The sequence below is a fragment of the Sphingomonas sp. Leaf4 genome, assembly GCF_920939515.1.
Taxonomy (GTDB): Bacteria; Pseudomonadota; Alphaproteobacteria; order Sphingomonadales; family Sphingomonadaceae; genus Sphingomonas.
Genome location: NZ_CAKLBB010000019.1, coordinates 1 through 49,958, shown reverse-complemented (window position 1 = coordinate 49,958; position 49,958 = coordinate 1). Strand labels below are relative to the sequence as shown.

Below are 49,958 nucleotides of genomic sequence, written 5' to 3'. Positions count from 1 at the left end.
CCCGGTAGCTCGTCAGGCTCATAACCTGAAGGTCACAGGTTCAAATCCTGTCCCCGCAACCATACTTACACAACGCCACACAACACATAGCCCGCGTCCGTCAGGACCGCGGGTCGCTACGCGTTCGTCTTGCTTGACGGTAGGCGAGCGTGATCGATCGTTCGGATTGACCTTCGTACTGTCCAGCTAGTTTTCCACGCGGATCGTCTTGATGTCGCTGTCCGCCGCCCAGCGGTGGACGTCCTCGCGGCGTAGCGCCGTCGCCATCAGGTCGGGAAACTGGTCGGGTGTGCAGGCGAACACCGGGATGCCGAGCGCCGCCACCCGCGCCGAAAGCTGCGGATTATAGGATGGCCGGCCGCTGTCGGTCAGCGCGAGCAGGACGACGACGTTCACTCCCGACACCGCCAGCCGCGCCAGCCGGTCGACCAGCGCATCGCCATCACCCCCTTCGTACAGGTCGGTAATGAGCACCAGATGCGCCTTCGCCGGCCGTTCGATCCGGTCCTCGCAATAGGCGACAGCGCGGTTGATGTCGGTGCCACCACCCAGTTGCACCCCAAACAGCACCTCGACCGGATCGGCCAGTTCCTCGGTCAAATCGACGATCGCGGTGTCGAAACAGACCAGCTTGGTCGCGACCACCGGCAGCGACGCCATCACCGCCGCAAAGATCGAGGCATAGACGACCGAACTGGCCATCGATCCCGACTGGTCGACGCACAGGATCACTTCGTCCAGATCGACGATCCGCCGCTGCTGGCGCAAAAAGCCGATCAGGCGTTCGGGTACGATCGTGCGATGCGCCGCCTGATAATGGCGCAGGTTCGCGCGGATCGTGCGGGGCCAGTCGATGTCGGCGAAGCGCGGCCGGGTGGTCCGTCGCGACCGGTCGAGCGCGCCGCGGATCGCATCGGCGGTTTTTGCCTCCAGCCGGGCCATCAGTTCGGCGACGACTTTCGCGATCACCGCGCGGGCGGTTTCGCGGGTCTTTTCGGGCATCACCCCGCGCAGCGCCACGAGGTCGGCGACGAGGTTCACGTCCGCCTCGACGGTCGCCAGAAACTCGGGTTCGAGCAGCATCTGGCGCAGGCCCTTGCGCTCGAACGCATCCTTCTGGATCACCTGCACGACCGGGGTCGGAAAGAATTCGCGAATATCGCCCAGCCATTTGGCAACGCTCGGCGCCGACCCGCCGAGGCCGCCGCGCCCTTTCTTTCCTTCGTTTCCGTCGCCGTAGAGCGCGGCGAGCGCCTGCGCCATGCGCCGGTCGCGTTCGGACAGGGGATAGCTGACGTCGTCACTTTCCTCGACGCCCAACGCCAGCGTCCATCGGCGGCTGCGTTCGTGGTCCTCCGTCATGCCGCCCCCGTCATCAGCGCCATGATGCGCGCTTCATGTGCCGGCCACAGCGCCGCGGCGCCCGGTAACAGCCGATAGCCGCGATGGTCCTTGCCCGTGCTCCCGAGCGCCGCATCGAGCAGGCGGCGGCGTTCGTTGCGGTCGAGGGCGGCGAACACCCGGCGGAACAGCGGCAGGTTGGCGACGAACGCCTCCTCGTCCAGCCCGCCGAGCCACCCGTCGACCGCATCGCGCAGCACGCTGTCGTGGATCAGCCGCGCCCCGGCACCTTCCAGAAATCCCTCGAAGAACCCCGCTGCCTGCGCGACGGGCGTGCCCGGCGACAGCATCCGGCCGAGCAGCGTCGCGGCATCAGCGGCGGTCAGCCGATCGGCTTCGTAGAGCAGCCGCGCGGCGGTGCCGGCGACGAGGCGGGTCGCCTGATCGTCCTCGCCAAGCGTGGCGAGCGCGTCGTGCCAGCGGGTCACGACGTCGGCGTCGAGCTGGGCGAGCTGGATCGCGCTTTCGGCAGCGAGGATCGCCGCCCGCAACGCGCCCGCCGCATCGTCGTCGAGCCCGCGCGCGGCATAGGGCAGGGCGATCGCCGCCTGCACCACGATGCGCGGCATCAGTTCGCCCAGATGCTCGACCGTTCCGGCGCGCGCCTCGCCATAGCGCAGGATGTCGGCCATCGGCGGGAGTGCCGCGAGCAGCGCGTGGCAATCGTCGGTCAGCGCCGCGCGCCGTTCGAGCAGCGCGATGCCGGCTTCGGTCGCCTGGTCGAGATCGGCGACCATCGCGCTGCGGACCAATGCGGCAAGCCTCCCCAGATCGGCCTCGGCGCGCATCGCCTCCCCCAGCCGCCCCGCCGCCGCCTTGGCGATCGTCGAGCCATGGACGAGGTTTTCGACCAGCCGGACCGCATATTCGGGCTGCCATGCCAGCAGCCAGTTTTCGCGGAACGTTCCCCGGCTGCGTCCGGCATCGGCAAGGTGGCCCCATGGTACGTCGAGCGCATTCAACCGGTGGAGCAAGGTCGAGCGGGCAAGGCCGCTGTCGCTGCGCAGGTCGAGCGTCAGCGCGCGCTCGAGCGCTTCGGGTTTCAGCCGTGTCGCCTTTTGCTGGCGTTGCAGATCCTCCAGCAGCGGGGCGAGCGGGGTGTCGGCGGGGATGACGCCGACCGCCGATCCGATCAGCAGCTCGGCGGCAATATCGTCCCACACCGCGGCTTCGCCGTTGCACAGGCAGGCGATGGCCGCTTCGCGCAGTTCCTCGAACCCGGGATGCGGGCGTTCGCGAAGGGCTGCGAGCGCATGCCCCAGCCGCTGCGCCTCGATCACCGAGGCGGTCGAGACGAAATGGCCGCGTGTCCGCATCACCCGCGCGATCCGCGCGAGCCAGATCGAGTCGCGATCCTGCGTCGCACGGGTGTGCCACAGATGGTCGCACCAGCCGGGCGCGACAACGCCAGCGCCATAGCCGCTCGACCGGGCAAGGCGCGGGGCAGTCCAGGGTGCCCATGTCGCCTTCATCTTCGCCTTCGGCCGTCCTTTCAGCAGCGCGCGGTCGGCGGCAAGGCTGTGCCGTTCGGCAAGCGCGGGGACATGCCATGCCCCGCAGACGACTGCGACCGGGCGATCGCTGTCCTTGGCGGCGCGGGCGATCTCGATCCGCATATGCGCCTCGCGTGCCGCTTCGCGGGGGCCAAGCGGGCGGGCTTCGCGGCGCAGCGCGGTCATCGCATCGGCGACGGCGGCGAACACCGTGGTCGATTCCGGATTCTCCTCGATCACGTCGCTCCACCAAGATTCGCCATCGGCATAGCCGGCGGCGGCGGCGAGGATGCCGATCGGATCGTGCGCGATCGGATCGTCGTCGGCGGTGATCGGCGCATCCCCCTCTGTCTCCCTGCCCGGCGCACCCGGCCGGTCGGCGGCGGGCAGGTCGATGAAACGTAGTTCGGCACCCTTTGCCACCGCCCAGCGTGCCGCCTGATATTCCGGCGAATAGTCGGCGAAGGGAAAAAAGCTGGCGTCGGCCGGATCGTCCTCGGCATAGGTCAGCAGCGCGACCGGGGTCGCCATCGCCGGATCGGCGAGCATCGGCAGCAGGTGCGAGGCATCGGCCGGCCCCTCGATCAGCACCGTGCCCGGTTGCAGCGTGTCCAGCGCCTCCACCAGCCGGCGCGCCGAGCCCGGCCCGTGGTGGCGGATGCCGAAAAGCGAGACATCGGCCGGCATCGCGTCAGATCAGGTCGGTGAGCGAGGCGTAATAGCGTTCGAACCCGCGCCGCTTCTTGAGCACGGTTTCGAGATATTCGCCAAGTACCGCCTTGTCCTGCACCGGGTCCTTGACCACCGCGCCGATCATGCTGGCCGCCAGCGTCTCGGGCGTCAGGCGGCCATCGTTGAAGAAGGTCGCCTGGCTGATCCCGCCGACCATTACCCCGATCGCCTCGGCGGTGGACAGCCCGCCCGACGGGGTCTTGAGCGCGATCTTGCCGTCCTCGGTCGAGCCTGAGCGCAATTCGCGGAAGATCGCGACGACGCGCGCGACTTCCTCGGCGACGTTCTTCGGTTCGGGCAGGTCGAGGCTGCGCGCCATTTCGCCGACCCGCTTGACGATGATCGCCACTTCTTCATCGGCGCTGTCGGGCAACGGCAGGACGACGACGTTGAAGCGGCGTTTCAGCGCCGAGCTGAGGTCGTTGACGCCCTTGTCGCGGTTGTTGGCGGTGGCGATGATGTTGAACCCACGCCGGGCATAGACCGCGCCGTTCAGTTCGGGGATCGGCATCATCTTTTCCGACAGCACGGTGATGAGCGTGTCCTGCACGTCCGATCCCATGCGCGTCAGTTCCTCCATCCGGCACAGCTTGCCGGTTTCCATCGCGCGCATCAGCGGGGTCGCCACCAGCGCCTCGCGGCTTGGGCCATGGGCGAGGAGCTGGGCGTAGTTCCAGCCGTAGCGGACCTGGTTTTCGTCGGTGCCGGCGGTGCATTGGATCACCATCGTCGAATCGCCGGTGATCGCGGCGGCCAGATGCTCCGATACCCAGGATTTGGCGGTGCCCGGCACCCCGAGCAGCAACAGCGCGCGATCGGTGGCCAGCGTCGCCACCGCCGTTTCGATCAGCCGCTGGTCGCCGACATATTTGGGGGTGATGACCGTCCCGTCGGCGGCATGGCCGCCCATCAGATAGGTGACGACCAGTTTCGGCGAGAGCGACCAGCCGGGCGGGCGACGATCGGTATCGCCGGCCGCCAGCGCGGCCAGCTCACCGGCATAGGTCGTCTCGGCGGGCAGGCGCAGCGTTTCGCTCATCGGGGCAGTCTCCTGTCATCGAGCGCGGCGTTGAGCCGCAGCATGTCGAGCCGGGGGTCGGACGCGATCAGCCCCGCCCGGCCCAGTCGGTCGAGCGCCCGGACCGCGCCGTCGCGCGACGCGAGCAGGCCGAGTGCCAGCAGGTCGGCGGCGGGATCGCCACCGTCGATCGCGGCGAGCAGCGCGGTGCCGGCGGGGCTGGTCATCGGATCGTCGATCGCGCCCACGCCGCCGGCGATCGACAGCGCGGTCATGAAGCTCGTGGCCGTCGTGCGTAACCATCGCGTGGCGATGGCATGGCGTTGACGCTGGTCGAGACGCGGCAACAGCGCCGTCAGCAGATGAATATCGTCCGGCGTCGTCAGTGCGTCGGCGACCGCGACGACGATCGGATCGGGGGCGGAGCGGGCGATCATCGACGCGAAGCCATAATCGTTGCGGTGGTCTTCACGCCAGGCCCATGCCGTGGCCAGTCCGTCGGCGGGCAGGGCGAGCGCATCGGCAAAGGCGTCGAACGCGACCAGATCGAACAGATTGCTCCGGCGGGTCGACTGCGCCGGGGTCTTGATCGGTTGCGGCACCACTATTCTGGTCCGACGCAGCAGCCCCTTCGTCTGGACCGAATGGAAGGCGGCCAGTTCAGCGGCATCCTCGCCACCGGTCGCGCCGTGCCCCATGCGGGCGAGCAACGATGCGGCGAGCGCCTTCACGCGCGGTGCGCGGTCGGTGGCGAGGCTTTCGAGCAGCGGCCGGTCGGCATCGGACAGGCCGGTCGCCAGCGTCTCGATCAGGCGGACGCGGTGGTCGGCGGTTTCCTGACCAAGCTTCTGCGCGAGCAGCGCGGTCGCGGCGGCGGGATCGCGCTGGCGCAGCGTGGTGAAGGCGGCGCGTCGCGCGGCGGGGCCGAGCCGGTCCCAGCTTGCGGCGTCCAGCTCGTCGACGGCGGTCGTCGCGTCGGATGCCCAGTCCTGCCACGGTGCATAGACGGCGGGCACCTCGTCGCCCGGTCTGGGCAACCAGTCGCCGGGATGCAGCGTCTGGCCGCGTGTGTCGAGGAAGTCGAGCAGGTGCCGCCGCATCGGGTCGCGCAATTGCTGGAGCAGCCGCCGCGCGCGCGGCCGTAGCGGATCGGCCAGCGGTGGCTGCGCGAGTTGCGGGATGTCGCCGCGCGGTTGGACCCCGCCCACGGGTTCGGCGATGGCGAGCGTGCCGAGATACTGGCCGGACAGCGCGAGCAGGCGCAATTCGGCTTCGGCAGGGTCCTGCCCGAGCAGGTCGCGCCATGCGTCCGGCGCGACCGATGCCGCGCTGCCACCCATCGTCCAGCGGGTGAGTACCGGCCCCAGCGTGTCGAGAATATCGTCAGCCATGATCGACCCGTCCCCATGGCGTCCGCGTCGCCAGCAGATCGATCCGGCTGCCCGACCATAGCGCGGCGGCACCGGTCAGGTCGGTGCCGGCGATCAGCCCGTCGGCGTCGCCGGCGAGCGGCAGGCAGAGGTCGCCATCCCGCTGTCGCCACCACGCCGCGCCGGCCCGGTCGAATCCGACGCGACCGGGCGGGAGCAGGACCGGACGTTCGGTCGCCCATGGCTCGGCGAGCAGCGGGTCGGTGAGCGCGGCGGCGAGCGGGCCGTCGATCGCGGGCCAGTCGAGCGGCGGGCCGTCGATCAGCGCCGCCTCGCGCCGGAGGAGCAGCGCGCGCAGCGGCGAGCGCGCCGGATAGAACACCAGTTCGGCGGGGAATTGCTCGCCCGGCGTGAACACCGATCCACGACGGCCGACGCTGGCCGGAAAGAAATCGAGCAGCATCGCGAAGCGCGGGCTGCCGCCAAGGTTCAGCAGCCATGTCGTCTGCGACACCAGCCCGTCGCGGCGGGTATGGACCCGCTCGGCGAGGACTTCCCACACGCCCGATACGCGCGGGGCGGACGGGTCGGCCAGCAGCGTCTCGCGATTCTCGGCGGTGGCGACGGCGCGGCGCAGTTCGGGATCGTTGGGCGTGGCGCGACAGGCGCGGGCGAGCAGCACCAGCCGCGCAAGCTCGACCGTCGCTCCGCGCACCTGGTCGCCCGGTGGCAGCGCCAGCAGCCGCGCGGGCAGTTCGTCGATATGGCCGGCGAGCGCCGCCGCCTTGCCGTCGACCAGCCGTGCGCCGATCCGCCGGCAGCGCGTCGTCACCTCATCGACGAACCCGCCCAGTCCGAGGCGCAACTGGTCGCCGACCCATCCCTCCAGTGCGCCCAGCGCGTCGAGGATCGCGCGTTCGGTGTCCCCGGCGCGTTTGACGGCGGCGGCCTCTCGCTTCGCATCAGCCTTGGCGTCCTCGACCGGTTCGGGATCGATGCTGCGGGCGGCGTGAAGGTCCTTGGGGGCAGCGGGCGCGGCGGCCTTCGTCGAGGGGGCGCGTCGCCGGGCCAGCCAGTCGCCGACCCAGTCGGGGGTCTCGGCGGTGGGAAAGGGAACGATCGCCTCGGCATGGAGCCACAGCAGCGCGAGGCTGTGCTTGCACGGGAATTTGCGCGACGGGCAGGTGCATTTGTTGCCGAGGTCACGCAGGTCGGCCATCACCCGGTACGGGTTCGCGCCCGATCCGGCGCATTCGCCCCAGATCAGCGCGCCATCGTCGCTCATGCCCACGCCCGACCATTTGCCGGGTTTGACGAGCCCGGCGGCGGCCTTCAGCGACGGCTGATCGGTGGCAAGCCCTTCCACCGCCTTCAAGTCGATCGCCACGCCACCCCCGGACCTTCGTGTCGCACAATGATAGGCTGGATGCCGGAAAGCTCAACGGGCTTTGCGGCGTGCCCCGGTCCGCAGTTCCACGGTCGTCGTGCCCCGGCCGAGCGCGATGGTGTAGCCGCCGCGCTCCGGCACACCGCGTACCGGGCGATAGGGCAGGGCGTCGGGTGCGGTCGCCTCCACCATCAGCCGCGCCGCCGGAGTATGGGCATCGGTCGGGTCGAGCGTCAGCGTGATCGCCCCGGTCGCGGGCACATAGCGCGCCGAGGCGATCTTGCCCGCTGCCAGCGTGATCCATGCCTTCGCCGGCGCGATGAACAACCGGCTGCGCGCGCCGTCCTTCGGCGAAACCGTCAGCGCGCCGTTCGCCTGCGCGAGATTGCCGCCATAGGCCAGCCAGCCGAAGGTCGGATCGTTGACGACATAGGTCGCCGCCGCGATCGCGTGACCATAGAGGCCCATGCCATAGTCGCCCGAATAGGTGTCCCATTTCAGCATGTCGGGCGCGGCGTGGAAGGCGGCGGACGAAAAGCCGTCGCGATCGATGTTGGTGATCCCGCCCATCAACCCGCCATAGGCGACACGCAGCAGGTGCAGGTCGGCCGGGTTCGCGCGGAACGCATCGAACAGCGGCACGGCGTTCAGCGTCGACCCATAGTGATGGATCTGTCGTTCGATCCGGGGCACCTTGCCGCCATAGAGGAAGTCCCAATAGCGCCGGGCATTGCCGTTATACCCCCAGTGCGGGATCGTCGGGTCGTAACCGAGGATCACCTCGCGCGTCGTATCCGCCTGTGGCTGATGCCCGAAATAGCGCATCCACGCATAGACTTCGGGCTGGCCGGTCGAATCCCATGCCATCTCGCTGCCGAAGGGATATTTCAGCGTCTTCCAGTGATCGGCACGGCCGCGCATCAGCGCTTCCATCGCGGTCGCTTGGGCGGTCATCCCCTCGCGCTTCAGGTCGCGGAGGATGTCGAGGAACACGTCGCCTTCCATCAGCCCGAACTGGGCATAATGCGGGGCGTCGCGCATCATCGCCACCGTCGTCGCGTAGGCGCGATCGAGATACCAGCGCCAGTCGTGCCGCGTCACCAGCCCCGGATGGTTGCGCGCGGTGCGATACAGCACCCAATGGCCGATCGCGACATGCGGATAATTATAGGCGCGGCCGAGGTCGGCGGCGTCCTTCTTCGACCACGACGTCCACGTCGTCCAGTTCGCCGCCGGGTCATAGACACCGGGATGCAGCGCCGGATCATAATAGAACAGGCTCTTGCGCACCGCGCCGTCGTTGGGCCCGCCCTCGACCTGCAACCGGCCGGCCACGGTTTCGTCAACCATCCTTTCCAGCTTCGCGACCTCGACCGCGTCGGGGTGGTCGAGCTGCTTCATCATCGCCGCGACCCAGCTTCCGCCGCCGCCCTCGTCGCTCATCCCCGCGATCCAGACGCGCGGTTCCTGTGTCACGATCGCCTTGGCATCATTGTCGTAGGTCAGGATCGCCGGCGATCGGCCGAACGGGTCGCCCGCCCCCTCGAACCATTGTTTCGTCGTCGCGAAGCGGCCGAGATCGGCCATCGTCCGATCCAGCGGCTTGGTGACGAAATAGCTGACCGTCTGCACCGACCCGTCGGCATAGCCGATCGACACCCGCGCCCGGCCCCAGCCGGTCCCGCGCACCGCAAGCCGTTGCCACCCGTTCACCTCGCCGGCGCGGGTGAGCGTCATCGCATCGGCCGGTTCGACCGTGATCCGCGCGATCGGCTGCGGTGCCTTCACGAACAGGCTGGCGTCGAGATCGGTCGGCACGACATAGCCCGGCACGCCAATCGCCACCGGCCGTGCGTTGGCGGCAAGCGTCGTCTCGATCGCGCGGATCGTCGGCGACTGGACCAGCCGCACGCCGAAGCTGCGCCGTTCGCCGGGCGCGAGGGTGAAACCGGTCGGCCGGTTCCATTGGTCGTCGGCCTTTGCCCATTCGCGGCTCGCATAGGCAGTGCTGGCGACCGTCCAGTCGTAGAAGCCTTCGGAGGTTTGCCCGCGCGGGCTGCGGTCGGTGAACGACTGGCCCTTCGCCTCCTTTTCGCTCGGGATCGGCCGCCATGCTTCCAGCGGCGTGCCGGCTTCGGGCAGGACGAGCAGGGCGGGGCCGGCACCGTTCAGCCGCGTGACCTGAAGATAGCCCGCGTCACGCCCGATATAGGGGTCGACGAAACTGGCCTGCGCATGCGCTTCGTCGAGGCTGCGATCGGTGATGATGTTGTCGAACACCATCGGCATGCCCATCGCCCCGACCTCGACCGGGACCGTGCCGGGGTTGGCGAGGACGAAGCGCAGCACCGGTATGCCACCGGCATCGATCCACTGGCGCTCGACGGTGAGCGGGATGCCGTCGCCCATGGTCGCGGTGATGTCCGCCGCCGCGACCACGCCGGGCGCGAGAGGCAGCGCACGGATCGGCCGGCGTTGCCTGGCGGACGCGAAATCGCGCCATTCGCCGTCCGGCGTCCGCAGCCGAAGATGCAGGTCGCCGAGATGGACATAGCCATCGCCGGCGCGTTCGGCTTCGCGGCCGGCGGGCACGAAGTCGAACGCCGGATCGGCATCGGGACGCAGGCTGGCCAGCGTCTGCGTATCGCTGCGCAACCGCACCGCGAAGTTGCCGATGCGATAGGGGGTGGTGGCGACCGGCGGATGGACCGGCGTTGCCGCACGCTCCTGCGCCGCAACCATCGCCGCCGAACCGGGCAGGACGGCGGCGGTCAGCAGCAGCATCGCGCATGTCGATGACTGGAGCATGTTCATCGGAACCCTTTTCCCCTTGGGCCGGAGCCGAATCAACCCGCACTAGCTTTCTTTATATCGTATACAGAACTACATCGGTATGGCGAGGGGGAGCGAACCGGGTGACACAGGCTATCGATCGAGCTGCGCCAAGGCGCGGGCGCGCCGGCTGGTATCGGGCCATGGCGACGGCGATGCTGCTGCCGGCCGGACTGGCGGCGCAAACCGCCCGGCCGGTGGTCGCGCCGGGCAATCCGATCCTTGCCGATGGACGGACCTATTCGACCGATCCGGCGCCGCTGGTCGATGGCGACCGGTTGTGGATATGGGCCGGGCGCGACGAGGCCCCGCCCGGGGTCAATGATTTCATCATGAACGAATGGCAGGCGCTCGCCACCCGCGATCCGGCGTCGGGCCACTGGACGCATTATCCGGCGATCGCGCGGCCCGAGGCGGTCTTCGCCTGGGCGATGCCGGGGCGGGCCTATGCCGGGCAGGTGGTGAAGGGGCGCGACGGGCGCTTCTATCTCTATGCCCCGGTCGAGACCCGCGACGCGGCGCTGCGCGACCGGTTCGCGATCGGCGTCGCGGTGGCCGATCGGATGCCGGGGCCATGGCGCGACGCGCATCCGACCGGGCCGATCGTGTCGCAGGGGCTGCCGGTGCCCAACGCCATCCAGAATATCGACCCGACAGTGCTGGTCGACGACGACGGGCGGGTGTTCCTGTATTGGGGGACCTTCGGCCAGTTGCGCGGGATCGAGCTGGCGGCGGACATGGTGACGCCGATCGGCTCGCCGGTCGCGGTGTCGTCGCTCACCGGCTTCTTCGAGGCGCCGTGGCTGATGAAGCGGCGCGGCACCTATTATCTGCTCTATGCCGCGAACAACGCCGGGCCGGGGTCGCCCTGCACGCCGACGCTGTATCATGCCTGCATCGCCTATGGCAGCGCGCCCACGCCGCTCGGGCCATGGACCTATCGCGGGGTCGTGCTGCGCCCGGTCAGCTCGACCACCAGCCATGCCGGCGCGGTCGCGTTCAAGGGGCGATGGTATCTGACCTATCACACCGCCGATGCGGTGGGGGGCGGGCATTTCCGGCGCAGCGTGGCGATCGACCGGATGACATGGGACGATAGCGTCATACCCGCCGCGATCCGTCCGGTCCGGCCGACCCGGCGGCCGCTCCCGCCGCCCCGGCCGACGCGCAACGTGGCCGGCGGCGCGGCCCCGCATGCGTCGAACGAGCCAGTGCCGGTGCGATACTGGCTGCGCGCGTTGAACGACGGGATCGTCCGCGCCGCACCGTTGCCGCCCGACCTGTGGGGCAGCGCGGCCGCGGACGGCGCGCCACGGCACTGGATCGAATATCGCTGGCCACGGGTGGTGACGCTGAATGGCAGTCGCATCCGGTTCTGGGCGGATCGTCCGGCCGGCGCGGTCGACGGGGTGGCTCCGCCGGCCGCATGGCACCTGGAATATTGGCGGGACGGCTGGCACCGGATCACCGCCGCCTTGCCCGCCGCCCGCGCCGGCGAATGGGAGTCGGTGCGCTTCGCTCCCGTCACCACTCGCTGCCTGCGCGCGGTGCTTGTCGCATCGGGCAGCGCCGGCCGTCATGCCGGCCTCGCGGTCGAGGAGTGGGAGGTGCTTGCTCCGCGCGCCGCACCGCCACCCCCGCCGGTCGGCGACAGCCCGGCGTGCGGCTGAGCGGTCAGCAGACCTCGGCGGTCGAGGCGGGGACCGGCCCCGGCGGGGTGCGCGCCGGATGCTGGTAGAACACGTCGCCGGGCAGGCGGTGGCGCGTGCCATAGACCTCGCCCAGCACGTTGAAGAGCGCCACGTCATAGGTGGCCAGATCGTCGTGTGACAGGATGCGTCGCCCGTCGATCACCGCCAGCCGGTTGGAATTGAACCAGGTCTGCGTGCCTTCCGCCCAATATTCGTCGAGCGTGACGGCGGCATATTCGCCCTTCCACATGCCCTTCGCTATCGCCGATCGATAGGCCGCCTCGACCCGCCCGTAGAACGCCGGATCGGCCGTCCGCGCGGCGGCGAGGATCGCGTGCGAGAATTCATGGACGAAGATGTTCTCGCCATAATAGCGCGTGCCGGGCGTCCCGAGCAGATTCTCGGTCGCGGCGCTGGTCAGTTGCCCGCCCATGCCGCGCGCCCGGTTGTTCCAATAGTCGCGGTCGCTCAGCCGGCCGATCCGGTCGGGGTAGAGCTTGCGTTCGCAGATCGTCAGGCGCGGATCGTCGATCGCCGGTTTCTTCCAGTCGCGCTGTTCGGGCAAGTCGAGCGTGCCTTCGTCGACGCCCATGATCGCCACGCGAAGGCCCGAGGCGATCATCGCCCGGCGCAGGTCGGGCCGATCGGCGACCATCGCCACCGCGATGTCGCGCGCGAGCAGCAGCGCCTCGTCAGGCACCGCCGCCGACGACAGGATCGGGATGCCACCCGCGTCGATGTGGCGGCGATAGAAGGGATCGAGGTTGAGCGCGGGCGGCGGTGCGTCGATCATCCGCGCGGCATAGCCACTGGGCGGGACCTGCGCCGATCCGCTGCCGCCGGCGATCAGCAGCGGTAGGATCGCCAGCCCGTATGTCCAATCCGCCATCCGCCCGTTCCCCGCCGTCGATCGTCCCACCGGCACGATACGCCGATCGCCCGGCACAGACCATGTTCCAACCCGCGACCATCGGGCAACTGCGCCGGCGGGGTAGGGCCGATGCAATTGACTGTCATCCCGTCTTGTATGACAATTCTTCGATGATAGCTCTCCTCCTCGCCGCCCTCGCATCGCCCGCCGCTTCCACCGCGCCCCCGCCGGCCGTGGCGCCGGCCGACCAACGCGCAGCCCCGCTCGCACGGGCGGTGGCGCTGGCCGACTGGCAGCTCGCGCGGATGAACGACGCGGCGCATGTCAGCCGCGCGACCGGCGAGACGCGCAAACCGCGCGCATGGGAACAGGCGGTGTTCTGGGTCGGCATGACCGCGCTGGCCGATGCCGGCGCACCGCCGCGTATCCGCGACGCGATTCTGGCGATGGGCCGCGCCAATGGCTGGACGCCGGGCGAGAAGCCTTATTTCGCTGACGACCATGCCATCACCCAAAGCTATCTGTGGGCAGCGGCGCATGGCGCGGGGCCGGCGGCGCGCGGTCCCGCCACCGCGACGTTCGACCGTATCGTCGATCGGCCCGCCGTCACCACGCTCGCCTTCGCGGTGCCGCCATCGGGCTATGGCGATACCGAATGCCTGACGCGCTGGTGCTGGTGCGATGCGCTGTTCATGGCGCCGCCCGCGCTGGCCGAGCTGTCGCGCCAGGCCGGCAACCCCAAATATCGCGACTTCGCGTTGCGCGAGTTCTGGGCGACGACCGACTTCCTGCTCGATCCGGTCGAGCAGCTTTATTACCGCGACAGCCGCTTCTTCGAACGTCGCGACGCGAAACAGCGCAAGCAGTTCTGGAGCCGTGGCAACGGCTGGGTCTTTGCCGGCATGGCGCGGACCATCCCGCTGCTGGCGAAGGGCAGCGCCGATCGGGTCCGCATGGAAGCGCTGTTCCGCGCGATGGCGGCGAAGCTGAAGCGCGTGCAGAAGCCCGACGGCTATTGGGCGCCCTCGCTGCTCGCGCCCGAGGGTTCGCCGCCCGAATCGAGCGGCACCACCTTCTACACCTATGGCATGGCATGGGGGGTCAATGCCGGGCTGCTGCCCCGCGCCGACTATGCCCCGGTCGCGCGGGCGGGCTGGGCGGCGCTCGAACGGTCGATCCGCCCCGATGGCCGCCTGGGCTGGGTACAGCAGGTCAGCGACCGGCCCGAAAGCGTGCAGGCCGACGATACGCAGTTCTACGGCGTCGGCGGCTTCCTGCTGGCGGCGACGCAGATCGCCGCGCTCGACCGCGTAACTCGCTGAGGACGCAATACATGGAACGGCGCGAATTTCTGGGAGCGTTGGCGGGCGGCGGTGCGGCGGCGCTGGCTTCCGGTGCAACCGCGCAGTCCGGCGGAACGCTGCCGACCGGAGGCGACGACCGCGCCTGGCTGCTCGCCCTGCTCGACCGGATGGCGACGCCGATCCTCGGGCCGATGTCGCGGGGGCAACTCCAGCGGACATGGACGCCGGCGGTCAGCCCGACATGGGACGGCCGCCCGCTCAAGGTCGCCTATCTGGAGGCCTTCGCGCGGCTGATCGACGGGATCGCCCCGTGGCTGGCGTTGCCCGACAGCGACGACGCGGAAGGGCGGTTGCGGCGGCGGCTACGCGACCAGACGCTCGACGCCTACGCCCACTCCGTCGACCCCAAAAGCCCCGACCGGCTGGGCTGGGACATCGGCGGGCAGACATTGGTCGACAGCGCCTATTTTACCAGCGCGCTGCTACGCGCGCCCAGGGCCTTGTGGGAACCGCTCGATACCGCCACCAAACGACGGATCGTCGAGGCGATCAAACGGCAGCGATCGGTATCGCCGCCCTATCAGAACTGGCTGTTGTTCGCCTGCATGAACGAAGCGTTCCTGTTCTCGATCGGCGAGGACTGGGACCCGATGCGAGTCGACATGACGATCAAGCTGTTCGCGGGCGACTGGTATGCCGGTGACGGCTGGTACAACGACGGGGCGGGTTTCCACTTCGATTATTACAACAGCTACGTGATCCACCCGATGATGGTGCAGATACTCGACGTGCTGGCCAAGGGCGGCGCGAGGTTCAACAACCTGAAGCCGCAAGCCGAATTCGACCGGGCGCTCAAACGGATGCAGCGCTTCGGCGAACATCTCGAACGGATGATCGGACCCGACGGGGCCTATGCCGCGATCGGCCGGTCGCTGACCTATCGCATCGCCGCGCATCAGGTGCTGGGGGTGCTGGCATGGCGTGGCTGGCTGCCCGAAACGCTGCCTGGCGGGCAGGTCCGTGCGGCGACGCTCGCCGCCGCGCGGCGGGTGTTCGCCGATCCGGGCAATTTCGACGCGAACGGCTATCTGACGATCGGCTTCACCCGCGCGCAGCCGACGCTGGGCGACTGGTATTCCAACGCCGGCAGCATGTATATCGCGTCCGAAGGGCTGGTCGCGCTCGGCCTGCCGGCGAGCGACCCGTACTGGACCGCGCCGGCGCTGCCATGGACGATGCGCCGCGCCTATGCCGGGCAGGATTTCCGCAAGGACTATCCGGTGGTCTATTGAGCGCGCGGCCGCCGCTGCGACGTGGTGGCGTTGCGGACGGCGGCGAATTCCGATTCCCTGCGCCACTGCGGCCATGCCGTGCCGTTCGCCAGATCGAAGCCGATCCGGCGGACCAGATCGACATCCGCCGCCGCGCCGCGCAGGTCCCAGTCGGCCGACCACGCATCGCACGTCTGGTGATAGCAGCGCATATAGCCGTCGAGCCATGCCTGTCCGGCGGTGCGACCGCCCGCGACCAGATCGGGCGCCCCGCTGATCGCCATCAGCAACAGCGTCGGCACGCCGCGCCGCGCGAGCGAGAAGTGATCGGCGCGGTAGAACAGCCCGCGTTCGGGCAGCGCCTCGGGCGTGACCACCCGGTCCTGCGCCTTCGCGGCGGCGGCGAGCGACTCCTCCAGCGTGTTCTGCCCATCGCCGACCAGCAGCACGTCGCGCGCCGGTCCGGCGGTCTGGAGAATGTCGAGCGTTAGGTTCGCGACCGTCGTGGCGACCGGATAGACCGGGTTGGCGGCATAGGTTTCCGACCCCAGCAACCCGCGCTCCTCGCCGGTCCACAGCGCGAACACCTGACTCCGCGCCGCCGGTTTCGCCCGCGCGGCGGCGCGCGCGATAGCAAGGACGCCCGCCGTGCCCAGCGCATCGTCGTTGGCACCGGGGCGAATGCGGCGGCCCTGCGCATCGGGCGCGCCTTCGCCATACGCATCCCAATGCGCGCCATACATCACGACCTCGTCCGGGCGGGTCCGCCCCAGCAGCTTGGCCAGCACGTTGCGGCTCGTCGCGCGCGTCACCGTGACCGGCAGGTCGGCGGAGAAGCCTTCGCCCGACAGCGCGACGGGGCGGAAATCCGATCGCCGTGCCGCCGCGCGTTGCTGCGCGAGGTCGAGCCCGGCGGCGGCGAACAGGCGCGTGGCCGCGCTCCCCTCGATCCAGCCTTGCAGCATCACGCGCGGGGCGGGGGGACGGGCGACGTCGTAATTCTCGCCGGCCGGCGCGGTGACGGTCGCCCAGCCATAGCCCGCCCCCGGCGTATCATGGACGATCAGCGCCGCCACCGCGCCGCGCCGTGCCGCTTCCTCGAACTTGTAGGTCCAGCGCCCGTAATAGGTCATCCGCCGGTCGCCGAATTTGCCCCTGGCGTCGTCGGCTGCCGTCGCCTCGAAATCGGGATCGTTGACGAGAAACACCGCGACCTTGCCCGTCAGGTCGACGCTCTTGAAATCGTCCCAGCCGCGTTCGGGCGCGCTGACGCCGTAACCGACGAACACCAGCGGCGCCTTTTGCACGACGGCGCGATCGACCGGCCGGACGGTCGAGAGATAGACGTCCTTGCCCGGTGTCCACTCGACGCCGTTGGCGCGCACCGCGCCCTCGCCGATCCGGGTGCGGACCAGCGGCACCGGCTGCGTCCAGCTACCCTCGGGTCCCCCCGGTTGCAGCCCGGCCGCTTTGAACTGCGCGATCAGCCAGTCGATCGTTTTCGTCTCGCCCGGCGTGCCGGGCGCGCGGCCGCCGAACGCATCGCTGGCGAGGACCTTCACATCGGCCGACAGCGCGGCGGGCGATACCGGATCGGGCGCTGGCGCGGCAGCGAGGAGCGGCAGGGCGGCGAGGGCGAGCAGGGCTTTCATCGCCGGCATCCTACCCACGAAGCGTGGCCGTGGCGAGGTGCGCCGGATCAGGGCTGCGGTTCGGCGCGCAGCCAGCCCGTTATCGAATAGCGTCGCGCCGGCGCGGCGCGCGTCACTTCGCTGACGCTATGGTCCTGCGGCACCGCGAACAGCGTCAGCCGATTGAACCCCGGCGCTACCGCGCGCAGGTCGCCGTCCTTGCGGTGGAACAGCAGCAACCCGCCCCATTCGGGCCGCCACTGCGGGGTCAGCCCGAACACATAGGCGGCGCGGCGGTGCTTGCCCGTCACCGCATCGTCATGGACCGTCAGGAAATCGCCCGGGGCGTAGGCCGTCGCCTGCGCATCGGCGAAGCGCACGTCGTCGGCGCCGGTGATCGTCCGCAACGCCGCGAGCATCGACGGCGACGACATCCACCGCGCGAAGTCGCCGAGCGGGCTATCGTCGGCGTCACGGTCACGCCGCGCATCGGACAGGCGGATGCTGTCGAAACGAAACTGGAATCCCGCGCGGGCGGCGGCATAGACCGCGAGGTTCAGCGCCTCGGCACGGTCCGCCGGGATCGCCGCCCATCCGGCGCGGTCGAATTCGGCCACCCGCTCGCCGCTCAGCACCAGTTTTCGCCAGTCGCCGCGCTGCCGCAGATGCGCGGCGAGCAACAGCGCGGTTTCTGCGGGCAACGGATGATCGATCACCACCCGCCCGTCGCGGCGATAGGCGTCGGCAAGCGCGGCGAGATCGAGAGCGGGGTCGAGCGTGAACATCGGTGCCGGTGGCATGGCATCGATCGGCCCGCGAAAGAAGCCCCGTATCGGACGCTCGCGCCTTGCACCGTCGCGCCGCTTGCGCGAAACCCGGCCCACCATGACCTGTCGTTCCGCATGATCGAGCTGCTCGCGCTCAACCCCTCGCTCGACCGGCCGGCGCTGGCCGCGCAATTCGCCGCCGCCGGGCGGGTGCAGATCCGCGACGTGCTGACCGACGCATCGGCGCGCGCGCTCCACCGGCTGATCGCCGAACGGACGCCATGGGGCATCGCCTATGGCGTGGGGACGGGCAAGCCGGTCGGCCTGACCGCCGCCGAATTCGCCGCGCTCGATGCGCGCGAACGCGGTGCCATCCGCGATGCGATCGATACGGCGATGCGCGGGCGGGACTACGGCTTTTCCTATGCGCGCTACCCCGTCCTCGACGCCTATCTCGGCCAATGGGCGCCGGGCGGGGGGCACGACGTCCTGCTCGAACATATCAACGATACGCCGTTCCTCGATCTGGTACGCGGCGTCACCGGCATCCCCGAATTGCGCAAGGCCGATGCGCAGGCGACGCTGTTCGCGCCGGGCCAGTTCCTTGCCGAACACAGCGACAGCCATGTCGGCGAGGGGTGGCGCATCGCCTATGTCCTGTCGCTGTGCGCGCTCGACTGGCGGCCCGACTGGGGCGGCTATCTCCAGTTCCTCGACGATGATGGCGACATCGTCGCCGGCTATCGACCACGGTTCAACGCGCTCAGCCTGTTCGCGGTGCCCAGCCCCCATGCGGTGAGCTATGTCCCGCCGTTCGCGCCGGTCGGACGCTATTCGATCACCGGCTGGTTCCGCGACCGGTGAGCGCGGCGACGCTCCGCTCGGCGGCGCTGGCGGCGGCGGCACGGGGCGACGATGCCGCCGCTGCGCGCGGCTTCGCACAGGCGGTGGCGGCGTTTCCGGGCGACGCCGCGCTGCTCAACAGCGCGGGCAATTTCCACGCCGGGGCGGGCCGCCCCGCCGACGCACTGGCGCTGTTCGATCGCGCGCTGGCACTCGATCCGGCGCTGGGGGAGGCGGCGATCAACCGCGCGGTGGTCCTCACCCGTCTCGGTCGGGCGGGCGAGGCGGCGGCCGCGCTGACCGCGCGTCAGGCGACGCTCGCCGCCATACCGCGTTACTGGACGACGCGCGCCGCCGCCGAAACTGCGGGCGGCGATCTTCGCGCCGCCGCCGCCAGCCATGCCGAACAGTTGCGCCGCGACCCCGGCAACCGCCGCGCGCTCCACGGCCGCGCGCGCACCGCGCTCGACCGGGGCGATGACGGCGCGGTCGCATGGTATGACGCGGCGCTGGCCGTGACGCCGGGCGACCCGTGGCTGCTCCACGGACTGGCACAGGCGCTGGAGGCGGCAGGCGACCGGGCCGGCGCGCTCGCCCTGTCGGCGCAACTGGCGGGGCAGCTTCCGCAGTGGATCGACGCGCTCGAACTCCATGCCGCGCTGCGCTGGGCGGCGGGCGACCGGGCGGAATTTTGCGATCATTATGCGGCGGCGGTGCCGCACCATGCCGATGGCGCCGCCGAGCGGTCATGGGCAGCGATGCTGGCCGGCGTCGATCGCCATGCTGCGGCGGCTGAGATACTGGCGCGCAGCCGGGCACGGATCGGCGCGCGCGATCCGCTGTTGCTCGACGAGGCGGTCTATCGCGGCGAAGCGGGGGACGATGCCGGCGCGGCGGCGATCTTCGCGATCGCGCCTCCCGCCACGCCCGACTGGCAGATCGCGGCGGCGCGACAGGCGCTGCGCACCGCCCGGCCCGATGTGGCCGAAGCGTTGCTGGCGCAGGCGCTTGGCGTACGCCCGGACGATGTGATGGCATGGAGCCTGCGCGACCTGGCGTGGCGGGTGATGGACGATCCGCGCCACCTCTGGCTGCACGGCGATCCGGTGCTGGTGCAGGAACGTCTGCTCGACCTGTCGCACGATGCGCACGCCGCCGCCGTTACCATGCTCGACACGCTGCACGACCGCGCGGCGATGCCGATCGGCCAGTCGGTCAAGCTCGGCAGCCAGACGCGCGGCGCCCTGTTCCAGCGGGACGAACCGGCGGTGCGGGCGGTGGCGCAAGCGGTCGACCGGGCAATCGAACGCTATCGCCATGCCCTGCCGGATGCCCATTCTGCCCATCCGCTGCTGCGATCGCGCGATGCACCGTGGCGTGTCGCCGGAAGCTGGTCGATCCGCCTGAGCGGGGCGGGGCGGCACGCGCCCCACGTCCACCCCCATGGGCTATTGTCGTCGGCGGCCTATTTCGCGGTGCCAGCAGGCGATCCCGGTGTGCTCGAACTGGGGCGGCCACCCGCCAACCTGCGGCTCGACCTGCCACCGCTGCGCACCATCGTCCCGCGTGTCGGGCATTGCGTGCTGTTTCCCAGCACCCTGTTTCACGGCACCCGCCCGATCGCGACGGGCAAGCGGATGACCGTCGCCTTCGACGTGGGCTCGCGCTGACACGAAAAAAGGGGCACCCGCGTCGCCGCGGATGCCCCCCTTTCGTTCGTCGTTGACGGCAGCGTCAGAACTGAAGCCGCGCACCCACGAAGAAGTCGCGACCCAGCACGTCATAGGTGCCGGGGAAGGTGTTCGCCTGTTCCTGAAGCGAGCCGAGCACTTCGGGCTTCTGGTTGGTCAGGTTGTTGACGCCGATCGTGATCTGCAACCGGTCGGTCGCCTTGAACGCGGTCGACAGGTCGAAATAGTTCACCGCGCCGATCCGGGCGTTGGGGAACAACGCCGGGTCCTGCGGCGTGCGCACCAGTCCGACGAAGGTGTTGTCGAGGCGACGGTCCTTGACCGGACCCCGGTAACGCCAGCGCAACGACAACACCATCGGCCCGTCCGAGACGCTCAGACGGGCGGTATGAACCCACTTCGGCATTGGGTTGAGCGTCGGTACGTTCGGCACCGATCCTTCGCCGATCGTCTCGCGCTCCGGAATCGCCGCCACCGACGTGCTGCGGAACTTGTCGAGATAGGTGCCGAGGAACGAGACGCTGACGTTCGAGCGATCCCCGCCGGTGACCGAGAAATCGACCGGCAGCGAATAATCGGCAGCAACGTCGATGCCCGAGGTCTTGAGCGTCGCGATGTTGGCCGACAGCACGTTCGGGTTACGCCCACCCGACGTTTCGCCGATCGCCCCGGTCGTGGTGTTGCGCACGCCCTGGAAGATCGAACAGATCGGGTTGGTCAGGTTCTGCGCGACGGTGAAGCAGAGCGACAGCGCGTCGTTCAGGCCACCGCCGAAGGTCGCGATCGTATCCTCGACCTTGATGTTGAAATAATCGACCGTCACGTTCAGCCGCGGGATGAAGCTCGGACGGAACACGACACCGGCGGTGTAGGTGTCCGACGTTTCTTCCGACAGGTTGGGATCGCCGCCGAAATTGGCCTGGATCTGCGCGTTCGGCTGTACCGCGCGGGTAAAGACGTTGGCCGCCGGCACGCCGTTGGCGATGCAGAGCTGGCGGACCGCTTCGGTCCGGTTGCCGGCCGCGCCACGATCCGAACAGGGGTCCTGCGCGGCGGGGAAGCCGGTCGAGTTGCCACCGAACAGGTCCTGCACGTTCGGCGCACGCACCGCACGGGCATATTGACCACGCAGGGTGATGTCGCGGATCGGCGAGAGCTGCGCACCGCCGGCATAGGTCCACACGCCACCGACGGCGTCGAGCGAATAGTCCGAATAGCGCGCGTTGCCGGTCAGTTCGAGCTTGTGGATGAAGCCTTCGCTCACCAGCGGCACGCGCAGTTCGCCGAACACTTCGCGCACGTCATATTCGCCGCTGGTCGGCTGACCCGCGTTGAAGCCCGCGACATCGCCCGACGACAGGAAAGTGTCCGGACGATAGCTCGCCGACATGCCGCGATATTCGACGCCGGCGGCAAAGGCGACCGGATCGACGCTGTTGCCGACCGTGAAGAGGTCGCCGTTCACCGACGCGACGAAGTTGCGAATGTCCGAACGTTCGAGGTTGGTCGAATTGACCGTGACGTAGCGGATCGCCGCCGGATCGGCGAGGCCGAGCCCGAAGACGTTAAGCGGAACGCAGCCAGCGGTCCGCGCTGCGGCGGCACGGCAGCGCAGGGTGCCGTTGACGATTTCCGTCTCGGTCGCCGCCGCGAAGCGGCTGCGCGAGATATTGCCCTGCTGATACTGCTGATTCTCGGTCCGGGCGTACATATAGTACACGTCGAAGCGCAGATTGTCGGTGATGTTGCCACGCAGGCCGCCGAGCAGGCGGAACGCGGTGCGGCTGGCATCGACGTTGCGCGGGCCGGACTGGTTGAAGCGGAAGTTGACGTTGGTGGTGACATACCCGTCGTTGTCGGTATCGAGCGGACGCAGCAGACCGCGCGTCTGTTCGTTGAACCACGGGCTGGCGATCTGCAGGTTCAGCGCCTGGCCGATCGGGGTCGGCGCCAGTTCCTGCGGCACCGAATTCTTGACGAAACCGACTTCGGTATAGCCGGTGATGTTGTCGGCCAGTTCATAGCTGCCATAGCCGCCGAGCAGATAGCGCTCCTGCGGCAGCATCAGATAGTTGTCGGGCGCGAAATTGTAGAGATCGGCCGGATCGTTGAACGCGCGCGTGCCGCCGCCGGTCGGATTGAACACATAGCCGAGCGACGCGCCGCCGGTGGTGATGCCGGGCAGGGTGGCAAGCGGGGTCGACGCCGAACCCTGCGGGATCAGGCCGACTTCGCCACCGCGCGATGCGCAGGTCGCGAGCGCGCCGCCGAAATTGGTGCCGATGCCGGTGGTCGAATTGGTCGATCCGGGAACGATGCAGCCGTCGCCCGCCGCGTTGCGCGAGAAGTCGCGCGCGTCCTGGAAGATCGGTTCGCGGCGGGTGTAGTTGGCATAGACCGTCACCGATCCCCGGCCGTCGGCGAACTTCGATCCGACCGCGAAATTGACGTCATAGCGCGCGCCGTCACCCTGTTCGGTCAGCGCATATTGCCCGCCGATGATCGCGCCGTTTAGGTCCTGGCGAAGATTGAAGTTGACCACGCCGGCGATCGCGTCCGACCCGTAGGTCGCCGACTGGCCGCCGGTCAGCACCTCGACGTTCTGAAGCATGAACTGGGGAATGGTGTTCAGATCGACGATCTGGTTGGTGTCGTACGACATCCAGCGGCGACCGTTGACCAGCACCAGCGTGCGCGTGGCCCCCAGGTTGCGCAGGTTGAGCGTCGCTGCGCCGCTGCCGGGATTGTTCGAAAAGCCGGTGGTGCCGGGCACCGCCTGCGGCAGCGTGTTGATGACCTGTTCGACGTTGATCGCGCCGGTCAACTGGAACTCTTCGGCCGACACGACCGCGATCGGGCTGGGCGAAGTCAGGTCGCGCCGCTGGATGCGCGATCCGGTGACGACGATCGTCTCGTCGCCCGATCCGTCGCCGGTGCCGGCTTCCTGTTGCAGCCCGGTGCCGACCGTCGGTTCGGCGACCTGTGCCTGTGCCGGCGACGTCAGCGCGATCGCCGCGCCGGCGAATACGGTGGTCGTCAGCAATCGCGAGCGAAATGCTACCATGTAGGATGTTCCCCTGTTGTTTTTCCGATGCGCAGCGTCTGCGCATCAAAGGGCCTGCGTGGCATTGTGCGGTCTGCCGGCCCCTGATCGTTACTAGATCAACTACCCTGACCAATCGCAACCGGCGGAAGGGGAACAAGATGTATTCGTCGCGGATTGTGTCTTTATAGTTACACAGATAATCGAGGTCCAAGTTTTAGAAACATTATGTAACAATATAGAAGTATTTATTACTGGATGAGCAAGAATAACGATCGGCTATCTCGACTGCGAAGAGGACGCATTCGATAGAATTTGATCCATGAATGTTGGGTCTTTGATCCTGGCAGTTGCTGGTACAGCATCGGCGCAAGCACCAAGAATACACGATGGGACAGGTTCTGCACATGAGGACCCGATCGACATCGGCGATCCCCGACCTTCGCCGGGCGGGCGATACGGCACAGCATCGTCAGGAGAGACCGAAGGTGCTGGTGAAGCGGCGCGGTATCAACCGGAAGGCCGTCGCCAAGTGAACTAAGCGAACGGTGGTCGAGGGATATGCCGGCCGGTCCGAAGGCCTCGCATCCGACGGTGTCAACCATTGTGGACGCGGTGGTTGCTGCCCTTCGATGGCATTAGGCCGTTCGCAGGCAAGCCGCCCGAGAACAGAGTCGCATCAACTGATGAGGAAAAACCTCGTCACCGGCAGGCATATATGGCTGATGCTTGCGCTGGTGACCCCTACGGGAATCGAACCCGTGCTTCAGCCGTGAAAGGGCCGCGTCCTAACCGCTAGACGAAGGGGCCTTGAAGGCGTGGAGGGCCGGTTAGGGGAGGCCCGCCGATCGGTCAACCGAAAAATTGCGACGATCGCATCAATCGCATCAATCGGCCCAGGCGAGGTCGTCGATATGCAGTTCCGCCGCCGGGCGGCTGCCCCAGTCGTCGAGCTTCGCACGACCGGCCAGCCACAGGCGGCGGTGCTTGGGTGCGCCCAGCAGCGCGCGGCCGAGGTCGGTGTCGGCGGCGCGAAAGGCGACGCCCTTGAACCCGCGCCCGTCGTCGCCGCTCACGATCGCGCGGACATGGCCGTTGCCGACGATGTCCGCCTTGACGATGCGCACCGGCCCCGCCGCGACGCGCGGCTGCGGCCAGCCCATGCCGTACGGCCCGCCGACCGCCAGCGCGTCGATCAGCAGCGGGTTGAGCCCGCCCGGCGCCAGCACCGCGTCGACCAGCAGCGCGCGATCCTCGCGGGCACGCTCCACCCCCGCGTGCAACCGTTCGTGCAGGAAGTCGCCGAGCGCGGCGATGGCGTCCTCGGCGATCGTGACTCCGCCCGCCGCCGCATGGCCGCCGCCCGCGACGATCAGGCCGATCTCCTTCGCGGCAAGGATCGCCGCGCCGATGTCGACGCCGGGGATCGAGCGTGCCGATCCCTTGGCCACGCCCTGTTCGTCGATCGCCAGCACCAGCACCGGCCGGCCGAGCCGTTCCTTCAACCGCCCGGCGACGATGCCGATGACGCCGGGATGCCAGCCCCGGCTGGCGACGATCACGCAGCCGCGCCCCTCCTGTCCGGCCGCCAGCAGGTCGGCGGTGGACTGGACGTCGCCTTCGATCAGGCGGCGCTCGTCGTTCAGCCGGTCGAGCTCGATCGCCAGCGCTTTGGCTTCGTCGGGGTCCTGCGTCGTCAGCAGCCGGACGCCCAGATCGGACTTGCCGACGCGCCCGCCGGCGTTGATCCGTGGCCCGAGCGCAAAGCCCAGATCGGTAGCGGTCGGCGCGCGGGTCAACCGCGATGCCTCGATCAGCGCGGCGATGCCGATGTTCTGCCGCCGTGCCATCACCTTCAGCCCCTGCGCGACGAACGCCCGGTTCAGCCCGCGCAACTGCGCGACATCGGCGACGGTGCCGAGCGCGACGAGATCGAGCAGGTCGAGCAGCTTCGGCTCCGCCCGATCCGCGAAATACCCTTTCGCCCGCAGCGTCCTGAGCAGCGCGGCGCCGAGCAGGAACGCCACGCCCACCGCCGCCAGATGGCCGTGCGCCGCCCCTTCGCCCTCGTCGAGCCGGTTGGGGTTCACCACCGCCAGCGCCGGGGGCAGGGCGGTGGTGCATTGGTGATGATCGACCACCAGCACCTCGACGCCGGCATCGCGCGCGGCTTCGAGCGCCTCGAACGCCTGCGCGCCGCAATCGACGGTAACGATCAGCGTCGCCCCCTCCGCCTGCAACCGCAGCATCGCCCCCGCCGTCGGGCCATAGCCTTCCAGTTGCCGGTCGGGGATATAGGCGCGCGGGGCAAGGCCCATGTCGCGCAGCAACCGCACCAGCAGCGCGGCCGACGTCGCGCCGTCGACGTCATAATCGCCGAAGATCGCGACCTGCTCGCCCGACACGACCGCCTGCGCCAGCCGGTCGGCGGCGCGGTCCATGTCGCGGAAGATCGACGGATCGGGCATGAACCCCCGGATACTGGGGGTCTTGTGCGCCTCCAGCGCGTCGCGCGGACAGCCGCGCGCCAGCAGGATACGGGTGACGAGGTCGTCGGCGACGAACCCGTCGTCGCACACATCCCCTTCAAGGCCGCGCCAGCGCCACGGCTGGCCAAGGATCGAGCGATGCACATCGAGGACGGGACGCATCGCCCCCACCTAGGCGCACGCGGCCCCGCTGTCATCTCCCTCTGGAAATCCGGGGGCGAAGGGCGCAAAGGCGTTTCCCATGAAGCGCAAGACCGGACAAGACCGCAGCATCACCGCCCACTGGCGTCCCGCAACGCAGGCCGTGCGCGGCGGCACCGCGCGCAGCGAATATGGCGAGACGTCGGAAGCGCTGTTCCTGACCTCGGGCTATGCCTATGACTGCGCGGGCGATGCCGCCGCGCGCTTCGCCGGCGAACAGGCGGGCATGACCTATTCGCGGCTGCAGAACCCGACCGTCGAGATGCTCGAAGAGCGCATCGCCCTGCTCGAAGGAGCCGAGGCGTGTCGAACGATGGCAAGCGGCATGGCGGCGATGACCGCGTCGCTGCTGTGCCAGTTGTCGGCGGGCGATCACCTCGTCGGCGGGCGCGCCGCCTTCGGGTCGTGCCGCTGGCTGACCGACACGTTGCTCCCGAAGTTCGGGATCGAGACGACCGTCGTCGATGCGCGCGACACGCAGGCGTTCATCGACGCCAGCAAGCCCAACACCAAGGTCTGGTTCTTCGAGACGCCGGCCAACCCGACGATGGACGTGGCCGATCTGACCGCGATCTGCGCGGCGGCGCGCGAACGCGGGATCACGACCGTGGTCGACAACGCCTTCGCCAGCCCCGCGCTGCAACGGCCGATGGATTTCGGCGCCGACGTGGTCGCCTATAGCGCGACCAAGCTGATGGAAGGGCAGGGCCGCGTCCTCGCCGGGGCGGTTTGCGGGACGAGCGCCTTCATCAACGACGTGCTGCTGCCGTTCACCCGCAACACCGGGCCGACGCTCAGCGCGTTCAACGCATGGGTGGTGCTCAAAGGGCTGGAGACGCTCGACCTGCGCGTGATGCGCCAGTCGGACAATGCGCTGGAGGTCGGCCGCTTCCTCGAAGGCCGCGTGCCGAAGATCAACTTCCCCGGCCTGCCGAGCCATCCGCAGCACGACCTCGCGATGCGGCAGATGAAGAAGGCCGGGCCGATCTTCTCGTTCGAGCTGGATGGCGGGCGTACCCAGACGCACGGGCTGCTCGACGCGCTGCAACTGATCGACATCTCGAACAACATCGGCGATTCGCGCTCGTTGATGACCCACCCCGCCTCGACCACCCATTCGGGGCTGGCCGAGGACAAACGGCTGGAGATGGGCATCGGCGAGGGGATGATCCGCATCAACGTCGGGCTGGAAGACCCGGCCGACCTGATCGCCGATCTCGATCAGGCGCTACGCGCGGTGTCGCTATGATAAAGGCGCTGTTCCCGCACGAGGCGACGACGGCGGGAATCGCCGTGCGGGTATCGGCGACCTATCTGCCCGAACAGTCGCAGCCGCAGACCGGGCGCTGGTTCTGGGCCTATCATATCCGTATCGAGAACGGCTCCGACCGCACGGTGCAGTTGCTCACCCGCCACTGGATCATCACCGACGGTCGCGGTGAGCGCCACAGCGTCGAGGGCGAGGGGGTGATCGGCGAGCAGCCGGTGATCGAGCCGCAGGGCAGCTTCGATTACGTGTCGGGCTGTCCGCTGACGACGCCGACCGGCGCGATGCAGGGGAGCTATCATATGCTGGCGGACGACGGCACGACCTTCGAGGTGGCGATCCCGCGCTTCAACCTGCTGGCCCCGGCGGTCGGCGCATGAAGCGCACGCATCTGCCGCTGAACGGTCTGCGCGTGCTCGATGCCGCCGCGCGCCACCTGTCGTTCACCCGCGCCGCCGACGAACTGGCGGTGACGCCCGCCGCCGTCGGGCAGCAGGTCCGTGCGCTCGAGGATACGCTGGGCGTCGTCCTGTTCCGCCGCACCACGCGCGGGCTGGAACTCACGCCCGAGGGCGAGGCGGGGCTGGCGGCGCTGCGCGGCGGGTTCCTGCAATTCGAGGAAGCAGTCCGCGCGATGCAGGCGGGCCAGTCGTCCAAGTCGCTGACGATCGCCGCGCCGCGCGACGTGACCCAGAAATGGCTGTTGCCGCGCCTGTCGCGCATCGCCGCTGCGGACGGCGAACTCCGCTTCGCGCTGGTTGCGGCCGACGACGCGGTCGACTTCACCGAAGCCAATCTCGACCTCGCCGTCCGCTGGGGCGAGGGGCCGGGCGCGCAGGAGGGCGAGGCGCTCGAATCGGACGGCATGGTCACGGTCGAGCGTGCCGGCGGCGGTGCCGACACCCGCATCGGCTGGCCCGGTTGCTCGCCCGAGGATGCGACGGCGCTGGTCCGCGTCGCCGACGCCGGCCTCGCGATCGATGCGGCGGCGGCAGGGCTGGGCCGCGCGACCGTCCCCGAACTCCTCGCCCGCGACGACATCGCCGCCGGCCGGCTGGTCGTGGTCGGCGAACCGAAGGCCGGGCGGCTCGGCTACTGGCTGGTCGCACCGCTGCCGCAATGGCGGCAGGCGAAGGTCAAGGCGCTGGTGGATGCGTTAGTGGGGTGACGCGGCTGGCGTCGCATTCCCTCGCCGGCCGACCCACCCCCGACCCCTCCCTTTCAGGGAGGGGAGTTGTCGCGCTTCTCCCCTCCCTGGAAGGGAGGGGTCGGGGGTGGGTGGGTTTCCGCAAGCGATAAGGGACATTGGCGAATGACCCGCGTGCCGCTTTACCTTACCGAGCGCGCCCGCGACCTCCGCACTAATGCGACCGAAGCTGAACGCCTCATCTGGCACCGCCTGCGCCACCACCGCTCGCGCTTTACGCGCCAATTGGTCGTCGGCAAGTATATCCTCGACCTCGCCTGCCGTTCCGCCCGCGTCGCGATCGAGTTCGATGGCAGCCAGCATCTCGATTCCGCCTATGACGTCGAACGGACCCGTTTCCTCGAAAGTCTTGGCTGGCGGGTGTTGCGCTTCTGGAACGCGGAGGTCTTGGCCAACCCCGACGGTGTCGCCGAAGCGATCGTGACGACCGTTGGCGAACCTCGCTGGCCCACCCACCCCCAACCCCTCCCTTGCAGGGAGGGGAGCAGGGAATAGCCCCCGTTGCCCCCCGCCAACCCATTCTACCCCACGCCTGCCTTGCCGAGACGCGCCGGCTACGCCATCTGACCTTCATGCACACCGCCACCGACACGCTCGCCCTCATCGGCAATACCCCGCTCGTCCGCCTCAAGGGGCCGAGCGAGGCGGCGGGGGCGGAGATTTTCGCCAAGTGCGAATTCGCCAATCCCGGCGCCAGCGTGAAGGATCGCGCGGCGCTGTTCATCGTCGAGGATGCCGAGGCGCGCGGAGCCATCCAGCCCGGCGGCACGATCGTCGAGGGAACCGCCGGCAACACCGGCATCGGCCTGGCGCTGGTCGCCAATGCGAAGGGCTACAAGACGATCATCGTCATGCCCGAGACGCAGAGCCGCGAGAAGATGGACACGCTGCGCGCACTGGGCGCCGAGCTGGTGCTGGTGCCCGCCGCGCCCTATTCGAACCCCGGTCATTTCGTTCACACCAGCAGGCGGATCGCCGAGGAGACGCCCAACGCGATCTGGGCGAACCAGTTCGACAATATCGCCAACCGCCGCGCGCATATCGTCGGCACCGCGCCCGAAATCTGGGAACAGATGGACGGACGGATCGACGGCTTCACCTGCGCCGCCGGGACCGGGGGGACGATCGCCGGCGTCGGCCTCGGCCTCAAGGAGAAGGACGAGCGCGTCCGTATCGCGCTCACCGATCCGCATGGCGCGGCACTGTACGACTATTATGCTCATGGCGAGCTGCGCTCCGAAGGATCGTCGGTCGCGGAAGGGATCGGGCAGGGGCGGATCACCGCCAACCTCGAAGGCGCGCCGATCGATACCCAGTTCCGCGTATCGGACGCGGAAGGCATGGAATGGGTCCGCCGCCTGCTCGCCGAGGAGGGGTTGTGTCTTGGCCTGTCGTCGGGGATCAACGTCGCCGGCGCGGTGCGGCTGGCGCGGCAACTGGGGCCGGGCAGCCGGGTCGTGACGATCCTGTGCGATACCGGCTTTCGCTACCTCTCGACGCTGTACAACCCCGAATGGCTGGCGGCCAAGGGGTTGGCGGTCGACAGCGCGGCCGCTTCGGCGTAACCGTTGCGCGCGATGGTGCCGCGAACCGACCAGTCCCAGATATTGCAGCGACTGCGCGTCGGCGCGACCGGGCTCGTGCTCGTCGTGCTGCTGATCGTGCTGGCGAGCGCGCTGTTCCGCTCGGCGATCGACGAAGCCCCGATCGGCGATGACGCCGCGCTGCTCAACGAAGCCGCGAATACGGCGGTCGTCGATGCCGCCCCGTCGGCCAACCCGGATGAGCCGCTGGCCGAACTCGGCGTGTCGCCGGGCGTCGCGCCGGGCAATGCAGCGGCACCCGCGCCCGCGCGATAACGCCGTCCCGGTCGGCCCGCCGCCCATGGGCGTTTACTGATCCAGATTATCCGCAGTTTTCCGCCAATCACGTCGTACGTTCGGGCGGCGGCAATCGGCGGGTGGGGGCTCCTCCCATAAATACCCCCGGCAAATGATGCGACTTGCCATAGAACAAACCAAGTACATCCCATTTGTTTTCATCCTTTTGGCGCTTTCTCCCATTTCTGCCCAATTTTGCCCATTGTTGCCCAATCATGTTTTTGATACGTCCGTATGCGTCACAGGGGGCAGGTCCTGCGATCGTCATTTTCAATCGTGCGGCGTGTATTTGGTCGGACGAGACGGGTGTCCTGCGTAACCGAACAGGGGCTACGTGTCGGACAGGGAACTCTACCTGAGCTATGGGCTTCAGGCGGTCGACGCGAAGGGTCGCGTCGCAGTTCCTGCAAAGCTGCGCTCGGTGCTGGAGAAGAACGCCGACTCCCGCGAACTGCTCATCAAACGCCACGCCAAACATGCCTGCCTCAGCGCGTTCGACGCCGCCTGGCCCAAAATCCTGTACTCGCGCGCGCCGCAGGGCAGCGACGAGGACGTCGACACCGACTATAACGTCGCCGGCAAGGCGTTCGGCAACCTCGAAACCGCGCCGTTCGACAGCGCCGGGCGGTTCGTCCTGCCGACCTTCTACCGCCGTCGCTCCAACATCGACAAATGGGCGTTCTTCCACGGACGCGGCGATACCTTCAACATCTGGGACCCGTTCACGCTGATCGCCGACGAAGCGATCGACGCCGACACGCGCGAGCTGTGCGAATTCCTGATGGAAGAAAAGGGGCTGCAATGACCGCTGCTCCGCATATCCCGGTCCTGCTGGCCGAAGCGGTCGCCGCGCTGGCGATCCAGCCGGGCGAGGTCCATGTCGACGCCACCTTCGGCGCGGGCGGCTATACCCGCGCGATGCTGGCCGCCGGCGCGAGCGTGATCGCGTTCGATCGCGATCCGACCGCCCATGCCGCCGCCGCGCCGCTGCTGGCGGAGGCCGGCGATCGGCTGACGCTGATCGAGGCGCCGTTCTCGGCGATGGCGGGCGAACTGGCGGCGCGCGGGATCGACCAGGTCGACGGCGTGGTGATGGACATCGGCGTGTCGTCGATGCAGCTCGACCAAGCCGGTCGCGGCTTCTCGTTCCAGTATGACGGGCCGCTCGACATGCGGATGAGCCGCGAGGGGCAGACCGCCGCCGAATGGCTCAACGAGGCCGCCGAGGCCGAGATCGCCGATGTGCTCGACCGCTATGGCGAGGAGCCGCGCCATCGCCGCGTCGCCAGCTTCATCGTCGGCGCGCGCCCGTTCGCGCGGACCGGTGAGCTGGCCGCCGTCGTCCGTCGCGCGCTCGGCCACCGTCCGCACGAGAAGAAGGACCCGGCGACCCGCGCGTTCCAGGCGATCCGCATCCATCTGAACGACGAGCTGGGCGAACTGACCGCCGGGCTGGGCGCGGCGGAGCGGGTGCTGCGCGAGGGCGGGCGGCTGTCGGTGGTCAGCTTCCACAGTCTGGAGGACCGGATCGTGAAGCGCTTCCTGCGGGAACGCGGCGGGGCGATGCCGGCCGGATCGCGCCACCGCCCACTGGTGGTGCAGGGGCCGGAGGCGACCTTCGGCCACATCGCCAAGGCGGTGCGGCCAAGCGACGAAGAAACGAGTATCAATCCGCGCGCGCGTTCAGCGACCTTGCGCGCGGCCATTCGCACGGCGGCGGCGCCGTGGAGTTCGAACGGGAGTTAGGGTGCGATGGGGACGTTCGGGTTCGGAACGCTCGGGAAACTGGTGATGGTCGGGATCATGGCCCCGGCCTTCTATCTGGTAATTTCGCAGGGAGCGGCGGAGCGTGCGCGCGTCGAGGCGGTCGAGCGATCGATCGTGCAGGCGCGCAAGGAGATTCGCGACCTCGAAACCGAGTTTGATACCCGCGCCAATCTGGCGCAGCTCGAACGCTGGAACGGCGACGTGCTGGCGCTCGCCTCGCCGCGCGCCGAACAATATGTCGGCGGCGAACATCAACTGGCGTCGCTGCCCGGCCGGACCGAAGGCGGCAATGTCGCGCTCGCCTATGTCGTGCCCGCCGCGCCGATGGAATATATCCCTGCTCCGACCGAACCGGCCGCCGCCCCGGTGACGCCGCCCGCCGTTGCCACGTCGGCCGCCGCTACCCCGGCCGTCAGCCCTAGGGCCACCACCCCCGCGCCCGCCGCCAGGGCCGCGCCGCGCCCGACCGGACCGGTCCAGACCGCCGCCGTCGCCCATGCCAAGGCGCGCGCGGTGGCGATGCTCGACCGCACGCTGCTGAGCGACTCCACGCTCGGCGACCTGTCCCGTTCCGCCCGCAGGGAAGCGACGCTCCGGTGATCGTCGTCGTGGCCCCGCCGCTGCACCAGCAACGTTCCGATGGCACGCGCCAGTCGCTGGTGGGCATCGCCCATTACCGGCTGATGGTGCTGATGCTGCTGTTCGCCGCCGGCGTCGCGGTGGTGCTCGGGCGTCTCGCGATGCTCGGAATCGCCGCCGAACCGCATTCGGCGATCGCCGCCGAAGCGGCGCTGGTGCCGCTGCGTGGCGATCTGGTCGATCGCAACGGCGCGCCGCTTGCCCGCACCATCGATGCGTGGTCGATCGCGGTCCGCCCCGACAAGGTGATCGGCGACAAGCGCGAGCTGGCCAATCGTCTCGCCGAACTGATGCCCGAGCAGAATGCCGCCTATTATTATGCGCAGCTCATGGCGGATCGCGGCTTCGTCTATCTGAAACGCCGCGCACTGCCGCAACTGGTGCAGGCGGTCAACGCGCTGGGCGAACCGGGCATCGCGCTCGGCCGCGAGCCCGAGCGGCTCTATCCGCAAAGCGCGATGGCGGCGCATGCGCTCGGCTATCTCGACATGGATGGTCGCGGCGTGCGCGGCATGGAGAAATTCCTCAACGCCCGGTTGATGAATCCGGGCGAGCGCGGCCATGCGGTGGCGCTCAGCCTCGACCTGCGCGTGCAGGCGGCGCTGGAGAGCGAACTCGCCAATGCGATGGCGGTGTTCCAGGCGCGCGGCGCCGGCGGCGTGGTGCTCGACAGCGACACCGGCGAGGTGATCGCCATGACCTCGCTGCCGACGTTCAATCCCAATGCCGTCACCGCCAACACCGGGCAGATGAACACGGTGACGCAGGGCGTGTACGAACTCGGATCGGCGTTCAAACCGCTGACGATGGCCGCTGCGCTCGATACCGGCGTCGCCCCGTCGCTCGCCAAGCGCTATGATGCGACCCAGCCGCTGTTCATCGGTGGGTTTCGCATCCGCGACGACCATGCGCAGAAGCGCTGGCTGAACATCCCCGAGACGCTGGTCCATTCGTCGAACATCGCGACCGCGCGCATCGCCGACGAAATGGGGCCGGAGCGGATGGCCAAGCTGTTCCGCTCGCTCCATTTCGATACCGCGCCCGACATCGAACTGGAAAAGGCCCGGCCGATCTGGCCGCATTTCTGGGCGCGGACCACGACGATGACGACCGCCTATGGCCACGGCATCGCCGTCACCCCGCTGCACCTCGCCAGCGCCTATGCCGCGCTGGTCAACGGCGGCATCTGGCGGCCCGCGACGATGCTGAAGCTGCGGCCCGGACAGGCCCCGGCCGGCCGCCGCGTGTTTTCGGAGGATACCAGCGCCAAGATGCGCGGGCTGCTCAGGCTGATCGTCACCGACGGCACCGGCCGGAAGGCGGAGGCCCCCGGCTTCCGTGTCGGCGGCAAGACCGGCACCGCCGAAACGGTGGGCGCGGGCGGCGGCTATTCGAAGAAGGTCAACGTCTCGACCTTCGCCGCCGTGTTCCCGATGGACCGCCCGCGCTATGTCGTGATCGCGATGCTCGACAGTCCGAAGGGCACCAAGGAAACCTTCGGCTTCACCACCGCCGCATGGACCGCCGCCCCGGTCGTCAGCCGGGTGATTTCGCGCACCGGCCCGCTGCTGGGCGTGATTCCCGATGCGAATGCCGATATCGACATGACGCCACTCCGCAGCCTGCTATGGCATGCGCCGGGTAGCAAGAAAGTGGCGGCGAACGCGGAATGAGACTGGGACAGATCACGGGTGGCGACGAAGCGGCGGTGGTGACGGGCTTTGCGATCGATCATCGCAAGGTCGCCCCCGGCACCATCTTCGGCGCGTTCGAAGGCGCGCGGGTGAACGGCGAGGATTTCATCCCCGCCGCCATCGCCAGCGGCGCGATCGCGGTCGTCGCCCGGCCGGGCGCGGTGGTTGAGGGCGCGCTGCATATCGCCGCCGACGATCCGCGTGAGGCATTCGCCCGCGCCGCCGCCACCTTCTTCGCGCCGTTCCCGCCGACCTGCGTCGCCGTCACCGGCACCAACGGCAAGACCAGCACGGTCGAGATGGTCCGCCAGCTCTGGCGGATGCAGGGCCATCACGCCGCCTCGATCGGGACGCTGGGCGTCACCACCGCCGACGAGCGGGTGACGACCGGGCTGACCACGCCCGACGTCGTCACCTTCCTGTCGAACGTCGCCGGCTTGGCGCGCGAAGGCGTCAGCCATCTGGCGTTCGAGGCGTCGAGCCACGGCCTGTCGCAATATCGCACCGAAGGCCTGCCGGTCCGCGCCGCCGCCTTCACCAACCTCAGCCGCGATCACCTCGACTATCATGGCGACATGGCGCGCTATCTGACCGCCAAGCTGCGCCTGTTCGCCGAAGTGCTGGCCGACGACGGGGTGGCGGTGGTGTGGGTCGACGATCCCCATGCCGACCGGGTGATCGATCTGGCACGGGTACGCGGCAACGCGCTCATCACCGTCGGCGAACATGGCGAGACGCTGAAACTGGTCGGCCGCGACCCCACCCTGCTCGGGCAAACGCTGACGATCGAGGCGGAGGGCGCGACGCATATCGTCAAGCTGCCATTGATCGGCGCGTATCAGGCGGCGAACGCGCTCACCGCCGCCGGGCTGGTGCTGGCCACCGGTGGCGATCTTGCCGCGACGTTCGCCGGGCTGGCGCGACTGCAACCGGTGCGCGGCCGGCTGGAGCGCGCGGTGATCCTCGAAAACGGCGCACCGGTCTATGTCGACTATGCGCATACTCCCGACGCGCTCGAAGCGGCGATCGCCGCGCTGCGCCCGCATGCCGACAACCGCCTGATCGTCGTGTTCGGCGCGGGCGGCGACCGCGACACCGGCAAGCGCGCGCCGATGGGCGAGGTGGCCGTCACCCGCGCCGACGTGGCGATCGTCACCGACGACAATCCCCGCACCGAAGACGCCGCCGCCATCCGCGCGCAGGTTTTGGAAGGTGCGATCGGCGCGACCGAGATCGGCGACCGGCGCGAGGCGATCCGCGCCGCCTGCGCGATGGCGCAGGCGGGCGACATCGTGCTGATCGCCGGCAAGGGCCATGAACAGGGGCAGATCGTCGGTGACATGGTCCTGCCGTTCGACGACGTACAGGTGGCGCGTGACTGTGCCCGCTGATCTCTGGACCGCCGCCGCCATCGCCGCGGCGACGGGCGGCACCGCCTCCGCCGACTTCGCGGTCGGCGGCGTCGCGTTCGACAGCCGCGAGGTCGGCCCCGGCGACCTGTTCGTCGCCTTGTCGGGCGATGCGACCGACGGCCACCGTTTCGTCGAACAGGCCTATGCGCAGGGTGCCGCCGGTGCGCTGGTATCGCGCGCCGCCGACGGGCCGCATGTGCTGGTCGCCGACACCACCGCCGCGCTCGACCTGCTTGCCAAGGCGTCGCGCGCGCGCAGTCAGGCGAAGGTGATCGGCGTCACCGGATCGGTCGGCAAGACCGGGACCAAGGAAGCGCTGTTCGCAGCACTCGACCGCGTCACCCACGGGCACGCGCACCGCTCGGTCAAGAGCTACAACAACCATACCGGCGTGCCCTTGAGCCTCGCCCGCCTGCCCGCGCGGGCGCAGGCGGCGGTGTTCGAAATGGGCATGAACCATGCCGGCGAACTGGCGCAACTGACCCGGCTGGTCCGCCCCGACGTGGCGGTCGTCACCACGATCGCGCCGGCGCACACCGAGTTCTTCACCGGCGAGGACGCGATCGCCCGCGCCAAGGGTGAGATTTTCGAGGGGCTGACCCCCGGCGGCACCGCGATCGTGCCGTTCGACAGCCCGCATCTCGGCACGTTGCAGCAGGCGGCGGCCGGCCATGCCGGGCGGATCGTCACCTTCGGCCTGCGCGACGGCGCCGATGTACAGGCGATCGAGCATGCCCGCCTGCCCGGCGGTGGCAGCTTCGTCACCGCGCGCATCGGCACGCGCGAGATCAGCTATACGCTCGGCTCCCCGGGCGACCATTGGGTGGCCAATTCGCTCGCCGTCCTCGCGGCGGTCGACGCGATCGGCGGCGACCTTGGCGTGGCCGGCCTCGCGCTCGCCGATCTGGAGGGACTGGCTGGACGCGGCGCCCGTACCACCATCGCGGTCACGGGCGGCGAGGCGCTGCTGATCGACGAAAGCTACAACGCCAACCCTGCCTCAATGCGCGCGACGCTCAAGGTGCTAGCCGCCGAACGCGCCGACCGCCGCATCGCGGTGCTCGGCGAAATGCGCGAGCTGGGCGAGGCGTCCGACGCCTATCACGCCGCGCTGGCGGTGCCGATCGACGAAGCGGGCGTTTCGCGCGCCGTGCTGGTGGGACAGGGGATGCTCCCGCTCGCCAAGGCGCTTGAGGGGCGGATCGAAACCGTCCATGTGCCCGATGCCGCCGCCGCCGCCCGGGTCCTCGCCGACCTGCTGGCGCCCGGTGACGCGGTACTCGTGAAGGGATCGAACGGGGTGGGGCTGGCGCGTGTCGTCGCCTCCCTGATCGCGCAGAAGGCGCCGGGGCAGGGCTGATGTTGTACGAACTCGCGGAATATCTGGGCTTTCCGGGTGTCCTCAATCTCTTTCGCTATCTGTCGTTCCGCACTGGTGCTGCGACGGCGACCGCCTTGTTCATCGGCCTCATCATCGGGCCGAAGTTCATCGGCTGGCTGCGCGTGCGGCAGGGCAAGGGCCAGCCGATCCGCTTGGACGGTCCGCAGACGCACCTCGCCAAGCGCGGCACGCCGACGATGGGCGGGCTGATGATCCTCACCGCGCTCGCTTCGGCGGTGCTGCTGTGGATGGATCTGTCGAACCCGTTCGTCTGGGCATGCCTGTTCGTGACCTTGGGGTTCGCCGCGATCGGCTTCCTCGACGACTATGACAAGGTGCGCAAGGCCAGCACGGCGGGCGTCTCGGGCCGCACCCGGCTGCTGCTCGAATTCCTGATCGCGGGCATCGCGAGCTGGATCATCATCCGCCAGACGGGGACGATGCTCTACGTGCCGTTCTTCTCGGGCGTCGCGATCGATCTGGGGCCGGTCTATATCCTGTTCGCCGCCTTCACCATCGTGTCGTTCGGCAATGCGGTGAACCTGACCGACGGTCTGGACGGCCTCGCGACGATGCCGGTCATCATCGCCTCGGTCGCGTTCATGCTGATCGTCTATATGGTCGGCAACGCGAAGTTCGCCGCCTATCTCGGCATCCCGCATGTCCCCGGTGCCGGCGACCTCGCGCTGTTCTGCGGCGCGATCGTCGGCGCGGGGCTCGCCTTCCTGTGGTACAACGCGCCGCCGGCGGCGGTGTTCATGGGCGATACCGGCAGCCTTGCCTTGGGCGGCGCGCTGGGGACGATCGCGGTGTCGTCGCATCACGAGATCGTGCTCGGCATCATCGGCGGGCTGTTCGTGGTCGAGGCGCTGTCGGTCATCATCCAGGTGTTCTGGTTCAAGCGCACCGGCCGCCGCATCTTCCGCATGGCGCCGATCCATCATCATTTCGAACAGCTCGGCTGGGCGGAGGCGACCGTCGTCATCCGTTTCTGGATCGTCGCGTTCGTGCTGGCGCTGGCGGGCCTCTCGACGTTGAAGCTGCGGTGATGACGGGCACCGCCTGGGCGGGCAAGCGCTATGCGGTGCTGGGCCTCGCCCGCTCCGGCGCGGCGACGGTGCGTGCGCTGCTGGCGAGCGGCGCGGAAGTAACCGCATGGGACAACGACGAAGCCAAACGCTCTCCCTCTCTCCGCTTGCGGGGAGAGGGTCGGGGAGAGGGGCCTTCTTCTACTCCGGCAGCGCCCGCGACTTCCCTTCTCCCAACGCTAGTTTTCGCCGATCCGTTGGCGATCGACCTCGCCGGGTTCGACGGCGTCGTCGTGTCGCCCGGTGTCCCGCTCAACCGCCACCCGATCGTCGCCCACGCCGGCAACGTGCCGATCCTCGGCGACATCGAACTCTTCGCACAGGCCCGCGCCGATCTCCCGCCGCACAAGGTCGTCGGCATCACCGGCACCAACGGCAAGTCGACCACCACTGCGCTGATCCATCATATCCTGTGCGCCGCCGGTATTCCCGCACGGATGGGCGGCAACATCGGCCTGCCGATTCTCGAACAGGACCCGCTGCCGGCCGGCGGCGTCTACGTCCTCGAACTGTCGAGCTACCAGATCGACCTGACCTACCGCCTCGACTGCGACGTCGCGGTGCTGCTCAACATCACGCCGGACCATCTCGACCGCTATGCCGGGTTCGATGCCTATGCCGCATCGAAGGCCCGGCTGTTCGCGATGCAGTCGGCCACCCACACCGCGATCATCGGCACCGGCGACGCGCCCTCCCGCGCCATCGCCGAAACCCTCGGCAACCGCGCGATCCGCATCGCCGTGCCCGATGACCTGCCGGCGTTCGGCCCTGCACTCGCCGGCCCGCATAACGCCCAGAACGCGCTGACCGCCATCGCCACCTGCGAGGCACTTGGGCTGGACCGCGCGACCATCGACGCCGCCCTTCGGACCTATCGCGCGCTCCCGCACCGGATGGCGCATGTCGCCGACGTCGCGGGCGTGGCGTATGTCGACGACAGCAAGGCGACCAACCCCGAATCCACCGCGCCCGCGCTGAATGCCTTTGCGCGCATCCACTGGATCGTCGGCGGTCTGGCCAAGGGCGACGACCTCGACGCCTGCCGCCCCGGCTTCGGCAACGTCGTGCGCGCCTATACGATCGGCGATGCTGCCGATCGTTTCGCCGAACTGCTCGGCCCCGACATGGCGGTCGAGAACGCCGGCACGCTGGACGCGGCGGTCCGATCGGCCGCGACGCAGGCGCGCGCCGGCGATACCGTGCTGCTGTCGCCAGCCTGCGCCTCGTTCGACCAGTTCAGCGATTACGAAGCGCGCGGGCGGGCCTTCGCGGCGGCGGTGGAGGCATTGCGATGACCGGACCCGTGGCCCGTCCCCTCCGTCAGCGCGTCGACACGTTGCAGGGCCGCACCACCCGCTCGCCGATCGGCGCGTGGTTCCGCGAGGTCGACCGCGTGCTGCTGCTGATCGCGATGACGCTGATCGCGATCGGGCTGGTCGCGGTCGCCGCCGCCTCCCCAGCCTCTGCGGTGCGTTATTCCGGCGGCGACGTGACGGTCCCCCCGATGATGTATTTCTGGCGGCAGGCGGGATGGATCTGCCTCGCCTTTCCGGTGATGATCGTCGTGTCGATGCTGCCGGTCACGCTCGCCCGTCGCCTGTGTCTCGTCGGCTCCGCGCTGCTGATTGTCGCGCTCGCCGCGACGCCGTTCGTGGGCGTGGAGGCGAATGGCGCGCGGCGTTGGGTCAATCTCGGCGTCGGCCAGTTCCAGCCGTCCGAATTCCTGAAACCCATGTTCATCGTCACGACCGCGTGGCTGCTGTCGCTGCGCGCGAAGGACCCGCAATTGCCGATGCTGTGGGTGACGGGCGCGCTCACCGCGCTGATTGCCGCATGCCTGATGCTCCAGCCCGATTTCGGGCAGACGGTAATCTTTTGCAGCGTGTGGGCGGCCTTGCTCGTCATCTCGGGCATTCCGATCCGGGTGATGGCGCTGCTCGCTGCCGCAGGGGTCGGACTGCTCGCCGCCGCCTATACCTTTTACGGCACCGCGCGCGTGCGGATCGACGGCTTCCTGTTTCCCGATCCCGAAAAATCGGCGACCGACAGCTATCAGGTCGACATGGCGCATGCCGTGCTGACCGCTGGTGGCGTCACCGGGACGGGGCCGGGCGGCGGGCGGATCAAGTTCAAGCTGCCCGAGGCACATACCGACTATATCTTCGCCGTCGTCGGTGAGGAATTCGGCCTGATCGCCTGCGCTATCATCGCGCTGATCTTCCTCGCTATCGTCGTGCGCGTGTTCGTGCGGCTGCTGGACGAGGAGGACGCCTTCAAGCTGCTCGCCGCCGCCGGCCTGGCGGTGCAGTTCGGCGCGCAGGCGCTCATCAACATGGCGGTCAACGTCGGCATCGCCCCGTCGAAGGGGATGACGCTGCCGTTCATCTCCTATGGCGGGTCGTCGATGATCGCGCTGTCGATCGGCATGGGACTGCTGCTCGCTTTCACTCGCCGGAACCCGTATCTGACGCGCTCTCCCTATGGACCGCAGCGCTGGAGCGGAGCGAAATGAGCAAGCATTATGTCCTGGCAGCAGGGGGCACCGGCGGCCACATGGTCCCCGCCGCCGCGCTGGCGACCGAACTCATGCGGCGCGGCCACCGCGTCGCGCTGGTCAGCGACGAACGCGGCGTGCGCTTTCCCGACCTGTTCGACGGGGTGCAGACGCATGTCCTGCCCGCCGGGCGGCTGAGCGGCGGGCCGATCGGCTGGGTAAAGGCGGCACGGCAGATGCTGGCGGGTCGTGCGATGGCGATCGAACTCTACAAGACCTTCCGCCCCGCCGCCGTCATCGGTTTCGGCGGCTATCCCGCCCTACCGGCGCTGCTCGGTGCGTTCGCGCAAAAGGTGCCGACGATCGTCCACGAACAGAATGCCGTGCTCGGCCGGGTCAACCGGCTGGTCGCGGGCAGCGTCGCCGGCATCGCCACCAGCTATGAACGGGTCGAGCGGCTGAAGGAAAAATACGTCCCCAGGACGCACCTCGTCGGCAATCCGGTGCGCGAGAGCGTCCTCGCGCTGCGCGACCGGCCCTATCCGGCGGCGGACGAGGATGGCATCTTCCGCGTCCTCGTCACCGGCGGCAGCCAGGGCGCGAGCATCCTGAGCCAGGTCGTGCCCGACGGCCTCGCGCTCCTGCCGCTCGCATTCCGCCGGCGGATGCAGGTGACGCATCAGGCGCGGATCGAGGACATCGATTCGGTGCGCGCCAAATATGCCGAACACGCGATTCCCGCCGAGATCGCGACCTATCTGCCCGACCTGCCCGATCGCCTCGCGTGGGCGCATGTCGTGATCGCGCGCGCCGGCGCCTCGACCATCGCCGAGCTGACCGCCGCCGGCCGTCCGGCGATCCTCGTGCCACTGCCGTCGGCGACCGACGATCACCAGACCGCGAACTGCCGCGAGATCGTGAATGCCGGCGGTGGCCGCTCGATCCCGCAAAGCGCGTTCACCGCCGCCGAACTCGCCAAGCAGATCCAGAAACTGGGGCTCGACCCGGCGGCGCTGACCAATGCGGCGGCCCGCGCGCGCAGTTGCGGCCGCCCGTTCGCGGTGCGCGACTTGGCCGACCTGGTCGAGAGCATCGACGCGCCCAAGGCCAAAGTGGGCAAGACCCCCCCTACCAACCGAACTCAGGAGGCTTTCGCGTGAAGGGCGTTGCGACCGACATCGGCACGATCCATTTCGTCGGCATCGGCGGCATCGGCATGTCGGGCATCGCCGAGGTGATGCACAACCTCGGCTACAAGGTGCAGGGGTCGGACGTGGCCGAGGGCTATGTCATCGATGGCCTGCGCGCACGCGGCATCGACGTGCAGATCGGCCACCGCGCCGAGAATGTCGAGGGCGTGGCGGTGGTCGTCACCTCCACCGCGATCCGGCCGGGCAATCCCGAACGCGACCATGCGCTGGCCAAACGCATTCCGGTGGTGCGCCGCGCGGAAATGCTGGCCGAGCTGATGCGCCTCAAATCCACCGTCGCGGTGGCGGGCACGCATGGCAAGACCACTACGACCTCGCTGATCGCCGCGCTGCTCGATGCCGGCGGGGTCGACCCGACCGTCATCAACGGCGGCATCATCAACTCTTACGGCTCCAACGCACGGCTGGGCGCGTCCGACTGGATGGTGGTCGAGGCGGACGAGAGCGACGGCAGCTTCCTGCGCCTCGACGGCACGATCGCGGTCGTCACCAACATCGATCCCGAACATCTCGACCATTATGGCAGCTTCGATCGCGCCAAGGATGCCTATGTCGAGTTCATCGAGAATGTGCCCTTCTATGGCGCGGCGGTCCTCTGCCTCGATCATCCCGAAGTGCAGGCACTGATCCCGCGCATCCGCGATCGGCGGATCGTGACCTATGGCTTTTCTGCCCAGTCCGATATTCGCGGCGTCGACGTGGTGGCGGGGCGTGACGGCAACCGGTTCGACTGCGTGGTGCGCGACCGCGACGGCAACGCCCGCACCATCGCCGGCATCCACCTGCCGATGGCCGGACGCCACAACGTCCAGAACGCGCTGGCGGCGATCGCCGTCGCGGTCGAGCTGGGGCTGGACGACACGACAATCGCGCAGGGCTTCGCCAAGTTCGGCGGGGTCAAGCGCCGCTTCACCAAGGTCGGCGAGGTGGCGGGCATGACGGTGATCGACGATTACGGCCACCACCCGGTCGAAATCCGCGCGGTGCTCTCCGCCGCGCGTGAGGCGACCGGCGGGCGAGTGATCGCCGTGGTCCAGCCGCACCGTTTTTCGCGGCTGGGCGCGCTGATGGACGAGTTCGCGCAGGCGTTCAACGATGCGGACGCGGTCCATGTGCTGCCGGTCTATGCCGCCGGCGAAACCCCGGTCGACGGCGTCAGCGCCGAGGCGCTGGTCGACGGCATCCGCCTGCGCGGCCATCGCTCGGCACAGGTCGCCGCCGACCGGGACGCGCTGGCCGCCGCGCTGGCGGCGGAGGGCCACGACGGCGACCTGATCGTCTGTCTGGGCGCGGGCGACATCACCAAGATCGCCGCCGGCCTGCCCGCCGCTATTCAGGCGCGGCTCGCATGAGCGACTGGTTCTCCACCGCGGTCGAGATGCAGCGCGAGATCCTGCGCGCGCAAAAGGCGCAGATCGAGGCGGCGCAGAAGCTGCTCGACAGTGCCGAAGCGAAAGACCTGTCGGCGATCGGCAAACAGGCGGTCGACGCGCAGGCGGAGGCGTGGACCGCATGGGCGCGCTTCTGGGGCGTGGGAAAATGATCGGCATGCCGTCCGTCCGGGGTCGGCTGACCGCCAACGCGCCGCTCGCGCCGCTCGTGTGGTTCAAGGCGGGCGGGGCGGCCGACTGGCTGTTCGGGCCGGCCGACGTGGATGATCTCTGCAGCTTCCTGCGCGACCTCGACGGACAAGTGCCGGTGATGGGCCTTGGCCTCGGCTCGAACCTCATCGTCCGCGATGGCGGCGTCCCCGGCGTCGTCGTCCGCCTCGGCAAGCCCTTCGCGAAGGTCGTGGCCGACGGGCTGACGCTCACCTGCGGCGGCGGCGCGAGCGGCATCCTCGTCTCCTCGACCGCGCGCGATGCCGGCGTCGCCGGCGTCGAGTTCCTCCGCTCGATCCCCGGCACGGTCGGTGGCTTCGTCCGCATGAACGGCGGCGCCTACGGCCGCGAAGTCGCCGACGTGCTGGTCACAGCGCAGGTGGTGACGCGCGACGGCACCCTCGTCACCCTGTCGAACGCCGACCTCAACTACCGCTACCGCCACAGCGACCTGCCCGACGGCGCGATCGTCGTCGCGGCGACGTTCCGTGGGCAAGCCGGCGACCCCGCCACGATCCAGACCGAAATGGACCGCATCGCCGCCGCCCGCGAAGCCTCGCAACCGTTGCGCAGCAAGACCGGCGGCTCGACCTTCAAGAACCCCGACGGCCACAAGGCATGGGCGCTGGTCGATGCGGCCGGGTGCAGAGGCTTTCGCAAGGGCGACGCGCAAGTATCGGAAAAACACTGCAACTTCCTGCTCAACACCGGTGCCGCCACCAGCGCCGAGATCGAGGCCTTGGGCGAGGAAGTCCGCACGAGGGTGCTGGCGCAATCGGGCGTGACGCTCGAATGGGAAATCCAGCGGGTGGGCCGGGCGTGATGGCGGATGCGGCGCTCAACACACATGAACACCACATACTGGAGAACATCCAGACCCACGGGTGTCACGTCATGTCGGTGTTCGATCCGAAGGGCGAACTGCCCGACTTCACCTACTCCATCGGCTTCCCCGCTACCGTCGGCCAACCGGAAGTGATCGTCTACGGTCTGCCCGGCAAACTCGCGCATTCGATGGTGAATGAGACGCTGACCCAGTGTCGCGCCGGTCTGATCCTCGCGGATGGTATCCGTATCGACGGGTTGCTCGAAGGTTTCGCGTGCATCGTTCGGGAGATCCTCGCCGATCGGATCGACGCGGAGCATTTCGGATCGGCGATGTGGTTCGAGCACTACCGGACCGGGGGTCGGATGACGCAGGCGTTCCAGATCGTCTGGCCGGGCGCTCGCCACGGACTATTCCCGTGGGAAGCAAGCGCTGATCTGGCCGAAATCCAACCCGCACTCTATGAACCGAGGCAAGCATCGTGACCGACCCCCTCCACATCGTCGTCCTCATGGGGGGCTGGTCGTCCGAACGCGAAGTCTCGCTAATGTCGGGCGCGGGCGTCGCCGCCGCACTGGAATCGCTCGGCCACCGCGTTACCCGCATCGACATGGACCGCAACATCGCCGCGCGGTTGACCGAGGCGAAGCCCGACCTCGTCTTCAACGCGCTCCACGGATCGCCGGGCGAGGACGGCACGGTGCAGGGCATGATGGACCTGATGGGCATCCGCTACACCCACAGCGGCCTCGCCACTTCGGTCATCGCGATCGACAAGGTGCTGACCAAGCAGGCGCTGGTTCCCGCCGGCGTGCCGATGCCCGGCGGCCGTATCGTCAAGTCCGAGGAACTGTTCGAGCGCGATCCGCTGCCGCGCCCCTATGTCCTCAAACCGGTCAGCGAAGGGTCGTCGGTCGGCGTCGCGATCGTCACCGACGAGAGCAACTACGGCAACCCGATCGCGCGCGATGCGAAGGGGCCATGGGGCGAGTTCGACGAACTGCTTGCCGAACCGTTCATCCGTGGCCGCGAACTGACCACCGCCGTCCTCGGCGACCGCGCGCTCGGCGTCACCGAGTTGAAGCCCAAGACCGGCTTCTACGATTACGACAGCAAATATACCGACGGCATGACCGAACATGTCTGCCCCGCCGACGTCCCCGACGATGTCGCGCAGGCGTGCATGGCCTATGCCGTCACCGCCCACCGTGTCCTCGGCTGCAAGGGTGCCTCGCGCACCGACTTCCGCTGGGACGACGAGCGTGGGCTGGACGGGCTGTTCGTCCTCGAAACCAATACCCAGCCGGGGATGACCCCCCTGAGCCTCGTTCCCGAACAGGCGCGCCACATCGGCATGTCGTACGAGGAACTGGTCGGCTGGATCGTCGCGGAGGCGATGCGATGACCCAGACCACGCGCCGCGTCTCGCAGACCCGCACCGTCAAGCCCAAACGCCGGGTCCAGCCCAAGCGCCCGGTCCGCGCGTCGGTGCTGGATCAGGCGGTGGCGGCGCTGCCCGGTGGCGCCGCGACCGCGCGCAGGATCGTCGGCTGGAGCCTCACCGCCGGGGCCGGCGCGATCGCGCTGGCGCTGGCCAACTGGTTCGGCCTGTTCGGCGCGATCGGCATCGGCGCGGCCGAGGCGGTCGGCGCGGCGGGCTTTCGCGTCGAGCAGATCGAAGTGACCGGCCTCAAACGGATGGACGCCACCTCGGTCTATGCCGTGGCGCTCGACCAGCGCTCGCGCGCGATGCCGCTGGTCGATCTCGACGCCACGCGGCAGAAGCTGCTCGATTATGGCTGGATCGCCGACGCCCGCGTCTCGCGCCGCCTGCCCGATACGCTGGTGGTCGACGTGGTCGAACGCGATCCGGCGGCGGTGTGGCAGAACAAGGGCCGGCTGATGCTGATCGATTCGGGCGGCGTGCTGCTCGACGGGGTGCAGCCGGGCCGGATGCCGCGCCTGCCGCTGGTGATCGGGGAGGGAGCCAATGCCCAGGAACCGGCCTATCGCAAGCTGATGGGCGCGGCGCCCGCGTTGAAGCCGGTGGTCAAAGCGGCGGTCTGGGTCGGGAACCGAAGATGGGATCTGGTGTTTCAGACGGGAGAACGTCTGATCCTGCCCGAAGGGGAGGATGACTCGGCGCGCGCGCTGGTCAAGTTCGCCCAGCTCGACGGAACGCTGGGACTGCTCGGCAAGGGATATGAACGCTTCGACCTGCGCGATCCGTCCAAGCTGGTCGTGCGGATGAAATCGGCCACCCCGAACGACGCGGGGGAAGCGGACGAGGCGACCATCAATGCGGCGGCGATCCCGCCCGACGTCGGATAACCGCCAGGGGGGACATATGGCGAAGGCAGCACCGGAAGGCGTCATCACCGCGCTCGACATCGGCACGTCGAAGGTGTCGGCGCTGATCGCCAAACCGGGCGACGGCGGCGAATTGATCGTGCTCGGCACCGGCCAGCGCGAGAGCCGCGGCGTCAAGCGCGGCTATATCGCCGACATGAAGGCGACCGAGACGGCGGTCCGCGAAGCGGTGGAGCAGGCCGAACGCATCGCCGGCTTCAATATCGAGGATGTGTGGGTCAGCTTCTCGGCCGGCGGCCTCGTGTCCGACATCGTCAAGCTGGAAGTCGATCTGGGCGGCCACCGTGTCGAGCAGTCGGATATTGATGCGCTGCTCAAGGCCGGCCGCAACGCGATCGATCCGGGGCAGCGCATGGTGCTGCACGCGCAGCCGATGCGCTACACGCTCGATGGCCTCGGCGGGGTGAAGGAACCCAAGGGCCTCCACGCCGATCGGCTGGGGGTGGAAATCCACGTCGTCGCGACCGAAGGCTCGCCGGTCCGCAACCTCGACCTATGCGTGCGTTCCGCGCATCTCGAAACCAAATCGATCGTGGCCGCCCCGGTCGCGACCGGTCTTGCCTGTCTGTCGGAGGAAGAGCGCGAACTGGGCGTCGCGCTGGTCGAGATCGGTGCGGGGATCACCAATGTCTCGGTGTTCGCCAATGGCGTGCTGACCGGTCTCGCCTCGATCGCGATGGGCGCGAGCGACATCACCGACGACGTCGCCTCCGCCTTCGGCACCAACCGCGCGCAGGCCGAACGGCTGAAATGCTTCTTCGGCTCGGCCAACATGAGCCCGCGCGACAATCACGACATGATCGATGTCGCCCCGGTGCGCACCGACGAGGATTCGGAAGGAACCCGCATCACCCGCGCGCAACTGATCGCGGTGATTCGCCAGCGACTCGACCGGCTGGTGGCGGAGATCGGCAAGGAACTGCGCCGGCTGAATTTCGACGATCCGGTCGGGCGACAAGTGGTGCTGACCGGCGGCGGCGCGGAATTGAAGGGCATCGCCGATTACGCGCAACAGGCGCTCGGCCGCCCGGTCCGCGTCGGGCGCGCGCGTGGCCTGACCGCGCTGCCCGAAGCGCATTCCGGCCCCGGATTCGCGACGCTTGCCGGGCTTGCCATGTTCGCCGCCTCCAATCCGGTCGATCTGCGCGCGCTGCCGTCGTCCGGGCAGATGGTGGCGCGGCCGACCACCGGCGCGTTGTTTCAACGACTTCTGACCGCCTTTCGCACGAACTATTGACTTTTTGCGCTGATTTGACCGGTGGGGGACTAGGATCGTCTGCCCGCTTGATGCACAACCCTTTTTTGGAATTGCGCCCGGTGCCGACCGGGACAGGGAGACCGAGTGATGAGCATCGAATTTCTGGCCCCCGACGTGGATGAGCTCACCCCCCGGATCACCGTGATCGGCGTCGGCGGGGCGGGTGGCAATGCCATCGCCAACATGATCCGCGCCGAGGTGCAGGGGGTCGAATTCCTCGTCGCCAACACCGATGCGCAGGCACTGAAACAGTCGTCCGCGCCGCAGCGGATTCAGCTCGGTGCCAAGATTACCCAGGGGCTGGGCGCCGGCAGCCGTCCCGAAATCGGCCGCGCCGCCGCCGAGGAGACGATCGAGTCGGTCCAGAAAAGCCTCGAAGGCGCGCATATGTGCTTCATCGCCGCCGGCATGGGCGGCGGCACCGGCACCGGGGCCGCCCCGGTGATCGCCAAGGCCGCGCGCGAGATGGGCATCCTGACCGTCGGCGTCGTGACGCGCCCGTTCGCGTTCGAGGGCAAGCGCCGCGCCAAATCGGCCGATGCCGGTATCGAGGAACTGCAGAAGTACGTCGATACGCTCATTGTCATCCCGAACCAGAACCTGTTCCTGATCGCCAACGCCAACACGACCTTCAAGCAGGCCTTCGAGATGGCCGACGAAGTGTTGCAGCAGGGCGTGCGCGGCATCACCGACCTGATGGTCATGCCCGGCCTCATCAACCTCGATTTCGCCGACGTGCGGTCGGTGATGCAGGAGATGGGCAAGGCGATGATGGGCACCGGCGAGGCCGAGGGCGACAATCGCGCGATCGAGGCGGCGCAGCAGGCGATCGCCAACCCGCTGCTCGACGGCGTGTCGCTGAACGGCGCCAAGGGCGTGATCGTGTCGATCACCGGCGGCGACGACATGCGCCTGCTCGAAGTCGACGAGGCGGCCAACCACATCCGCGAGCTGGTCGACGACGACGCCAACATCATCTGGGGTTCGGCGTTCAACAGCGATCTGGAAGGCAAGATCCGCGTGTCGGTCGTGGCAACGGGCATCGAGGACGAGGCCCCGTCGAAGGCGGTGCCCGCGCCGGCGCAGGCCGAACCGACCCGCGCCTTCACCTTCAACGCGCCGCGCCGTCCGGCCGCCCCCGCCGCCGCGCCGGTCGCGCCGAGCGGTGCCGCCGCCGAGCATCTGCAGGAAGCGCCGGCCCCCGCGCCGATCGAGCGGTTCCCGCAGGGTATCGTGCAGCCGTCGGTGTCGGAACGGGTCGTGCCGCATTCGACCTATGACGCACCGCCTGCGCATGTCGACGAGGACGAACTGGTCCTGGGGGCAGAGGCCGCCACGCCTGTGCCCGCACCGGCTCCGGCACCCGCCAGCGACTTCGGCGCGAGCCCGAGCGAAGGCCGCCGCCGCTGGCTGAACCCCGAAACCCCGGCCGAACCGGCGCGCGAGGAAGCACCCCCGGCGCGCAAGCCCGGCGGCACCCTGTTCGAACGCATGGCCAATGCCGGCCGCGCCCCGGCGCGCGGCGGCGACGACAAGGAACCGCTCGACATCCCGCGCTTCCTCCACCGCCAGAACAACCAGTAAGTTACGGCCGACCGGCCTCCCAAGGAGGCCGGTCGCGTCCAGTCGGGTTTCTTCGTCACCCCGGACTTGTTCCGGGGTCCACCCAGCCGTCAACGCTGCTGCCCGAAGCCTGGGGCTGATCGACATTCAACGAAATGGCTTCCCAATCTGCTCCCCTCCCTGACAAGAGTTTCGGGTCGGTCATGCCCCCGGCATGACCTGAACAGTGCGGGGCACTGTTCACCCGAAACTGGGCTGGGGGTGG

Annotated in this window: 40 protein-coding genes and 1 tRNA gene; 29 read left to right on the top strand and 12 right to left on the bottom strand. The window is 68.9% G+C overall.

Annotation, left to right across the window (positions count from 1 at the left end; genetic code table 11):
- Nucleotides 1-186 precede the first annotated feature (186 nt).
- From LRA89_RS19435 to LRA89_RS19410, 6 genes are read right to left on the bottom strand one after another with little or no spacing between them, the layout of a single operon-like run.
- Nucleotides 187-1,362, bottom strand: coding sequence for a VWA domain-containing protein (locus LRA89_RS19435; RefSeq protein ID WP_230772630.1), 1,176 nt, complete (start codon nucleotides 1,360-1,362; stop codon nucleotides 187-189).
- Nucleotides 1,359-3,581 carry a DUF5682 family protein gene (locus LRA89_RS19430; protein ID WP_230772628.1) on the bottom strand — a complete coding sequence of 741 codons (2,223 nt, stop codon included), beginning with the start codon at nucleotides 3,579-3,581 and terminating at the stop codon, nucleotides 1,359-1,361. Before LRA89_RS19430 ends, LRA89_RS19435 begins: the two co-directional genes overlap by 4 nt.
- A 4-nt stretch (nucleotides 3,582-3,585) precedes the next feature.
- Nucleotides 3,586-4,665: an ATP-binding protein gene (locus LRA89_RS19425; RefSeq protein WP_230772627.1), complete on the bottom strand. Its 1,080-nt coding sequence runs from the start codon at nucleotides 4,663-4,665 to the stop codon at nucleotides 3,586-3,588.
- The gene (locus LRA89_RS19420; RefSeq protein ID WP_230772626.1) at nucleotides 4,662-6,035 is read right to left on the bottom strand and encodes a DUF5691 domain-containing protein; all 1,374 of its coding nucleotides are present in this window, start codon (nucleotides 6,033-6,035) and stop codon (nucleotides 4,662-4,664) included. Before LRA89_RS19420 ends, LRA89_RS19425 begins: the two co-directional genes overlap by 4 nt.
- Nucleotides 6,028-7,401, bottom strand: a complete 1,374-nt coding sequence (locus LRA89_RS19415; protein WP_230772625.1) for an SWIM zinc finger family protein — start codon at nucleotides 7,399-7,401, stop codon at nucleotides 6,028-6,030. Before LRA89_RS19415 ends, LRA89_RS19420 begins: the two co-directional genes overlap by 8 nt.
- A gap of 51 nt (nucleotides 7,402-7,452) precedes the next feature.
- On the bottom strand, nucleotides 7,453-10,215 hold the full coding sequence (locus LRA89_RS19410) for a DUF5695 domain-containing protein (RefSeq protein WP_230772624.1): 2,763 nt from the start codon (nucleotides 10,213-10,215) through the stop codon (nucleotides 7,453-7,455).
- A 161-nt stretch (nucleotides 10,216-10,376) separates the two neighbouring features.
- Between LRA89_RS19410 and LRA89_RS19405 the strand changes: the two genes are divergently transcribed.
- Nucleotides 10,377-11,903 (top strand): family 43 glycosylhydrolase, encoded by a 1,527-nt coding sequence (locus LRA89_RS19405; RefSeq protein ID WP_230772623.1) that lies wholly within the window; start codon nucleotides 10,377-10,379, stop codon nucleotides 11,901-11,903.
- Between the two features lie 4 nt (nucleotides 11,904-11,907).
- On the opposite strand, the gene LRA89_RS19400 is transcribed toward LRA89_RS19405, so the two are convergent.
- Complete coding sequence (locus tag LRA89_RS19400) at nucleotides 11,908-12,813, bottom strand: glycoside hydrolase (RefSeq protein ID WP_230772622.1); 906 nt, start codon at nucleotides 12,811-12,813, stop codon at nucleotides 11,908-11,910.
- A 152-nt stretch (nucleotides 12,814-12,965) separates the two neighbouring features.
- On the opposite strand from LRA89_RS19400, the gene LRA89_RS19395 reads away from it, so the two are divergent.
- Nucleotides 12,966-14,117 carry a glycoside hydrolase family 88/105 protein gene (locus LRA89_RS19395; protein ID WP_230772621.1) on the top strand — a complete coding sequence of 384 codons (1,152 nt, stop codon included), beginning with the start codon at nucleotides 12,966-12,968 and terminating at the stop codon, nucleotides 14,115-14,117.
- An 11-nt stretch (nucleotides 14,118-14,128) separates the two neighbouring features.
- Nucleotides 14,129-15,391 (top strand): DUF2264 domain-containing protein, encoded by a 1,263-nt coding sequence (locus LRA89_RS19390; RefSeq protein ID WP_230772620.1) that lies wholly within the window; start codon nucleotides 14,129-14,131, stop codon nucleotides 15,389-15,391.
- Here the strand turns inward: LRA89_RS19390 and LRA89_RS19385 are convergent.
- Nucleotides 15,385-17,022 (bottom strand): M28 family peptidase, encoded by a 1,638-nt coding sequence (locus LRA89_RS19385; RefSeq protein WP_230772619.1) that lies wholly within the window; start codon nucleotides 17,020-17,022, stop codon nucleotides 15,385-15,387. The two genes, LRA89_RS19390 and LRA89_RS19385, sit on opposite strands and share 7 nt — an antisense overlap.
- Nucleotides 17,023-17,069: 47 nt before the next feature.
- On the bottom strand, nucleotides 17,070-17,888 hold the full coding sequence (locus LRA89_RS19380; RefSeq protein WP_230772618.1) for a 2OG-Fe(II) oxygenase: 819 nt from the start codon (nucleotides 17,886-17,888) through the stop codon (nucleotides 17,070-17,072).
- 15 nt (nucleotides 17,889-17,903) lie between these two features.
- Between LRA89_RS19380 and LRA89_RS19375 the strand changes: the two genes are divergently transcribed.
- Nucleotides 17,904-18,632: a 2OG-Fe(II) oxygenase gene (locus LRA89_RS19375; RefSeq protein WP_230772617.1), complete on the top strand. Its 729-nt coding sequence runs from the start codon at nucleotides 17,904-17,906 to the stop codon at nucleotides 18,630-18,632.
- Nucleotides 18,629-20,281: a putative 2OG-Fe(II) oxygenase gene (locus LRA89_RS19370; protein ID WP_230772616.1), complete on the top strand. Its 1,653-nt coding sequence runs from the start codon at nucleotides 18,629-18,631 to the stop codon at nucleotides 20,279-20,281. Before LRA89_RS19375 ends, LRA89_RS19370 begins: the two co-directional genes overlap by 4 nt.
- Nucleotides 20,282-20,345: 64 nt before the next feature.
- Here LRA89_RS19370 and LRA89_RS19365 read toward each other — a convergent pair whose 3' ends face one another.
- The 3 genes from LRA89_RS19365 to recJ all read right to left on the bottom strand — a co-directional run bounded on the left by LRA89_RS19365 (nucleotide 20,346) and on the right by recJ (nucleotide 25,996).
- Nucleotides 20,346-23,366, bottom strand: a complete 3,021-nt coding sequence (locus tag LRA89_RS19365) for a TonB-dependent receptor domain-containing protein (protein ID WP_230772615.1) — start codon at nucleotides 23,364-23,366, stop codon at nucleotides 20,346-20,348.
- Between the two features lie 714 nt (nucleotides 23,367-24,080).
- Nucleotides 24,081-24,155, bottom strand: a tRNA-Glu gene (locus tag LRA89_RS19360).
- 77 nt (nucleotides 24,156-24,232) lie between these two features.
- Nucleotides 24,233-25,996: a single-stranded-DNA-specific exonuclease RecJ gene (recJ, locus tag LRA89_RS19355; RefSeq protein ID WP_230772614.1), complete on the bottom strand. Its 1,764-nt coding sequence runs from the start codon at nucleotides 25,994-25,996 to the stop codon at nucleotides 24,233-24,235.
- 79 nt (nucleotides 25,997-26,075) lie between these two features.
- Between recJ and LRA89_RS19350 the strand changes: the two genes are divergently transcribed.
- The 24 genes from LRA89_RS19350 (at nucleotide 26,076) to ftsZ (ending at nucleotide 49,714) form a co-directional block, all read left to right on the top strand.
- On the top strand, nucleotides 26,076-27,284 hold the full coding sequence (locus LRA89_RS19350) for a trans-sulfuration enzyme family protein (protein WP_230772613.1): 1,209 nt from the start codon (nucleotides 26,076-26,078) through the stop codon (nucleotides 27,282-27,284).
- Nucleotides 27,284-27,682, top strand: a complete 399-nt coding sequence (gene apaG, locus LRA89_RS19345; RefSeq protein ID WP_230772633.1) for a Co2+/Mg2+ efflux protein ApaG — start codon at nucleotides 27,284-27,286, stop codon at nucleotides 27,680-27,682. The genes LRA89_RS19350 and apaG overlap by 1 nt, the downstream gene beginning before the upstream one ends.
- Nucleotides 27,679-28,470, top strand: coding sequence for a LysR family transcriptional regulator (locus tag LRA89_RS19340; RefSeq protein ID WP_055756831.1), 792 nt, complete (start codon nucleotides 27,679-27,681; stop codon nucleotides 28,468-28,470). The genes apaG and LRA89_RS19340 overlap by 4 nt, the downstream gene beginning before the upstream one ends.
- 144 nt (nucleotides 28,471-28,614) lie before the next feature.
- Nucleotides 28,615-29,004, top strand: a complete 390-nt coding sequence (locus tag LRA89_RS19335; protein ID WP_230772612.1) for an endonuclease domain-containing protein — start codon at nucleotides 28,615-28,617, stop codon at nucleotides 29,002-29,004.
- A gap of 77 nt (nucleotides 29,005-29,081) precedes the next feature.
- Nucleotides 29,082-30,074 carry a cysteine synthase A gene (locus LRA89_RS19330; protein WP_230772611.1) on the top strand — a complete coding sequence of 331 codons (993 nt, stop codon included), beginning with the start codon at nucleotides 29,082-29,084 and terminating at the stop codon, nucleotides 30,072-30,074.
- 12 nt (nucleotides 30,075-30,086) lie between these two features.
- Nucleotides 30,087-30,368, top strand: coding sequence for a hypothetical protein (locus LRA89_RS19325; protein ID WP_230772610.1), 282 nt, complete (start codon nucleotides 30,087-30,089; stop codon nucleotides 30,366-30,368).
- Nucleotides 30,369-30,723: 355 nt separating this feature from the next.
- Nucleotides 30,724-31,194, top strand: a complete 471-nt coding sequence (locus LRA89_RS19320; RefSeq protein ID WP_230772609.1) for a division/cell wall cluster transcriptional repressor MraZ — start codon at nucleotides 30,724-30,726, stop codon at nucleotides 31,192-31,194.
- Nucleotides 31,191-32,135 (top strand): 16S rRNA (cytosine(1402)-N(4))-methyltransferase RsmH, encoded by a 945-nt coding sequence (gene rsmH, locus LRA89_RS19315; RefSeq protein WP_230772608.1) that lies wholly within the window; start codon nucleotides 31,191-31,193, stop codon nucleotides 32,133-32,135. The genes LRA89_RS19320 and rsmH overlap by 4 nt, the downstream gene beginning before the upstream one ends.
- A 45-nt stretch (nucleotides 32,136-32,180) precedes the next feature.
- Nucleotides 32,181-32,756 carry a hypothetical protein gene (locus LRA89_RS19310; protein WP_230772607.1) on the top strand — a complete coding sequence of 192 codons (576 nt, stop codon included), beginning with the start codon at nucleotides 32,181-32,183 and terminating at the stop codon, nucleotides 32,754-32,756.
- Complete coding sequence (locus LRA89_RS19305; RefSeq protein WP_055756817.1) at nucleotides 32,753-34,468, top strand: peptidoglycan D,D-transpeptidase FtsI family protein; 1,716 nt, start codon at nucleotides 32,753-32,755, stop codon at nucleotides 34,466-34,468. The genes LRA89_RS19310 and LRA89_RS19305 overlap by 4 nt, the downstream gene beginning before the upstream one ends.
- A complete protein-coding gene (locus LRA89_RS19300; protein ID WP_230772606.1) occupies nucleotides 34,465-35,880 on the top strand; it encodes a UDP-N-acetylmuramoyl-L-alanyl-D-glutamate--2,6-diaminopimelate ligase in 1,416 nt (471 codons plus the stop codon). The genes LRA89_RS19305 and LRA89_RS19300 overlap by 4 nt, the downstream gene beginning before the upstream one ends.
- Nucleotides 35,870-37,261 carry a UDP-N-acetylmuramoyl-tripeptide--D-alanyl-D-alanine ligase gene (locus LRA89_RS19295; protein ID WP_230772632.1) on the top strand — a complete coding sequence of 464 codons (1,392 nt, stop codon included), beginning with the start codon at nucleotides 35,870-35,872 and terminating at the stop codon, nucleotides 37,259-37,261. Before LRA89_RS19300 ends, LRA89_RS19295 begins: the two co-directional genes overlap by 11 nt.
- A complete protein-coding gene (mraY, locus tag LRA89_RS19290) occupies nucleotides 37,261-38,331 on the top strand; it encodes a phospho-N-acetylmuramoyl-pentapeptide-transferase (RefSeq protein ID WP_055756809.1) in 1,071 nt (356 codons plus the stop codon). The genes LRA89_RS19295 and mraY overlap by 1 nt, the downstream gene beginning before the upstream one ends.
- Nucleotides 38,328-39,665, top strand: a complete 1,338-nt coding sequence (gene murD, locus LRA89_RS19285) for a UDP-N-acetylmuramoyl-L-alanine--D-glutamate ligase (RefSeq protein WP_230772605.1) — start codon at nucleotides 38,328-38,330, stop codon at nucleotides 39,663-39,665. Before mraY ends, murD begins: the two co-directional genes overlap by 4 nt.
- A complete protein-coding gene (locus LRA89_RS19280; RefSeq protein WP_230772604.1) occupies nucleotides 39,662-40,882 on the top strand; it encodes an FtsW/RodA/SpoVE family cell cycle protein in 1,221 nt (406 codons plus the stop codon). The genes murD and LRA89_RS19280 overlap by 4 nt, the downstream gene beginning before the upstream one ends.
- Nucleotides 40,879-42,024: an undecaprenyldiphospho-muramoylpentapeptide beta-N-acetylglucosaminyltransferase gene (murG, locus tag LRA89_RS19275; protein ID WP_230772603.1), complete on the top strand. Its 1,146-nt coding sequence runs from the start codon at nucleotides 40,879-40,881 to the stop codon at nucleotides 42,022-42,024. Before LRA89_RS19280 ends, murG begins: the two co-directional genes overlap by 4 nt.
- Nucleotides 42,021-43,427 (top strand): UDP-N-acetylmuramate--L-alanine ligase, encoded by a 1,407-nt coding sequence (gene murC / locus LRA89_RS19270; protein ID WP_230772602.1) that lies wholly within the window; start codon nucleotides 42,021-42,023, stop codon nucleotides 43,425-43,427. Before murG ends, murC begins: the two co-directional genes overlap by 4 nt.
- Entirely contained in the window at nucleotides 43,424-43,618 is a 195-nt protein-coding gene (locus LRA89_RS19265; RefSeq protein ID WP_056492614.1) for a hypothetical protein, read from the top strand. The genes murC and LRA89_RS19265 overlap by 4 nt, the downstream gene beginning before the upstream one ends.
- Nucleotides 43,615-44,499: a UDP-N-acetylmuramate dehydrogenase gene (gene murB / locus LRA89_RS19260; RefSeq protein WP_443025020.1), complete on the top strand. Its 885-nt coding sequence runs from the start codon at nucleotides 43,615-43,617 to the stop codon at nucleotides 44,497-44,499. The genes LRA89_RS19265 and murB overlap by 4 nt, the downstream gene beginning before the upstream one ends.
- Complete coding sequence (locus tag LRA89_RS19255) at nucleotides 44,499-44,987, top strand: DUF4262 domain-containing protein (RefSeq protein WP_230772599.1); 489 nt, start codon at nucleotides 44,499-44,501, stop codon at nucleotides 44,985-44,987. Before murB ends, LRA89_RS19255 begins: the two co-directional genes overlap by 1 nt.
- 26 nt (nucleotides 44,988-45,013) lie before the next feature.
- The gene (locus LRA89_RS19250; protein WP_230772631.1) at nucleotides 45,014-45,907 is read left to right on the top strand and encodes a D-alanine--D-alanine ligase; all 894 of its coding nucleotides are present in this window, start codon (nucleotides 45,014-45,016) and stop codon (nucleotides 45,905-45,907) included.
- The gene (locus LRA89_RS19245) at nucleotides 45,904-46,833 is read left to right on the top strand and encodes a cell division protein FtsQ/DivIB (protein WP_055756797.1); all 930 of its coding nucleotides are present in this window, start codon (nucleotides 45,904-45,906) and stop codon (nucleotides 46,831-46,833) included. The genes LRA89_RS19250 and LRA89_RS19245 overlap by 4 nt, the downstream gene beginning before the upstream one ends.
- Nucleotides 46,834-46,849: 16 nt before the next feature.
- The gene (gene ftsA, locus LRA89_RS19240) at nucleotides 46,850-48,109 is read left to right on the top strand and encodes a cell division protein FtsA (protein ID WP_230772598.1); all 1,260 of its coding nucleotides are present in this window, start codon (nucleotides 46,850-46,852) and stop codon (nucleotides 48,107-48,109) included.
- 108 nt (nucleotides 48,110-48,217) lie between these two features.
- Nucleotides 48,218-49,714 carry a cell division protein FtsZ gene (gene ftsZ, locus LRA89_RS19235; protein ID WP_230772597.1) on the top strand — a complete coding sequence of 499 codons (1,497 nt, stop codon included), beginning with the start codon at nucleotides 48,218-48,220 and terminating at the stop codon, nucleotides 49,712-49,714.
- The last annotated feature ends 244 nt before the right edge of the window (nucleotides 49,715-49,958 follow it).

Bases quoted from the DNA above. Each gene is read 5' to 3' on its own strand.
- LRA89_RS19435 (WP_230772630.1), bottom strand. From the start codon at position 1,362: ATGACGGAGGACCACGAACGCAGCCGCCGATGGACGCTGGCGTTGGGC.
- LRA89_RS19430 (WP_230772628.1), bottom strand. From the start codon at position 3,581: ATGCCGGCCGATGTCTCGCTTTTCGGCATCCGCCACCACGGGCCGGGC.
- LRA89_RS19425 (WP_230772627.1), bottom strand. From the start codon at position 4,665: ATGAGCGAAACGCTGCGCCTGCCCGCCGAGACGACCTATGCCGGTGAG.
- LRA89_RS19420 (WP_230772626.1), bottom strand. From the start codon at position 6,035: ATGGCTGACGATATTCTCGACACGCTGGGGCCGGTACTCACCCGCTGG.
- LRA89_RS19410 (WP_230772624.1), bottom strand. From the start codon at position 10,215: ATGAACATGCTCCAGTCATCGACATGCGCGATGCTGCTGCTGACCGCC.
- LRA89_RS19405 (WP_230772623.1), top strand. From the start codon at position 10,377: ATGGCGACGGCGATGCTGCTGCCGGCCGGACTGGCGGCGCAAACCGCC.
- LRA89_RS19400 (WP_230772622.1), bottom strand. From the start codon at position 12,813: ATGGCGGATTGGACATACGGGCTGGCGATCCTACCGCTGCTGATCGCC.
- LRA89_RS19395 (WP_230772621.1), top strand. From the start codon at position 12,966: ATGATAGCTCTCCTCCTCGCCGCCCTCGCATCGCCCGCCGCTTCCACC.
- LRA89_RS19390 (WP_230772620.1), top strand. From the start codon at position 14,129: ATGGAACGGCGCGAATTTCTGGGAGCGTTGGCGGGCGGCGGTGCGGCG.
- LRA89_RS19385 (WP_230772619.1), bottom strand. From the start codon at position 17,022: ATGAAAGCCCTGCTCGCCCTCGCCGCCCTGCCGCTCCTCGCTGCCGCG.
- LRA89_RS19380 (WP_230772618.1), bottom strand. From the start codon at position 17,888: ATGGTGGGCCGGGTTTCGCGCAAGCGGCGCGACGGTGCAAGGCGCGAG.
- LRA89_RS19375 (WP_230772617.1), top strand. From the start codon at position 17,904: ATGATCGAGCTGCTCGCGCTCAACCCCTCGCTCGACCGGCCGGCGCTG.
- LRA89_RS19365 (WP_230772615.1), bottom strand. From the start codon at position 23,366: ATGGTAGCATTTCGCTCGCGATTGCTGACGACCACCGTATTCGCCGGC.
- recJ (WP_230772614.1), bottom strand. From the start codon at position 25,996: ATGCGTCCCGTCCTCGATGTGCATCGCTCGATCCTTGGCCAGCCGTGG.
- LRA89_RS19350 (WP_230772613.1), top strand. From the start codon at position 26,076: ATGAAGCGCAAGACCGGACAAGACCGCAGCATCACCGCCCACTGGCGT.
- LRA89_RS19340 (WP_055756831.1), top strand. From the start codon at position 27,679: ATGAAGCGCACGCATCTGCCGCTGAACGGTCTGCGCGTGCTCGATGCC.
- LRA89_RS19335 (WP_230772612.1), top strand. From the start codon at position 28,615: ATGACCCGCGTGCCGCTTTACCTTACCGAGCGCGCCCGCGACCTCCGC.
- LRA89_RS19330 (WP_230772611.1), top strand. From the start codon at position 29,082: ATGCACACCGCCACCGACACGCTCGCCCTCATCGGCAATACCCCGCTC.
- LRA89_RS19325 (WP_230772610.1), top strand. From the start codon at position 30,087: ATGGTGCCGCGAACCGACCAGTCCCAGATATTGCAGCGACTGCGCGTC.
- rsmH (WP_230772608.1), top strand. From the start codon at position 31,191: ATGACCGCTGCTCCGCATATCCCGGTCCTGCTGGCCGAAGCGGTCGCC.
- LRA89_RS19310 (WP_230772607.1), top strand. From the start codon at position 32,181: ATGGTCGGGATCATGGCCCCGGCCTTCTATCTGGTAATTTCGCAGGGA.
- LRA89_RS19300 (WP_230772606.1), top strand. From the start codon at position 34,465: ATGAGACTGGGACAGATCACGGGTGGCGACGAAGCGGCGGTGGTGACG.
- mraY (WP_055756809.1), top strand. From the start codon at position 37,261: ATGTTGTACGAACTCGCGGAATATCTGGGCTTTCCGGGTGTCCTCAAT.
- LRA89_RS19280 (WP_230772604.1), top strand. From the start codon at position 39,662: ATGACCGGACCCGTGGCCCGTCCCCTCCGTCAGCGCGTCGACACGTTG.
- murG (WP_230772603.1), top strand. From the start codon at position 40,879: ATGAGCAAGCATTATGTCCTGGCAGCAGGGGGCACCGGCGGCCACATG.
- LRA89_RS19265 (WP_056492614.1), top strand. From the start codon at position 43,424: ATGAGCGACTGGTTCTCCACCGCGGTCGAGATGCAGCGCGAGATCCTG.
- murB (WP_443025020.1), top strand. From the start codon at position 43,615: ATGATCGGCATGCCGTCCGTCCGGGGTCGGCTGACCGCCAACGCGCCG.
- LRA89_RS19255 (WP_230772599.1), top strand. From the start codon at position 44,499: ATGGCGGATGCGGCGCTCAACACACATGAACACCACATACTGGAGAAC.
- LRA89_RS19250 (WP_230772631.1), top strand. From the start codon at position 45,014: ATGGGGGGCTGGTCGTCCGAACGCGAAGTCTCGCTAATGTCGGGCGCG.
- LRA89_RS19245 (WP_055756797.1), top strand. From the start codon at position 45,904: ATGACCCAGACCACGCGCCGCGTCTCGCAGACCCGCACCGTCAAGCCC.
- ftsA (WP_230772598.1), top strand. From the start codon at position 46,850: ATGGCGAAGGCAGCACCGGAAGGCGTCATCACCGCGCTCGACATCGGC.
- ftsZ (WP_230772597.1), top strand. From the start codon at position 48,218: ATGAGCATCGAATTTCTGGCCCCCGACGTGGATGAGCTCACCCCCCGG.